Source organism: Sulfuracidifex metallicus DSM 6482 = JCM 9184, assembly GCA_032834875.1.
GTDB lineage: Archaea > Thermoproteota > Thermoprotei_A > Sulfolobales > Sulfolobaceae > Sulfuracidifex > Sulfuracidifex metallicus.
This window is the reverse complement of the sequence record CP135238.1, coordinates 1,765,172-1,822,842: the sequence shown is the minus strand read 5'-3', so window position 1 is coordinate 1,822,842 and position 57,671 is coordinate 1,765,172. Positions and strand designations below refer to the sequence as shown.

The 57,671-nt window shown below is 39.0% G+C and carries 47 protein-coding genes, 1 pseudogene and 1 CRISPR repeat array (1 of these 49 cut by a window edge); of the genes and pseudogenes, 20 read left to right on the top strand and 28 right to left on the bottom strand.

The genetic code is table 11. The annotated features are described in order from the left end of the window. A protein-coding gene (locus tag RQ359_RS09915; RefSeq protein ID WP_156016601.1) for an APC family permease crosses the window boundary here: on the bottom strand, positions 1-397 show its 5' portion. 1,226 nt of this gene lie to the left of the window's left edge; only the first 397 of its 1,623 coding nucleotides appear in the window; it begins with the start codon at positions 395-397; the stop codon falls past the left edge of the window. A 340-nt stretch (positions 398-737) separates the two neighbouring features. Here RQ359_RS09915 and RQ359_RS09910 point away from each other — a divergent pair, with 340 nt between their 5' ends. After that, a complete protein-coding gene (locus tag RQ359_RS09910; RefSeq protein ID WP_054839081.1) occupies positions 738-2,222 on the top strand; it encodes a thiamine pyrophosphate-binding protein in 1,485 nt (494 codons plus the stop codon). A 140-nt stretch (positions 2,223-2,362) separates the two neighbouring features. Here RQ359_RS09910 and RQ359_RS09905 read toward each other — a convergent pair whose 3' ends face one another. The 4 genes from RQ359_RS09905 to RQ359_RS09890 all read right to left on the bottom strand — a co-directional run bounded on the left by RQ359_RS09905 (position 2,363) and on the right by RQ359_RS09890 (position 4,267). Further along, entirely contained in the window at positions 2,363-2,839 is a 477-nt protein-coding gene (locus tag RQ359_RS09905; protein ID WP_256202145.1) for an amidohydrolase family protein, read from the bottom strand. Between the two features lie 16 nt (positions 2,840-2,855). Next, positions 2,856-3,164, bottom strand: a complete 309-nt coding sequence (locus tag RQ359_RS09900; protein ID WP_054839079.1) for an amidohydrolase family protein — start codon at positions 3,162-3,164, stop codon at positions 2,856-2,858. A 51-nt stretch (positions 3,165-3,215) separates the two neighbouring features. After that, entirely contained in the window at positions 3,216-3,539 is a 324-nt protein-coding gene (locus tag RQ359_RS09895) for a hypothetical protein (RefSeq protein WP_156016605.1), read from the bottom strand. Positions 3,540-3,946: 407 nt separating this feature from the next. Continuing rightward, on the bottom strand, positions 3,947-4,267 hold the full coding sequence (locus RQ359_RS09890) for a hypothetical protein (protein ID WP_054839077.1): 321 nt from the start codon (positions 4,265-4,267) through the stop codon (positions 3,947-3,949). Positions 4,268-5,036: 769 nt separating this feature from the next. On the opposite strand from RQ359_RS09890, the pseudogene RQ359_RS09885 reads away from it, so the two are divergent. After that, positions 5,037-6,843, top strand: a pseudogene (locus RQ359_RS09885) (S53 family peptidase). A 76-nt stretch (positions 6,844-6,919) separates the two neighbouring features. On the opposite strand, the gene RQ359_RS09880 reads toward RQ359_RS09885, so the two are convergent. Beyond that, positions 6,920-8,854: a molybdopterin oxidoreductase family protein gene (locus RQ359_RS09880; RefSeq protein ID WP_156016606.1), complete on the bottom strand. Its 1,935-nt coding sequence runs from the start codon at positions 8,852-8,854 to the stop codon at positions 6,920-6,922. 415 nt (positions 8,855-9,269) lie between these two features. Between RQ359_RS09880 and RQ359_RS09875 the strand changes: the two genes are divergently transcribed. Continuing rightward, positions 9,270-10,565, top strand: a complete 1,296-nt coding sequence (locus tag RQ359_RS09875; protein ID WP_156016608.1) for an MFS transporter — start codon at positions 9,270-9,272, stop codon at positions 10,563-10,565. A gap of 199 nt (positions 10,566-10,764) precedes the next feature. Here RQ359_RS09875 and RQ359_RS09870 read toward each other — a convergent pair whose 3' ends face one another. Then, on the bottom strand, positions 10,765-11,715 hold the full coding sequence (locus RQ359_RS09870) for an amidohydrolase family protein (protein ID WP_156016610.1): 951 nt from the start codon (positions 11,713-11,715) through the stop codon (positions 10,765-10,767). A 252-nt stretch (positions 11,716-11,967) separates the two neighbouring features. On the opposite strand from RQ359_RS09870, the gene RQ359_RS09865 reads away from it, so the two are divergent. From RQ359_RS09865 to RQ359_RS09855, 3 genes are all read left to right on the top strand, one after another. After that, positions 11,968-13,338, top strand: a complete 1,371-nt coding sequence (locus tag RQ359_RS09865) for a hypothetical protein (RefSeq protein WP_156016612.1) — start codon at positions 11,968-11,970, stop codon at positions 13,336-13,338. Positions 13,339-13,444: 106 nt separating this feature from the next. Continuing rightward, on the top strand, positions 13,445-14,593 hold the full coding sequence (gene cpsA, locus RQ359_RS09860) for a carboxypeptidase CpsA (RefSeq protein WP_054839044.1): 1,149 nt from the start codon (positions 13,445-13,447) through the stop codon (positions 14,591-14,593). A gap of 527 nt (positions 14,594-15,120) precedes the next feature. Then, a complete protein-coding gene (locus RQ359_RS09855) occupies positions 15,121-15,741 on the top strand; it encodes an MBL fold metallo-hydrolase (RefSeq protein ID WP_054839039.1) in 621 nt (206 codons plus the stop codon). A 288-nt stretch (positions 15,742-16,029) separates the two neighbouring features. On the opposite strand, the gene RQ359_RS09850 is transcribed toward RQ359_RS09855, so the two are convergent. Further along, positions 16,030-18,198 carry a hypothetical protein gene (locus RQ359_RS09850; RefSeq protein WP_156016614.1) on the bottom strand — a complete coding sequence of 723 codons (2,169 nt, stop codon included), beginning with the start codon at positions 18,196-18,198 and terminating at the stop codon, positions 16,030-16,032. Between the two features lie 360 nt (positions 18,199-18,558). Between RQ359_RS09850 and RQ359_RS09845 the strand changes: the two genes are divergently transcribed. After that, positions 18,559-19,296, top strand: a complete 738-nt coding sequence (locus RQ359_RS09845; RefSeq protein ID WP_156016616.1) for a dioxygenase family protein — start codon at positions 18,559-18,561, stop codon at positions 19,294-19,296. A gap of 538 nt (positions 19,297-19,834) precedes the next feature. Here the strand turns inward: RQ359_RS09845 and RQ359_RS09840 are convergent. Further along, on the bottom strand, positions 19,835-20,395 hold the full coding sequence (locus RQ359_RS09840; RefSeq protein ID WP_156016618.1) for an FAD-dependent oxidoreductase: 561 nt from the start codon (positions 20,393-20,395) through the stop codon (positions 19,835-19,837). A 271-nt stretch (positions 20,396-20,666) separates the two neighbouring features. On the opposite strand from RQ359_RS09840, the gene RQ359_RS09835 reads away from it, so the two are divergent. Further along, positions 20,667-21,566 (top strand): alcohol dehydrogenase catalytic domain-containing protein, encoded by a 900-nt coding sequence (locus RQ359_RS09835; RefSeq protein ID WP_156016620.1) that lies wholly within the window; start codon positions 20,667-20,669, stop codon positions 21,564-21,566. Between the two features lie 202 nt (positions 21,567-21,768). Here the strand turns inward: RQ359_RS09835 and RQ359_RS09830 are convergent, their stop codons facing one another. Both RQ359_RS09830 and speB read right to left on the bottom strand, forming a co-directional pair. Next, positions 21,769-22,914, bottom strand: coding sequence for an MFS transporter (locus RQ359_RS09830; protein WP_156016622.1), 1,146 nt, complete (start codon positions 22,912-22,914; stop codon positions 21,769-21,771). A 400-nt stretch (positions 22,915-23,314) separates the two neighbouring features. Continuing rightward, positions 23,315-24,220 (bottom strand): agmatinase, encoded by a 906-nt coding sequence (gene speB / locus RQ359_RS09825; RefSeq protein WP_054839047.1) that lies wholly within the window; start codon positions 24,218-24,220, stop codon positions 23,315-23,317. Here speB and RQ359_RS09820 point away from each other — a divergent pair. Beyond that, complete coding sequence (locus RQ359_RS09820; RefSeq protein ID WP_256202130.1) at positions 24,212-24,520, top strand: DUF504 domain-containing protein; 309 nt, start codon at positions 24,212-24,214, stop codon at positions 24,518-24,520. The two genes, speB and RQ359_RS09820, sit on opposite strands and share 9 nt — an antisense overlap. A 244-nt stretch (positions 24,521-24,764) precedes the next feature. Here the strand turns inward: RQ359_RS09820 and RQ359_RS09815 are convergent, their stop codons facing one another. Further along, a complete protein-coding gene (locus RQ359_RS09815) occupies positions 24,765-25,817 on the bottom strand; it encodes a saccharopine dehydrogenase NADP-binding domain-containing protein (protein ID WP_156016624.1) in 1,053 nt (350 codons plus the stop codon). 5 nt (positions 25,818-25,822) lie between these two features. Next, positions 25,823-27,448 carry an APC family permease gene (locus RQ359_RS09810; RefSeq protein ID WP_240900065.1) on the bottom strand — a complete coding sequence of 542 codons (1,626 nt, stop codon included), beginning with the start codon at positions 27,446-27,448 and terminating at the stop codon, positions 25,823-25,825. Between the two features lie 420 nt (positions 27,449-27,868). Here RQ359_RS09810 and RQ359_RS09805 point away from each other — a divergent pair, with 420 nt between their 5' ends. After that, complete coding sequence (locus RQ359_RS09805; RefSeq protein WP_156016626.1) at positions 27,869-29,179, top strand: aspartate aminotransferase family protein; 1,311 nt, start codon at positions 27,869-27,871, stop codon at positions 29,177-29,179. 325 nt (positions 29,180-29,504) lie between these two features. Here the strand turns inward: RQ359_RS09805 and RQ359_RS09800 are convergent, their stop codons facing one another. From RQ359_RS09800 to RQ359_RS09775, 6 genes are read right to left on the bottom strand one after another with little or no spacing between them, the layout of a single operon-like run. Continuing rightward, positions 29,505-30,074: an urease accessory protein UreD gene (locus tag RQ359_RS09800; RefSeq protein ID WP_054839051.1), complete on the bottom strand. Its 570-nt coding sequence runs from the start codon at positions 30,072-30,074 to the stop codon at positions 29,505-29,507. Further along, on the bottom strand, positions 30,067-30,669 hold the full coding sequence (ureG, locus tag RQ359_RS09795) for an urease accessory protein UreG (protein WP_054839052.1): 603 nt from the start codon (positions 30,667-30,669) through the stop codon (positions 30,067-30,069). The genes RQ359_RS09800 and ureG overlap by 8 nt, the downstream gene beginning before the upstream one ends. Before the next feature lie 15 nt (positions 30,670-30,684). Continuing rightward, positions 30,685-31,299, bottom strand: coding sequence for an urease accessory protein UreF (locus RQ359_RS09790; protein ID WP_240900067.1), 615 nt, complete (start codon positions 31,297-31,299; stop codon positions 30,685-30,687). Next, positions 31,299-31,718 carry an urease accessory protein UreE gene (locus tag RQ359_RS09785; protein ID WP_156016628.1) on the bottom strand — a complete coding sequence of 140 codons (420 nt, stop codon included), beginning with the start codon at positions 31,716-31,718 and terminating at the stop codon, positions 31,299-31,301. The genes RQ359_RS09790 and RQ359_RS09785 overlap by 1 nt, the downstream gene beginning before the upstream one ends. Positions 31,719-31,726: 8 nt before the next feature. Further along, positions 31,727-33,397, bottom strand: coding sequence for an urease subunit alpha (ureC, locus tag RQ359_RS09780; protein WP_157043046.1), 1,671 nt, complete (start codon positions 33,395-33,397; stop codon positions 31,727-31,729). Then, positions 33,394-34,050 (bottom strand): urease subunit gamma, encoded by a 657-nt coding sequence (locus RQ359_RS09775; protein WP_054839056.1) that lies wholly within the window; start codon positions 34,048-34,050, stop codon positions 33,394-33,396. The genes ureC and RQ359_RS09775 overlap by 4 nt, the downstream gene beginning before the upstream one ends. A gap of 933 nt (positions 34,051-34,983) precedes the next feature. Between RQ359_RS09775 and RQ359_RS09770 the strand changes: the two genes are divergently transcribed. Next, entirely contained in the window at positions 34,984-36,021 is a 1,038-nt protein-coding gene (locus RQ359_RS09770) for a GH12 family glycosyl hydrolase domain-containing protein (RefSeq protein ID WP_156016630.1), read from the top strand. A gap of 440 nt (positions 36,022-36,461) precedes the next feature. On the opposite strand, the gene merA is transcribed toward RQ359_RS09770, so the two are convergent. Together merA and RQ359_RS09760 are read right to left on the bottom strand one after the other, a co-directional pair. After that, the gene (gene merA / locus RQ359_RS09765) at positions 36,462-37,772 is read right to left on the bottom strand and encodes a mercury(II) reductase (protein ID WP_054839249.1); all 1,311 of its coding nucleotides are present in this window, start codon (positions 37,770-37,772) and stop codon (positions 36,462-36,464) included. A 9-nt stretch (positions 37,773-37,781) separates the two neighbouring features. Continuing rightward, a complete protein-coding gene (locus RQ359_RS09760) occupies positions 37,782-37,958 on the bottom strand; it encodes a TRASH domain-containing protein (RefSeq protein ID WP_083477041.1) in 177 nt (58 codons plus the stop codon). Positions 37,959-38,053: 95 nt separating this feature from the next. On the opposite strand from RQ359_RS09760, the gene RQ359_RS09755 reads away from it, so the two are divergent. The 4 genes from RQ359_RS09755 to RQ359_RS09740 all read left to right on the top strand — a co-directional run bounded on the left by RQ359_RS09755 (position 38,054) and on the right by RQ359_RS09740 (position 42,811). Next, positions 38,054-38,416, top strand: coding sequence for an ArsR/SmtB family transcription factor (locus RQ359_RS09755; protein WP_173571513.1), 363 nt, complete (start codon positions 38,054-38,056; stop codon positions 38,414-38,416). Positions 38,417-39,003: 587 nt separating this feature from the next. Further along, positions 39,004-40,794 carry an AAA family ATPase gene (locus RQ359_RS09750; protein ID WP_156016632.1) on the top strand — a complete coding sequence of 597 codons (1,791 nt, stop codon included), beginning with the start codon at positions 39,004-39,006 and terminating at the stop codon, positions 40,792-40,794. 319 nt (positions 40,795-41,113) lie between these two features. Then, complete coding sequence (locus RQ359_RS09745) at positions 41,114-42,259, top strand: hypothetical protein (protein WP_157043071.1); 1,146 nt, start codon at positions 41,114-41,116, stop codon at positions 42,257-42,259. A 210-nt stretch (positions 42,260-42,469) separates the two neighbouring features. Then, positions 42,470-42,811, top strand: coding sequence for a HEPN domain-containing protein (locus RQ359_RS09740; RefSeq protein WP_338116974.1), 342 nt, complete (start codon positions 42,470-42,472; stop codon positions 42,809-42,811). A 237-nt stretch (positions 42,812-43,048) separates the two neighbouring features. On the opposite strand, the gene RQ359_RS09735 is transcribed toward RQ359_RS09740, so the two are convergent. From RQ359_RS09735 to RQ359_RS09720, 4 genes are all read right to left on the bottom strand, one after another. Further along, positions 43,049-43,324, bottom strand: a complete 276-nt coding sequence (locus RQ359_RS09735; protein WP_054839330.1) for a hypothetical protein — start codon at positions 43,322-43,324, stop codon at positions 43,049-43,051. A gap of 485 nt (positions 43,325-43,809) precedes the next feature. Further along, positions 43,810-44,121, bottom strand: a complete 312-nt coding sequence (locus tag RQ359_RS09730) for a hypothetical protein (RefSeq protein WP_457921194.1) — start codon at positions 44,119-44,121, stop codon at positions 43,810-43,812. Further along, positions 44,111-44,911 (bottom strand): hypothetical protein, encoded by an 801-nt coding sequence (locus RQ359_RS09725; protein WP_457921193.1) that lies wholly within the window; start codon positions 44,909-44,911, stop codon positions 44,111-44,113. Before RQ359_RS09725 ends, RQ359_RS09730 begins: the two co-directional genes overlap by 11 nt. Before the next feature lies 1 nt (position 44,912). Further along, positions 44,913-45,776: a DNA-methyltransferase gene (locus RQ359_RS09720; protein ID WP_156016638.1), complete on the bottom strand. Its 864-nt coding sequence runs from the start codon at positions 45,774-45,776 to the stop codon at positions 44,913-44,915. A 1,824-nt stretch (positions 45,777-47,600) separates the two neighbouring features. Between RQ359_RS09720 and RQ359_RS09715 the strand changes: the two genes are divergently transcribed. Then, positions 47,601-47,912 (top strand): NAD(P)/FAD-dependent oxidoreductase, encoded by a 312-nt coding sequence (locus tag RQ359_RS09715; RefSeq protein WP_206338981.1) that lies wholly within the window; start codon positions 47,601-47,603, stop codon positions 47,910-47,912. A 31-nt stretch (positions 47,913-47,943) separates the two neighbouring features. On the opposite strand, the gene RQ359_RS09710 is transcribed toward RQ359_RS09715, so the two are convergent. Further along, entirely contained in the window at positions 47,944-48,072 is a 129-nt protein-coding gene (locus RQ359_RS09710) for a hypothetical protein (RefSeq protein WP_457921192.1), read from the bottom strand. Positions 48,073-48,192: 120 nt separating this feature from the next. On the opposite strand from RQ359_RS09710, the gene RQ359_RS09705 reads away from it, so the two are divergent. Then, on the top strand, positions 48,193-49,512 hold the full coding sequence (locus RQ359_RS09705; protein ID WP_156016640.1) for an ATP-binding protein: 1,320 nt from the start codon (positions 48,193-48,195) through the stop codon (positions 49,510-49,512). Between the two features lie 1,114 nt (positions 49,513-50,626). Here the strand turns inward: RQ359_RS09705 and cas1 are convergent. After that, positions 50,627-51,511: a CRISPR-associated endonuclease Cas1 gene (gene cas1 / locus RQ359_RS09700; protein ID WP_457921191.1), complete on the bottom strand. Its 885-nt coding sequence runs from the start codon at positions 51,509-51,511 to the stop codon at positions 50,627-50,629. A gap of 144 nt (positions 51,512-51,655) precedes the next feature. Then, positions 51,656-53,041: direct repeats of the CRISPR family, unit length 25 nt; unit sequence CTTTCAATCCCGTTATGGGTTCAAC. A gap of 918 nt (positions 53,042-53,959) precedes the next feature. Here cas1 and cas2 point away from each other — a divergent pair. Next, positions 53,960-54,259 (top strand): CRISPR-associated endonuclease Cas2, encoded by a 300-nt coding sequence (gene cas2, locus RQ359_RS09695; RefSeq protein ID WP_240900069.1) that lies wholly within the window; start codon positions 53,960-53,962, stop codon positions 54,257-54,259. Between the two features lie 358 nt (positions 54,260-54,617). On the opposite strand, the gene RQ359_RS09690 is transcribed toward cas2, so the two are convergent. After that, a complete protein-coding gene (locus RQ359_RS09690; RefSeq protein ID WP_156016645.1) occupies positions 54,618-55,763 on the bottom strand; it encodes an RNA-guided endonuclease TnpB family protein in 1,146 nt (381 codons plus the stop codon). A 627-nt stretch (positions 55,764-56,390) separates the two neighbouring features. Here RQ359_RS09690 and crn1 point away from each other — a divergent pair. Then, on the top strand, positions 56,391-56,891 hold the full coding sequence (gene crn1 / locus RQ359_RS09685; protein ID WP_156016647.1) for a CRISPR-associated ring nuclease Crn1: 501 nt from the start codon (positions 56,391-56,393) through the stop codon (positions 56,889-56,891). Between the two features lie 206 nt (positions 56,892-57,097). After that, a complete protein-coding gene (locus RQ359_RS09680; protein WP_156016649.1) occupies positions 57,098-57,376 on the top strand; it encodes a hypothetical protein in 279 nt (92 codons plus the stop codon). Positions 57,377-57,671: the final 295 nt, after the last annotated feature.

The following is a 57,671-nucleotide window of genomic DNA, read 5'->3' as shown; positions in this document are numbered from 1 at the left end:
GCTGAACGGCAAGAGGCAACTCCAGCTGAGCTACAATAGGATTTCCCGTAGCAAATGCAAAAATATTCGAAAGTGCTTGTAGGAATCCCCATTTAGGACCCAGAGCCCTTGATATATAAATATAGTCTCCTGCAGATCTAGGGATTAACTTAGATAGAAAATAATACATCATCAGTACTGGAAACATCATAACGGCACCGACTATGCCAGCTAACAACCAGCTAGCACCTATCAAGAGAGGAGCGAAAGTTAATGGGTATGCCACACCTCCAGCAGGACCCAAATAGGAGAAGTTCATAGAGAATGCATCAGTTGCTGATATTTCTCTAATCAGTCCTGAGCTTTCTCTAACGAAAAATTTTTGACCTTTACCTTTTGAAGAGTTTTGCTCTCCCATAAGAAGGTCAAGCTTTTAGATAGTTAATAAATATAATAGGTATTCTAATGAGTCATTTCTATTTTTTTATGCTCGTAATCGAATCTATTTTATCATATTGTTGAACATGTATTTTATTCATAGGAGGTTTCCTTGGATATTATTCAAGTTAGATACAACAGTATTCTCTATTTTAATTATTCAAGGGTACTTTCAATAACTAGTAACTCAGATTCCTTCTTCATATTTTGAGCATATAGATAGAGAAATAAATAAGACAGTTCAGAATTGATGTGGAAAACTCTAGTAGTGTGATATAAGTTTATGAGTTATTTTTTATACTCGAATATGACTATATCATATGCTAGGAAATAAGGTCTACGAGCTCCTCAGCCAGTTCACGGATAGGATATATGGTAATCCTGGCACAACCGAACTATCTTTTTTAAAAGGTAAACCTGAAAGCTTCAAATACTTTCTAGCTCTACACGACGGTATTGCAGTTGGAATGGCAGAGGGATATTACCTAAAAGAAAGTAAATTAGGTATAGTTAACCTTCACGCCTCCCCTGGACTTTCTAACGCAATGGGGTTCATAAACACCGCATTTTTAGATAGATCTCCTCTTCTAATAATAGCAGGACAACAATCGTCAAAATTCCTTAACGACGAGCCACGTCTATACGGTGATCTAACAAGCATGGCCAAACCTTTTACTAAGGGCTCTTTTGAAGCTAAAAGCGAGGACGAGGTAATACGTCTTCTAATGAGAGCATCAAAATTAGCCCTAACTCCACCATATGGTCCTGTTATGGTATCAATACCTGAGGACCTACAGTTAAAGGAGGCTACAAGAGATGAAAGGAGGAAAGTTAAACATGATGTCTCCTTATGTTGTAATGAGGAAAGTGTAAAGGAAGTAGTAGAAAGGGTGAACTCCCACGAAAGAGTAGCTTTAGTAGTAGGTTATGAAATCGACGTATTTAATGCTCATGATGAGCTTAACGACTTTGTTATTAAAGGTGGTTTACCAGTTTATGCTGAACCATTTTCATCTCGTGCTCCATATAGTGGAGATTCGAAATTTTTCATGGGAGATCTTCCCAGACGTAGTAGCGAAATAAATAATGTACTAAAGGAATACTCAATGGTATTAGTGATCGGAGGATCTCTAGGAAATGTTTTGTTCCCAGACGATGAGATCTTAAAGGGAAAGGAAGTCGTTCAAATAACTCAAGACTGGATGGAAGCTAGTAAGAGACCTTGGGATACATTTGTATGTAATCCAAAACAGTTCTTAAAGTTAGCATCCATTCATATTTCTCAGCATAAGTTCGTAGGAAAGAAGGTGGAAAGGAAACCCAGTCCAGTGGATAAAATATTCCAAGAACTCAGTGGAGTATCCCAAAGATATGCAGTATTTGATGAAGCCCCATCATATAGGGAGGCATTAAGAGCGTCTTTAGGGTATAGGAGGAACTCGTTGTTTTCTAATAGAGCTGGATTTATAGGATGGGCCATTCCAGCAGCGTTTGGTTATGCTTCTGCAGGCGGAAGTGCATTAGTAGTAATAGGAGATGGTAGTTTCAACTACAGCTTCCAAGCTCTATGGAGCGCACAGAAATATGGAGGAAGAATGAAGGTTCTTGTAATAAATAATAGCGGTTATAACTCACTAAGGGGTTGGTCAGGCCTTAAAGATGATATTCTATCTCCCGAGACTTCCCCGTGGAAATTAGCATCAAGTTACGGTTTTGAGGCAAAGGAATTCGACGATTATAAAAGAGGTTTAGAGTGGTTATTATCCGATGATGCCCAGAAATTGGTAGAACTAAGAATAAATTAGAGATAATATTACATTTATAGAAAGGGATAACTAGAATACACTAAGATATTTCTTTTCTTATGATCATTAATAAATTATTTTTATTTCAATCACTGTATCTATATAATATTGTCTATATAAATTTAGGAAAAGTTAACTTTTCAGTCTACAGTACCGATTTCAGGTTTTATATTATTTATAACGTAGTTTCTACCATTCAGTACAAGTAGTGGCATATAATGCAACGAGCTTCCATCATGCCTTAATACTACTAGTTGGGCTTTTTCCCCCTCCTTGATTACTGGCGGATTTACATTTATTGTTCTGAAACCGTTCTCAGTGACCACTTTTAGGGGACAGTTCCATTCTGCTGTTCTACATATTTCCATCACCCTTATCATGTTAAATGTTCCTAAAGGATATACTACATCACTTACATTGTCACTACCTAAAGATACGTTTACCCCATGTTTAAGGAGATAGTTAACTCTAGCCATTCCTCTAGGGATATTGATATTAGCATATCTACCTTGGAGATAAAGGTTTGTTTCTGGATTAACTACAATGGATACTTCGGTCTCCCTAAGTTTATTCACTAAGTTGAAGAAGCTTGCCCCCTGATAATGGGTAGATGTTATATGACTCAGGGCAGTTTTAGATCCCCCATTTCCTTTTCTTAGCCTCTTCTATCATGTAGTGAGCAAAATCAGACTCTGGGTCGTCTATTTCGTCCACATGGCCATCAACCAACTTGTCGTATCTCGTTGCAAGATCCATTACAATCTTAATCGGCCTGATCCCTTCTTCATATGTATCCTCGTGATGAGGCAACATTCCTACTACCTCAGCCCCATGCTTGAGAGCCAATTCTAGCTTCTCCTCGTTATCCTCAAAGAAAAGGGAAGGAGTAGGAAAAGCCACTACTTGCATCTCAACTAAAGGATTACTCCTTATTCTTAGCATTTTAAACGCTATATCATTTATCAGGGGCTCATGAGTCCTAACAAACAGTATTCAACTGAGGAAAAGATCCCTTTCAATTCTCTCCATCCTGCTCCTTAAGTCCTCCTCCGTTATTTTGGGTAAAACGTCCTCTCTCAGGATTTGAACTGCATCTAGCAGAGTTCCCGTCTCGTTCTTCCTTCCATATCCCAGAGTCATTGCATATCCAAGATGGGAATGCGAGTTGATAAAAGGCGGAATTAGAAGTCTACCCCTTGCATCAATAATTGATCCGTCTTTTCTCCTGCAATCTATACATTCAACTATACCTTCAGAGTTCACGTAAACGGAATGTTGCTTTCTGTCGCTTACGAAAGTCACATTCTCAATTAGCATGTATTTTAACACATATGACTGGGTATAAAAATCGACTTGAAAATACCAATAACGTTAATCTATTAGTATGAACATACAGTCTAGCCAACTTCCTTCATTAAAGTACGTCAGTAAATGATAATGTTATGGAGAGAAGACAAAATTAAACTTTAGACTATATAATGAATCCAAAGGCTGTTAAGTTGAGATGTAGTTCAATTATGAAACTTAAATCATCATCTTCCCTTCTTCGATTATGTTTAATAAATAACACGCTCTGTTATAAAGTTTTAATTATTTTCGGTAACCATAATCCAGAAAAATAGATTTCTTTTACGGTAGTTACCGCCATCATTTTCTCATGACTAAACCTTAAGAACTAGAGAAATAAGTAATATGGTAGAAAATGGAACTCGACGAAATAGACCTTAAAATATTATTGCATAGACATGTGTATCAGCTAAAAGTGGAGCTTGTTCCATGGCCATTGTAGTTTCTATTCCGATTCTTGGAGTACTCAATAGCTGCGACAAATTCTCATGATTATAAGAAACGTAACTTACGAAATCATGAGATATCAGGAACGATGCTAGATAAGTGTAGTTTCCGCTTACCGTAGAACCAGAGGGACTTTCTCCTATACTACTTTCTTTTCCACCGTGAATTAGCATAGAATATAGTATAAAAAGCGATATTATAACTATTATAAAAAGGAAAATTGAGCCCAGCACTCTTTTATTTATTCTCATGAATAATGTCAATAGGTCTTAATATAAAAGCAAATTCACTGAACTTTTTATTAATGTTCAACCTGAACTAGTGATTTATAACGCTGAAATTTAACGGTTTATGTGATTCTTGGACTAGGGCTATGTCATAGATAAAAGGTATCGAGACTTAGTTTTAACTATTTAGCATATAATTATGTTTTTTTTTAAAAGAGAAAAAATAAGCCGAATCTTATCCTTTAAAATCAAGGTGGGAAAAAGGAAAATAACCTTGAATTTAACAAATAATAGACGAATCATGTATAGATATGTAAGGATATTATGGAGGATAGATTAATAAACTTATTAAATTGAATTGAGAAGGTACAAATATTTACATGTTTGATAAATTATTTAGATTATATATTTAAAATAAAAACTAGATTTAGCTAATTATAAATAATATTATATTTTATATTAATCTTAATATAAAATTCTAAATAACAGTATTTTAGTTTATTCTTTTAAATAAATTATATATTTTCTCGATAATTTTTCTATAAATTTCCTTCGTTATAAATAGTTTAATCTTAACGATATTTTTTATGACTATATTTTAATCTTTTATATTAATTAAAAGTGGTATGCTAATCTCTTTTTACGTCTAGCACGTTGAGTTAGTTAGGAAAAAGTTATAATATGAAAAACTAACATCTATCTATCTCTTATCATGAAAAAACGTCCTTTTTATTTTATTATAGAAAATAATTCATAGGAATGCTTATAAAAGGTTAATGATATTAAAAAGTTAATGAAGAAACTAGTAGCTTTCTTCGTGTTTGCCATTTTCCTTTTTTCTTCGTTTCAAGTGATGGGAATCGCATCCAGTCAATCAACAAGCTATTACTATATTACTACCAGCTCACCTAAGTACTCAATCGTCCCTGGTTCACAGTTTGTAGAGCCACTTCCTTCAAACTACAGCATTCCTTTTGCAATTCTTCTAAATTTTACTCAATATTCCTCGTTAATATCTATTACAAATCAGATAATTCAGCATAAAGCTAATTACTTATCTCCTGGAGAATTTAGATCGGAATATTATCCATCTCAATCATATAAGGAAGCTCTAGTTAAGTATCTGCAATCATACGGAATAGTTGAAACCGGCGATTACGGTCTAATACTCACCTTTAACGGTACAGTGGGTGAAATCGAACATGCTTTCAATACTTACATAAATGTTTACTATTATCCGTATCAAAATCTCTATTGGTATGGTTTGGTGGGATTCACTAACATAGGGCCTTTCTATTATTACACAAATAATGTTACACCATCACTTCCTTACAACGTAGGAAAATACGTGCTAGGAATAGTTGGGATAGATAATCTAGATCCCCACGTTTATCCTGCAATCGAGACCTCATGGGAAGCCTCTATGACACATCAAGCTCAAAGCCCTGGTATAATCTCCAACGTCATAGTAACGCCTTCAGTAGTTGCAAGTTACTTTAACTTCACTAAGCTATATGAAAGAGGCTTCTTAGGTAAGGGTGTAAGCATAGCAATAGAGGGACAGCCTGAAGGCTATATAAATGAAAGCGATATTTACGCTTTCTGGAATGAGTACGCCATCGTTCCGCATACCGGAAAGTTAAATGTGATCTCATTAGGCAATGTGGCTATATCTCAGTCAGGCGAGAACGAACTTGACGCAGAATGGTCCGGGACTTTCGCTCCTGCCTCCAACATTTACGTAGTCTTCAGCAATGGCTACGTAGGAGGGGCCTTCATTAGTTGGTAACTTGTTGAATTATTACTATGAATACTATTACATGGTAAATTACATAGATCCTCAAGTTATATCAATATCAGTAACTGTTCCAGAATCCTTCTTGAGCTCTTATTATCCAGCCATGTTATATATGATCCATAACATGATGATACAAGCTGTAGATGAGGGAACTGCTGTCCTTGCAGCTTCAGGCGATTGGGGCTTTGAGAGCGATAATCCTCCACCAAACTTCCATATAGGAACTTATAACACAATATGGTACCCTGAAAGTGATCCTTACGTGACTGCTGTTGGCGGGATATTTCTAAATGTAACTGCAAACGACACAGTTTATAGCGCAACGGGATGGGACTATAGCACTGGAGGAATCAGCACTGTGTTTCCAGCTCAGCCTTACGAGTTAACCTCCCTGATTCCATTCACTCCGCCAGTTCAGAGAACTTATCCAGATATAGCGTTCGTTTCTGCTGCGGGATACAACATAACTGAATACGGATTCGGGTTGCCTTTAATCTTTCAAGGTCAGCTGTTCCTATGGTATGGTACAAGCGGAGCTGCACCAATGACTGCAGCCATGGTAGCATTGACGGGTGAGAGATTAGGAGCATTGAACTATGCCTTATATCATATATCTTATTCTGGAATAATTCTAACTCCTCACGGAATAGTACAAGGAATGCCTGCATGGATACCAATTACCAAGGGAGCTAATCCATTACCTGCACATTACGGGTGGAACTTTGTAACTGGACCAGGAACTTACAACGCTTACTCTATGGTCTACGATCTAAGGCTATACAATGAAATAGCAAGCCTATAAGTTAACTATTTATTTTAATATACTTTTTTTAATTGAATGTAATTCTCTTATATTTAAAAATTTTTTACAAGAACATCTAAATAGCATGAAGAGTCACATATAGCTGTTTGAACGCAGGCTCTTTACTTACTGGGTCTGCTTTCCAGTCCATAAGTGCGTTGGCTAATCCCCAATGAAAAGGCATGTAAAGTACCCTTCTCTGTAACTTGTTTGATACCTTAACCCTAGCAACTAGACAGTTCTCACGACTTCTAATTTTTATCATTTCACCATCATCTATTCCAAGCTCCTTAGCGTCCTCCATTGAGATCAACAATGCATCTCGAGACAAGTTAGTTAACATATTCAGCTTCCAACTCTTACCCGTCTTACTTGTTGTATTCCATTGTGTTGATAATCTTACAGTAATAAGATTGAAAGAATTATGATCAAGGTATTCGACAGGGTTCAACTGAAATCCCTTAGTTTTGACTGCAGTGGGAACGAACTCTCGTCTATATCCATGTTTGAGGGTTTGATAGTCTGTATCGTTTAAATCTATAGGAGTTCCCCTGAAGGCTGACTTCATTTCTTGAAAAATATCATACGTGGATGAGAACTTCATGTTTTCAGCTCCTAAAGACATTCCTACCTTGGACAAAATTTCCCAGTCAGGTTTAGTCTCATTTGGTGGATCGTAAACTTTGGATAAATAGGAAACTGTCTTATCTCCAGAAGTACATATGCCGTCCCTCTCTCCCCATCCTGAGGCAGGTAAAATGACATCAGCTTCTCTGGCCGTTTCAGTCATATATACGTCCTGAACAATTACCGTATCTACGTAGGAAAGAGCTTCTTTAAAACGACGAGACTCAGGAACGGAAACAACGGGATTACTTCCTATGATCCATAGTACTCTTATCTTATGTTCTTCAACTAGCTTATGAAGCTCAGTAACGGTCCAATATTGTCTCGAAATGGTTAGCCTAGGTACGTTCCAGAAATCCTCCATGAAATTAACGTCGTCTTCCTTGTCTACGTATCTGAAGCCTGGCAACATTCCAGCCAACGCTCCTGCTTCTCTCGCTCCCATGGAGTTATGTTGCCCGGTTAAGGGAAGCACCCCTCTGCCCTCGCCGTGAAGATTATTGGAAATTGCCGCTAAAGTAATAATTGCTATTCCAGTATCAGTTCCGTTTACAGTTTGATTTACTCCCATCCCCCACATGAAAAGTACTTTACCTGAAAGCATATTTGCCATTTTCTTTATCATAAATTCTTCAATTCCAGTAACCATGGACGCTTTGGATGGATACCATTTCTTGGCGAAACCAACGAAGTCCTCTCTTCCTTCTAGGTTTGATAGATCAGCCTTACCAAGCTCTAAAAGCTGATTAGCAATACTAGCTAGCAACACTATATCAGTTCCAGGCCTTATCATGGCAAAAATGTCAGCTGCTTCAGCACTTTCAGTCTTCACTGGATCAATAACTATTAGCTTGGCATTTCCTCTGTTCTTTCTTTTCAATATTCTATTCCATATTACTGGAAAGTTAGATGCAGGATTTACTCCTATCAAGAAGATAACGTCAGCACTGTCTATGTCATCATAGTTGGCCGTTGGTAAAGGAACCCCAAGGGAAAACTTTAAGGCTGAGGCTGCGCTTGCCATACAAAGCCTAACATTTGAATCGAATACTCCTGTACCTATTATACCCTTTCCCAGTTTAACTGCAACATATTGATCCTCAGTAGGAATCTGAGCTCCTATGTAAAATCCTACAGAATTCTTGCCGTATTTCCTTATAGAGGACTTTATCTTATCGCTAACATAAGATATTGCACGTTCCCAATCAACATCTCCGGTGGGAATAGTAGGAGAAGCTAGCCTTTCTATGTCCTTAACTTCGGACAATATTGATGCTTTAATACACATGCTTCCCCTGTTAGTTATATGGTCAGCCGGAAGTACCTTATTTCCGTTAATCTCAATTCCGCATCCCACACCGCAGAAAGGACAAATACTTTTCATTATTTTGTTTATACTTATCAATGATCTTTAAGAGTTATCCTTTTTTATATTTTAACTTTTTATTTATAATGATGAAATTCCTTTAAATGGAGGTTAGAATTGAGATTGAAATATAAAGTTTTCATCAGTTTCGTCTTCTTAATGTAAGACTCCTATATAAAATAATTAAACGTGGCTAGAGTAGGTTATATTTGACTTAAGTATTTTAAATAGTATTATTATTATTAAAAAATAACTCCTCATGTAGTTTCAGTGCTTACTTTGATAGATCTATAGATATTTTTTATAGTAAAACCGATTACGCGTTGAAAACGTTGATTGATAGCTAAAAACTATAATTATAGAAAAAAATTATTTAGATAAATGGTGTACAATATTTAAAACATGTCAAGAGTAGATCGTCATCTGTGAAATATTGGCTGGACTAAAGTATAATGGAACTCTACCTATTTTTGCAAGTACATTATCCTTTTTTACAACATTCATGGCATGGACAGCTTATGGTCCTTTAGGACCAGTATTCAAGAAAGACTTTGGTTTATCCCTAATACTTTTAGGAGTTATATTGGGTGCCCCTAAGGTCCTTGCTCTTCCAACTAGATATATTGCAGGCATACTATCTGATTGGATTGGCGCAAGATCTACTATGATAGTTTTCTTGACAATATCCATAGCAGCATTGTTTATGACTTCGTTCTCAACTTCCTTTGTGCAATTTCTTGTTGCAGCTTCTCTTCTTGGCGTAGCTGGGGGAATATTCCCTATTGGTATAGCATATGTGGATAGAATGTACGAGAAAAACATTGGGTCATTGCTGGGAATTTATGGTGGGATAGGAAACGCTGGTAGTGCCGTATCTGGAATTGTTGTTCCATTACTTTATGATAAGTTTGGATTCTTCGGAGTATTCTCTGGACTTTCAAGCATTCTAGCCGTTCCCCTCGTAGCTATGTTAATAGCTCCTTCCGATGTAAATAAACTCAAGGAAAGAACTAACTTTAGGGAATTTAAAGAATCCTTAGGTATACTCATTTACACTGGGCTCGCAATATCTTTCTTGATAGGTACAGTAACCGAGAACGGTTCTCTATCTAGGGAGGCACCTCTAGAAATAGGATTAACTCTAGCCATACTCGCTATAACATTCATACTGTACGGTAAAAACACCGGCTCTTTATCATACATTTATTATCTTACGTTCGGGGGATTTTTAGCTGTTGGACTTTGGATACCTACTGTCTTCGTTTCACTCTTTAAGACTTCTTTGCTTGAAGGTGGAGTTATACTTTTCTTCTCCGTTATATCTGCAGCTATCTTTAGACCGTTAGGAGGAGCTCTAGGAGACAGAATAAAAGGTAAAAAATCGTCCTTGATAGGGCTAATCATGATTTTAACAAGTTCAGGACTAGCCTTCATAGGATTAACCGAAAAGTCACTTTTACTGTCAATTATCTCCTTCATATTTTTAGGTTCGGCTTTAAGCTTTACAAACGGTGCAGTATTCAAGATGGTCTCGGAGGTGTATCCTTCAAAGAAAATGGGATTAGCAGCAGGCATAATAGGAGGAATCGGAGGATTCGGAGGATTCTCAATTTCTGCAGGAATAGGATTAGTAGGTTCCCTCAATCTTACTCTTGTACCTCTAATCTTCGTTCCACTAACATTAGCAGCAATATTAATTTTATCGAAGATTGAGAGAGGAAATTCATAAAATATAAAAACAAGAATTTTATTTAAGCTATTATATAACAGTTTTAACTTTAATCTTTTTCTAGTTAATCATTATTCAATATCAATTAGAGTCTACTACTTCATAATTATGAATTATAAAAGTTCTGCTTTACATTAATTTCCAATTGATTATAATATTATATATAAATTTAAGAGATTACTACATTTAATACGATAAATTACAAGTGAATCTTAATAATCTCTAAAGCATTTTTAAACATAATATAATCCCGAATTTCATGATCTATTTTATTAACGTTATTCATCATCAGGGAAGGATTTGATACGGTAAATGGATGATCAGTTCCAAAAAGTACTCTCTCCTTACCTACAGATCCAACTAGAAAGGAAAGCTCCTCTTCTCTGTAAAGCACTGAATCAAAGTAAACTCCTTTCTTTATAATATTCCATGGCTTATCCTCTGTATAATTAAAAACCTCCTTAAGTAAGTTTACTCTTCCAAGCTGATATGGGATGAAACCACCACCATGGGGTGCAATGATCTTAATGCCATCTCTCCAATTTTTAATCATTTTTAAAATAACATAAGTAGTCTCAAAAGGAAATGATGCTATAACTGAAAGTACACCTTCGTTTTCTCCTGTCTTAAGTGTACCAGGATGCAAAAGAATCGGTTTACCCAACCTTGATATAAGGTCCAAGAGTTCCTTATACTTATCGTCTGCTATAGTTGAGCCATTTATTCCAGTTCCAATGACGAAGCCTTGGAGGTTGAGCTCTTTAATGGCCCTTTCAGCCTCCTCCATCGAAGCCTCAATGTCATTTAGTGGCAAGGTGGCGAATCCTCCAAAATAAGATGGATATGATCTCATAATGGAAGATATCTCTTCATTACATTTCTTTGCAATCTCAATTTCCTCCTTCTTATCCCTGATGAAGTAAGTCCAAGGATTTGGAACTGATAGAATAGAATATACACGGTTATCCATTCTTTTGATTTCCTTTAATTTGGCTTCAATGTTAACTATTCCAATTCCAGCAGCTGATTTCCTTCCTTCCCATGTTAAAATTGCCGTATTTCCTTGTAAGTTTAAAGTTCCAATTTCCTGAAGTTTTTGGACAAATGCCTTAGGATAAAAATGCGAATGAACGTCTACTATAATGTCCATGTATGTAGTAATGATAGGGTTTTTTATTTCTGCAAGATTCTAGGCTGAATTCTATACAAAACATTGATAATCTTTTTCAGGTTAATTACACTTAATGTTAAAGATTTTATGATCATTTACGTAAATTCTTTTTATAATTTGACCAGCATTTTAACGCTTTAACATCACGGGCTTAATCTGTCATTATATTTAAAAAATTTTTATTACAAAGAAGGTAATTCTTAAATAATTTTTTAAAATTTAAATCTATCTATGAGGTTCGCGGATAAGTATAAATCATATTATCCAATAAGGTATAAAGGAATATACACAAGCAGAGGGGACAATGATTTAGTTTCAGTTAGAATAAGACAAGCTGAAGGAAACGATCCCAGCAAATGGACACATGATCAATTAAAAGGTCTATGTGAAATATCGGAGGAATACGGGAACAGTAAGGTTCATTTTACAACCAGAGGAGATGTTGAGCTATACGGTATTCATGAAGGAAAGTTAAATGACGTTTTGAAGAAATTAGAAAGTTTAGGTTTGGATCCTAGGGACTCCTGTGGAGCCTCAGTAAGAAACGTCATGCCTTGTCCGTCTTATTTATGCCCATTAGCTATGGTCGACGCTGTATCTATCTCCAGGAGGATTTCAAGGAGATTCCGTCACAATCCAGATTATGAATATCCCTCATTACCTAAAAGAGTTAAGATAACTGTTTCAGCTTGTAGAAAAGGCTGTGCAACTCCTGGTATAATGGACGTTGGGATAGTCGCCAGAGATGATGGTAAATTCGACGTATACGTTGGAGGCGGAGTCGGAGATCATGCTTTTCAGTCCGTTATGCTATTTCAGGGAGTGGAAGAGGATAGACTTGAGGGAATAGCCATATCCGTGGCTGAGCTCCTAAAAAGAGAAAAGGAGAAAAGAGGATTCAAATGGGTCCTTAATAAATACGGTATTGAGAAGACTAAACTTCTACTTGAGGAGATAATAAGCAACGTTTCTCCTATGTCTCCAACCAGAGGAGAGGACAGAATAAATGCTAAAATGATAGCTAGATTTCCAACCAGGGGAGGCTGGCTCAACTCCAGTGAGGTGATGGAAATAGCTAAGATAGCTGAGGATAACTATGGGTTCGTCGTACTTTTCAATAAACAAGTTGTTGAAGTTCCACTAAAAAAGGAGTTGAGGACTACGTTAAACTATCAATTGATTGATCCATTCGATTATGGTGACCTTAAGGGAGATGTGGAGTCTTGCATTGGGAACGATTTCTGTCCTCCTGCAATAGTGTCAACAAATAACGTGGCAGAAGGAATACAGAAGATCTTGAGAGAAACTAAATCAGGACTTAACGTAAAGGTAAGCGGATGTTCTCATTCATGTGGAAGACATCAGATAGGAGAAGTAGGTCTAGGAGCTTCAATGAGGGAAGGACGACCTAAGTTTAAGATCTATATTGGAGGGGACAATTACAAGTTAGGAAAGCTAGTTGGAGAAGTTGACGCTGATAGATATGACGAAGTGATAAGGGTATTAAGTTCCATAGATGAGGACAAGATTAGAAAAAGTAAAGTCGACGAAATAGAGTCCTTGCTATCAAAAGTTCCATCCTTTGTCAAGAGTGAAGATTAGAATATGAATGTTAAGAACTGTTAGTTGAAAAAGATTTTTACATCATTTCTTGTTTTCCGCCTCATATGAGGATCATCTTTTTAAGTTCCCCGATTTTACTTTCTCAATGTCTTTAGAAGAGGTTAAGGAAAAAGTCGTAGAAATAAGAAGAGAAATACACAAGCATCCTGAACTCTCCTACAAGGAGTTTAAAACATCAAAATTGATAGCTGACGTTCTTACCTCGCTGGGAATAGAGGTGGAAACAGGAGTAGGTTTACCTACGGCAGTTGTGGGAAGGCTAAAGGGTAAGAAGGTAGGTAAAACTGTTGCGCTTAGAGCTGATATGGACGCCTTACCAGTGAAGGAGGAAACTAGCTTGCCGTTCAAATCCGAAGTTGAAGGAGTAATGCACGCATGCGGTCATGATACGCATGTGGCTATGTTACTGGGTGCGGCGATGATTCTATCAAGGGAAGATATCCAAGGTGAGGTAAGGTTTCTCTTTCAGCCAGCTGAGGAGGACGGAGGAATGGGAGGAGCAAAGCCAATGATAGAGGCTGGTGCCATAGACGGGGTGGACTATGTTTTTGGCATACATATCTCAGGGTCATATCCGGCAGGGGTTTTCGCGACCAGGAAGGGTCCGTTCATGGCACTCCCAGACTCATTCAAGATAGAAATTCATGGTAGAGGAGGACATGGATCTGCACCACAGGAGACTGTGGATCCGATCTTCGTAGCAGTTCAAATAGTCAATCAACTGTACGGAGTATATAGAAGGGTTGACCCGGTTCAGCCTTTTGTCATATCTGTCACTAGCATTCACTCTGGAACTGCAGATAACGTAATCCCTGACAATGCAGTAATGGAGGGAACTATTAGGACCTTAGATGAGACAACCAGGAGAAGAGCATTGGACTACCTGAGAAAGGTAGTGGATCATGTTTGCGAAGCTCATGGAGCAACTTGTGAAGTTCACATGATGGAGGATCCTTACCCAGTCACAATTAATGATCCAGGAACTACAGAAGAGGTCATGAAAATATTGTCAAAGATCTCTACCGTGATTGAGACCCCTCCAATCATGGGAGCTGAGGACTTTTCCCGTTTCCTTGAGAGAAGCAAGGGAACGTATTTCTTCCTCGGTACCAGAAATGAAAAGAAAGGATGCGTATATCCTAACCATAGCTCTAAGTTCTGCGTGGATGAGGATGTTCTAATGCTGGGAGTAAGAGCACACGCGGAATTAGCTAAACACTTCACAAGGACATAGAAGGGGTAGAAGGGAGACTAAAAACATGTATCTAAGTAGAAGAGTCAAAGTTTCTTAAAAGACGTTTATCTCTTTATTTTTTAATAAATAAAATTTTTCTATTTCGTTTTCTCTTCTTCCTTTTTCCTTCTTCATGACTTTTTCCTTTTATCTCTATTCTCCTTTACTATCTTCTCTTTTTTCCATTTATTTTACCTCAATTTCTTTGAAACGGAAAAATGAATAAGTCTTGTTATATCCCGATGATCTAAGAAATTCCATTAGAAGGAAGTTAGACTGATAGAATAGCTTAAACGTTAGAAAGATTCAATAACATTTACTAAATATTGTTTTATGAACAGTTAAATTACTAAGAAACACTATTAACGTTAAGGAGATCATAAAGATAGCCATTTGAATAGTCTTCAAACATTTCATATAGCGTTAAGCCTTATACTTGATGTTGTCAACCTTAATGAGTCAGCTTCTTTACTTTCGGGTTTTATAACCACTCATTTAAAATCTTAGATTTAAATGCATTTATACTTATGGAAGTCCAAGAAATTAACCTTAGGTTCGTGAAATCCTTCATTATAGATTACGGGAGAGGGCAAATCCTTGTGGATGCAGGTACACCAGGGAGTGGGGAGAAGATCTTGAGAGGCCTTAATCCTGAAAAGATTCAATATGTGGTCTTTACTCACTCCCATCCTGACCATATAGGAGGTGCTCACGAGGTGAGAGAAGTATTAAAGGGAAAGTTTGCAATAGACCCACAAGGAGTCGCTTACCTCTCTCAGGGAAGAGTGAGGGAACCAGTGCTACACTCGCCTCTTCTCAAGGTTATATTCACATTTGGTAAACCGTTCTTCTTCAAGAAGTTCCAAGGGGTAGAGCCTGATATGACCCTAAAGGAGGGGGAACTCGTAGAAGGGGTGGAAGTTCTAAGGACTCCGGGACATACCAACGACTCAGTATCCATTTACTTGCCTGCCATTAATGCGGTGATAGTTGGAGATACCCTACAAGGAACCAAGAAGGGGTTGAAGTACCCTTCAATATACGAAGATTTTCAGCAGTTGGAGAAGAGTGTTGAGAAGATAAAGTCACTTAGACCTTCTCACGTTTACGTATCTCACGGGAAGTCAGGAAAGGACTTTCTGGTGTAGTCTCATGAAAATGTATTCTACTTTACATATTTTATCTCTCAATATTTAAAACATCAGAAAGAATTTGTTCTTCAACATATGCGTTTCTAAGAGTTTTTCAGGTATACTACTTAAATTTTGTGGTCTAGGTAAGAGCTATCATTATTTTTATAAATTAATTAATATAAATGATATAAATACGATGTAGGTAAGAATATTTTAATCTTCGCTAAGATCTATTTTTCCCTCATCTATTAACACCAGAGACCCCGTCCGTAAGGGCGGGGTAGTTTACTCTCTAATGAGTTGCTAAGTTGAACCGATCTCTTTACCTTTCGTTATTGACATTATTCTTCTCCATGGCATTAAGACAGACACATAGGAAACTAAGGTCACTACTAGCCCGACATATAAGTACTTCTCACCTGGGAAAGTCCCTATTAAGGTGATCTGTCCCTTCATCAAGTAGGTTTTCATCGGGGAGAGCTGTTTACCGTGTAAGTAGAAAACTAGCCCTGAAATGTTGCTCACCTTAAGTAGAAAAGGATAACTGGAGTTTACGTCTATCACAACTCCTGCAAAATTAGGTTTCACTAAACATTGAGGTTTCCCCACAAAATGTCCCAGTCTAACCAGGGAACCATTGTATATTTCAACTGACACATTGATAACTTCTCCTTCTCCTTCATGTACAAGTTCCAGGAAGGATAAGCTGGAAGTTAAGTTGAACTTCTCTCCTTTCAGCGAGAAAAAAGTGCCGTTCTGGTATTGGGCTTCTAGGTTCACGCTCTCGTTAGTCTTCACGCTTACCCATTTCTCTGAAGAGTAGAATGGATAACTTATCATCAGTGATGAGTCGTTTCCAACTTGCCATAACACATAGTCTGCAAATTCGTGTACAGTTGAATCTTCAGGGAGCAGAAACACGGGCGAACTGTAGTTTATCTCTAGCACCTTAAAGTAAGGGCTCTTTCCTATCACCTTAGTGATATTGACTTGCCCAGCACTCTCATTAACCACGTAGTTCGCGTAAGTCTTGTTAGTCAGTGGTAAAGGGGATAATAAACTGTAGTTCCCCACCCAATATACGTATCCATTCTCTAGGTCTGGTATGTGAATTGATGGTGCGTTGTACACGGAGTATGCATATCCAGCCTGCGAAGCTAGTAGAAGGAGTAGCGTTGCGCCGACTATCAACGCTCTGAAGTTTTCTACAGTGGTAGCTAGGTAAAGAGCACTGATAATTAAGAGAGGGTAGAACCCAGAGGAAAAAGGTAAATGCAGTGCCATTACAATTGAGGAAACAAGCAGAATAAATGAAGGCAGTCTCTTTCCACCTAGATAAATTGAAAGCGCAGCTATCCCAGCAAAAAGGAAGAGGTAATTCCACTGGGACGTTGGCTCGCTTGGAAAGCCTAGAAGTGCATAAGGTAATATCCAGAACGCTGAAATTCCAAGGAAGGCAAGAAAGTTTATCCACCTAAGTCCCCTATTCATGGAAGATAGAAGGTATGCCACTAAAGGAAACATCAATATAGTGGAGGACAGCGCCACTATGGGTAGTGATACACTAAGGAATCTCCTATCTGATTTCACCTTCCCAAGGAACAGTAATGCAGGAGATACTACGTAAGGTATCATTATATAAGGTGAATTAAAGGGAAAGAGAAGGGAATACACTAGAGAGATGGGCAATGGATACTTGATCCCCATGGATTTGAAGGCATGGTATGAGAGGACTCCCGAGAGGTAAACCATTGCTAATATAAACAAGTAGTAAGGCTTGTCTAGGAAGAAACACAAAAGGAAATCGTTAACCCTAGGGTAGTAGAATGATCCAGGTATCCAAAGCGAGAAAGGGCTATACTTGAAGAGAAAAGACGAGGAGTCAGCCCAGTAAACCCCGTCAGGAATACCGTAAGTTGCGAAAAATAGGGCCGGAATTAAAGGGACCAGATATGGCGATCTCTTAGGCATATTAACGTTCTCAGAGGCAACTCCTACTACGCCCGTTAAAAGATCAAAATATGACACATCCATCACGGGAAGGTTTACCAGGGCCTCTGTGACTAGAAGTGCAATCCCGGAGACTATAAAACCCTTAACCTCTAGCTTGAAGTACCTCATGGTAACTAAGAGAGCTATGAGGGTAAGGAGTTGAAAAACTGGTTCGATGTCAGTGGCAATCAAGGATATCCCTAAGGTTAGCCAGACGGAATAGGAAACTTCTAGGACCAGGGAAATTGAGGCAGCTATTGAAACTATCAGAAACTGTATTAGAGATATCAAGTGGAATTCTAAGAAACCGAGGGAAGAGAGAATCATGACCGCAGAGACCCATTTCTTTCCCAGAATTCCTGTCAGTGACATCAGAACCAATATTACAGGAAATTCTTCGCTGACCTTGTAAGACGCTATAAGAGAAATTATAACTACGATCAAGACTGTTATGTCGGATTTATCCTTACTCAACTCCATTGGAGTACTTAGTACGGTTTATTAATAAGTTTCACTAAGTTTCGACAAGATCAATGTCATATTATGAAGATAAGGAAAGCTTCTGTCATAGATGGAATCCCAATACCTTAGTTTATAAAGACATTATAATAAAAGAACTTAGGAATAGAAACTAATATAATAGAACTGAATATCTTCCAGCTGATGACAATCGACTAAAAGATATCAGTCTACATCATTGTCGAACTCAAAGGTAAACTATGTTATTAATAACCAGAACTTAAATAACTTGTTAAGTAACGTCAGGAAAGTATAGTCTATTCTATTAAGTAACGCATCTTACACTTACATCAATTTATTTGCTGAGAACAAATTTCTTTCATGGTAGGCTTCTTTACTTCTCACGGTTCTCCTACAATACTTACTGAGGATTCCCCTTGGAAGGAGTTCTGGAGGAGAATGGGAGAAAAGTTTTCAGATGTAGATTCGGTAGTGGTGATTAGCCCTCATTTCTTTACTTATTCACGTTTCTACGTGGAGGTACAAGATATCCTAGAGTCGATACATGACTTTTATGGGTTTCCAGACGAACTTTACAAGTTCAAGTATTCTGCTAAAAATGATGTGGAGTTAGCCAACAAGATATACAAGGAAGCTTTAAGAGACGGCTTACCAGTGATTGAAGACACCTCATGGGGGCTAGATCATGGAGCGTGGATACCTCTTATGTACATGTTCCCCAAAGGTAAACCCACTGTATCACTTTCAATTTCCGGTGCTTCATTGGAGGATCATATAAGGCTAGGGAAGGCAATTGCTAGAGCAACTGATAGAAACATCCTTGTCATGGGTACTGGTTCTCCAACGCATAGGTTAGACTTGTTCCAGCTATCCTCCAAGAAGGAAACTTTCCTTGACCCTCTACTTAGCGATGCCGTATCCAAAGGTGTGGAAGAAGTATTATCCCTTTTTAAGGGTAAAGAATGGAAGAAATCAATGCCTGAAGGAGATCTGAAACCTCTTTTTGTAGTTATGGGATATTCACGCAGACCAGGAAGAGAACTCTTGCATGATATTCCATGGCCTGGTATAAGCATGATAGCTTACATTTTTACTTGAATTTTTTGTTTATTAAAAATTATTATACTAATTTTACATACAAATACACAGTTCACGTTTTTAGTATATATTGCGTGAAATACGAAATTGAATTAATAGATATAATTTTTATTACATTTACTTTATACCTAACTGTTTCAAATTTCAACTTAAAATTGCTAGATCCACACATAGGAGAAAAGCACTTACGCGAATATTAATCATGTATAACAGTGAACTATCTGCCTTAACTTTTGGGGGGTTCCTTTTCCTCAGCGAAAAAAGATTAGAGTGGAACATTTTTTCTTTAATATAAAACTTTTAATAATAAACTATAAATTCTAATAAAAATATTATAAAAATATAGAATAAAAAAATTGAAAAAGTGAGCTCACTATAAGAAGCTAAGGTCCTTCATGCATATATACCTCTTTCTAATGTAAATGGCTTTTCCTCATCATTCAATTCAAGTCTTTAAAGAACCACATTCACTCGTCAGAACAATTCTTCTCTTACTTACCACATGAGTTTCATGTACCCTAACATGTCATCCATCAGTTCACTCGTAGCCGCTGAAAGGTTCACTCACGAATCTACCGGGCTTTACTCCTGCGTTCACTAACATTACGGTGATTTCCTTGGTGTCAGTCGGAGTTCCGCTAATGTAAAAGAACCCATCCTTGTGTGCCTCTACGTCCTCCTTAGATGGCATCCTCGGTATTACCTCTACGTCATCGAAGATCCTCTCATCGCTCTCGTAGAAGACCTTCACTTTTTTCCCAGTTCTCTTGAGGGTCAAATACATTGGTCTCACCGGGGTAATACCTATTCCCTTGGCTACGAAGACGTGATCTTCCGCTTCCTTGATAACAAACTCATCCTCGAATGGACCCTCAACTTCCACCTCCGTTCCGTTCTGGAGAGATTTCTTGAACTTAGATCCACTGTCCACTGTGGCGAAAGTTAATTTCTCACCTGGCATACTGGCTATTGAAAAGGTTCTCCTATCACCGTTAAGGACAACGTCAACCGTATTGCCTGGTTTGAAATCAATTGTTTTATCTAACGTGACAATTATATATTTTCCTTTCCTCTCGATCGACTCTATTTTAGCTTTCATACTTTTGATTGAGAATTGGAAAGGAAAAACTTTGCTTAAGTTGTTTAGAGTTAAGTGTTATATGTCGATTAACGGTTTACTGAATATGTGGCTCTCCCTTTCTCGTCATAGTGTAAATTGTTGTACAAGAAAGTTCTCTCTAGAAAGAGAAAAACTTAATCTCCATCGTTAGAAGTGCAAAGTCTATATCTCCATTTTTTGTTCTTATACTTTTTATATCTTCAATCTAAAATCCAAATGAAATTATAAGTTATCACTCCCTTTTTCAGTTATGAAGACCATTCTCTTCGACGGGGAGTTGAAATTGGTAGACTCAGGTCTAGAGGGGGATTATCCTGTCCTCGCAGTGGGAATATGCGGAACAGACATCTCTATGATTAAGGGTTCGTACAAACCAAGGAAGTTTCCCCTTGTTCTAGGTCATGAGTTCTCACTTGAGGTTGACGGAAAAATCAAGACATCGGAAATTAACATTGTAGACTGGACGTGTTATTATTGCAGGAAGGGAATGTACACCCATTGCTCAAACAGGAAGGCAATAGGTATAGATCTAGACGGAGCTATGAGAGAAAGGATTTCACTACCTTCATATCTTCTTCATAATGGAACGGGTTCCCCCATTACGTCAGCCGTGGTGGAACCCATGGCAGCGGTACTTAGAATGGTTGAGCTCCTTCGCGTTTCGCCAGAGGAAGAAGCTCTAGTTCTAGGTGACGGTCCACTGGGAATCATGTCAGCCTTAGTCTTGTCAAGGCTAGGTCTCCACGTGGAACTTAAGGGAAGAAACAAGGAGAGGTTAAGGGTAGCTATGGATATGGGGTTACAAGTAACCAACTCTCCCTCCTCATATGATATAGTGATAGAGGCTACAGGAGGAAACGCAGTTGAGGAAGCACTCTCCCACGTTAAGCCAATGGGAAAGATAGGTTTAAAGTCTACTCATGGAATGGACGTGAAGTTGAACCAGACTAAGGTAGCAGTTGAAGAGATAACACTAATTGGAAGCAGATGTGGTCCATTCTACTTGTGGGATAAGGCAGCCTCCCTAGCGAAGGAACTACACGTAGAAGACATGATCAGAGTTTATCCTTTACCTCGATTCAGAGACGCTTTCAGGGATGTGATGGAAAGGAAAGTCGTTAAGGCAGTCCTCGATATGGAAAGAAAGTAAACTACCTTGCCCTTATGAAAGAGGTCTCTAGTGAAAAAGATGAAATAGAACTAAAAGATCAAATTTAATGTAGATTACTATAAATTAAATATAAAATATATTTAAATAATTCTTTTATCAAAAATAACTATATAAAATATCATACCTAGAAGGAAAAGATTAACGTTTTTCATAACCTTTCCTTTTTCCCGTCAAGTCTATTCTACTTTTTAACGCTAAGAACTCTCCTTCCTTTCTCCTGCGTGTCGTGAAGTGAAAGGTAAAAGAATGAGAACGCGATCCTTGAGAGTGAAGCCGTGAAAAGGAGAAGTCTGACTGCCATGGAAGGAGAAATGAGTGATTCCATCTCAACGAAGGACACTGATCCCAACAGCGACCCCATTATAGCACCTATGCCTTCCCCCAAGCTCATAAAGGATATAGCCTTTCTCACGTTCTTTGTATTATCATACACGAATGATGTGTAGGCTATGTTAGCTGGACCCGTGATTCCCATGAGCAAATAGGCCGCATAAATCTGATAAACGTTGGTAGCGAGGGAATAAGCAAGGGGGTAGATTGCTAGACCTATCCTACCGGCGAACATGACTGCACGTCTGTTCCTATCCATCCACATACCCACCCTCCTCTGAAATAGGAGACCCGATATCCCGCCTATTAGGGTTATAATAGCTAAGTTGTCCTCGTTCATATGGTATACCTCCACCTCAGCCACGGGGAAAAGAGGCCATGCAAAGGCCCAAACTACATAGAATGACGAATTGACCAGTATCATTCTCATTACGTCCTTTCCTATTCCCTCTGATGGTGGGACGTAAACTTCCTCATCCTGAATTATAGTTGATATATAAGAGGAAATGAGGTATAACAATCCAGTGGATAGGAAGAACCACTTCATGAGATAATACTGATCCCCCGTTAGTAACCCAACTCCCACCGTAGAGAGTAGGCTTCCAATCCTGGCATACTGAGCGTATTGGGAGAGAACTGCTCCCCTAGCTCCCCTACTTACCTTCTCCATGATTATGGAGTAACCGAAAGTGGAAGCTCCAGATCCAGAAGCAGCTATTACATACATGAGGGTAGATAATGAACCGTAAGGTAACAGGAAGAGAAGTATCCATGCTAAACCGCTTAGGATAAATCCCCAAGTGATGAGGTTCTTAGCCTCAGCCTTGTATAGAGAGAATATACCTTGAACTATGCTTGGAAATGCCGTAAACGAGGACGATACAACTCCCAAGAGAGGTCCAGTGACTCCGTTAATAACGTTGAGGAAGGAGAAATAAGGTTGTGATAAACTAGAGGCAATGGAGTTCAGCAACGTGATGGTTCGCAGCGGCTTCATGAAAGATGGGACTGGTCTTAGCTTAAAGATTTATCGTATGGAGTACATATGTTCGCCATCTTCAAGTTAAAGAAAGGAATGAAAAAATGGTAGGAAATAGAGACAGAAAGAGAATGTCATGGTTATTTTTTCATCCATCAGATTTGACAAATAATTTAGTAAAGAAGATGAAAAAAGGAATATATTATTCAGTAAAGAGTAAAACAAAAAAGTGAATTTGCATCAATATCAGTTCTCTATTGAACTCCTACAAGGAACATAGTTAGTTTATATTTCTCATGTAAGAGTTATTCAAATAATTCTTCTGTTACTCTTTTTTCTCTATCATTTTCCATTTCTCCTTTTTCCTCACTTGATCTGAGAAGAAATTCATGGAGTAAATTTAGATGATTATGGTGATTCACCTCTTCGCCTTGACGCTCATTGCTTCATAGATGAGGTTTGCCGCAAGCATAGAGGTTACCTCTGACACATCGTATGAGGGTGCAACCTCTACCACGTCGAAGCCGACTATATTAACGTTTAATCCCCTAATCATTTCCATAGCTTCATAGCTGGTCAATCCTCCTACTTCTGGCGTTCCTGTTCCAGGAGCGAAAGCCGGATCCACAGCATCGATGTCAAAAGAGACATACGTTTTTCCTTTAAGGGAATTTATCTCCTTCATTACCGCCTCCATACTCTTCTTCACATCTCTTATCGTAAAGCTAGTCACTCCGAGCTTTTCCCTGTCATGAAGGTCATCCTTGGAGAAAGTTGACCCTCTTATACCAACTTGTATAACCTCCTCCAGCAAGTTCTCCTCCAAAGCTCTCCTTAGCCATGATCCGTGGGTGTACTTCTTTCCCCAGTAAGTGTCCCAGAAGTCATAGTGAGAGTCGAAGTGAACCAAATTTACTTTTCCATGAACCTTTGCCATTGCCCTGAGGATAGGTAAGGTAATGGAGTGGTCTCCTCCGGCTATGAAAGGAGTTCCGCTTCCGGCAAGTTTTATCATTTCTTCCTCAATTATCTTCATGGTATCCATAATATATCCTGGAATAACATTAATATCCCCCACATCGCACGCATTTAGCTCATCGAAGGTGTACACGTCAAGGAACTGATTATAAGGTCTTAGAAGTCGGGATCCTTGTCTTATTCCCATGGGACCAAACCTTGCACCGGGCCTATAGGTAGTGGCGTCATCAAAGGGTATTCCCACGAAGAATGCCTTCACGTCGTGTAGGTCCTGAATGAGGGGCAATCTACCGAACGTGGAAACTTGGGTGAACCTGGGCGACTTTAAAGCATCTATTTGTCTCATGATATATACAACGATATAGGTGAAATAAAAAGGTCTCTTAACTATGTGAAATTGAGGAAGAGATGCTTGAGAATAAAGGAAGCGATCAACATGGTGCTATGGAAGCATCATGATGAGGTAGATCTATTCACACTTGTGATCTTAGACCGCTTCAAGGGAATAACTGAGATTCCCTTCAAAGAGATAGAGAGGGTTGACAACTATTATGTCTATTTGAGGGACGAAGAGACCGTAATACCAGTCCACCGTGTACTTGAGATAAGGAAAGGAAGAAGCAGAGTTTGGAGAAGAGGGGAATAGATTCAGATATCTGCAATAACTTCATTTGGGTTATCTCTTAATTTTGTTACGAATCTCAAAATTATATGTTTTAACTTTTTTTAATAAAAGCATTTTGTTAGACATCATAGATCCAAAGTATTAATAAAAATATATAGAATTAAATTTTATATTTTGAAGTTGCAGAGAATATGTAAAGGAAAAAGAATGATAAAATACTTGGGCCCTTATGGAGGAAGGGATTTGCGATAAAAAATATGTAAAGTTAAGCTGTCTCCCTGAACTCTAGGGAGATCCCCTCTCTCTTCAAGGCTTCCAGAAATGGGTCTGGAGTTATTACTTTCTCTGGCGGAAGAACTCCCTCTCCTTTCAGTCCAGCATCCATAGCTAGTACAGGTGAGATTCCAGTGACAAACTGGGTTCCGTCGAATCTACCATGAGGAGTTGCAACAAACTCTGCCTCTATTTTCTTTTCTTCGTAGACGAAGATCACCTTAGCTGCTTCCACTTCGTCAGGGGTAATCCCTGAATAGCCTATCAATCCCTTCTCCCTCATAGCCTCCTTTAACAGATCTCTGCTTTTCGTCCCCCTCACCTCACCACTTCCAAAGATCTTTCCTAGAAGGAATATACATTCGAACCCAGTTCCTCCCTCCATCCAGTCTATCTTAAGAGTGCCAGGGAAGGAGGAAGGAAACGTAGCGAGCTCGCTATGTATAGTAAGGTAAGTCCTGATCTTTCCGATTGAGAATTCCACCTCTTCCTGCCTTGAAAAGGGAGGGAAAAACTTGATCTCTCCGTCCCAAATCGGCGCGTCCATAGTAGCCTCATCCAGTTGAGTATCCACGCTCCAGTTCACGTTATCCAGTGTAGATCTCCAACCGTCCCTAAGGTGTATCTCCCTCGGAATTCCGTATTCCTCCCTCATTTTCCTTGCAATTACGTTAGTTACCCCTGGTTCTGCACCCATCCCAACTAAGGCTAGGAGACCTTCTTTTTCAAATTCTTTGTGTAGCTCTAGCTGTTTCCTAGTCATCCAGAAAAGTCCTCCCAGATCCATGTAGTTCACCCCGGCCTTCAATGAAGCTCTCATTGCTTCCATGTTAAAGTAATATTGGGCTGAGTTAATCACTAGATCGAAAGTCCTTAACTTTGACGCTGTATTATCAACTTCACGTAAATCCACCTTCACGAAGTCACTCTCCAACGGATTGGGAGGTACCAAGTCCATTACTGTTACATTATGACCTCTTTTTACGAGTTCCATTACAATTACGCTTCCTATGAGGCCTGAGCCTCCCAAGACTGCAACCTTCAAGTTTATCACTCCGGAGGAATCTCCTTAAATATTAGCTGTGGTTCTATTCCTTTCTTCTTCGTCATAATGTAACTTGTTATATATATTGCAGCACCAACTCCATAAATGAGAGCCAAGGAAATCAATGTAGGAGAGTTTATTGGTAAGAGTACCGGATTTCCCCAAGTTATAGCAAGGGCATACATCAGGAAACCGAATGTAAGGAATCCTAGCCAGGAAACTACAGGAATTCCTAACACTTTTCTCTTGAATGGAACCGTGCTCTCATACATGTTCCTTCTAACGAAAGGCATTAGCCCTGCCGAGAGTGCGAAGATAGCGTAACTTAGCTCGAATATTACTGTAACATCCACAATCGAAATGAAGGGCAGATAAGCGTACATGAGGACTCCTACCACGCCTAGACCAGCTACAAAGGCGGTGGACTTCACCGGAACGTGTAAGCGGGAGTTTACATCAGCGAACCATTCAGGGAATAGTCTGTCGAAGGACCATGCAAACATGTACCTTGTTAGCGCTATAACAAGTGGAGGATTGCTGTAAAAGTTCGGTAACCAGAAAGCTATGAACATGATAAAGTACATGAATACATTACCAGTGGTTATTAAGGCGAAGAAGGGAGTAAACGTAGATATGGAGGAAAACGTGTTGAAGACCGGATCGCTTACTCCGTTACACGATATATAACCCCAGGAGGTGAGAAATTTCTCGCCGAATGCGTCCAAGTTTAGCTGGGTGAACAGAATGTAATAAGCTCCTATTATAAGGATAGCTAACAAGACGGAATATAAAACGTTCTTCCTTACAGTCTTCATTTCTCCAGACCATGAAGCGGGTAGATTATACCACGTTAGAAAGTACCATATTACAGGAATACCCATAAACACGTAAAGTAACGGATTGGGGACGAATGATAGCCCGTTACTTTCAGCGTTACTAATTACCTCATTGTAAGCGTTCTTGACTCCGCTTGCAGCTGCCAAAGACGCGGAGAATTGAGCAGGATGAATTGTAGTTAGAAACGCGAACATTATCGCGGTAGTGATGAATGAGATCACCCCACTAATAAGAATGAATTTCCACAAGAACTTAGTGTAAAAGCTTATGAGAGCTCCAACGAGGACTATTAACACTCCTACAATTACGCTTCCAGTCGTACTGGAGAAGAAGTTGCCAAAACTAATTAGCGTAGAATTGCCGTAATAAAACCCTAAACCCGAGAACAAATAGGCGAACCATCTAGCTCCAAGGAAGCTGTAGAGCCCCAAAGAAAGCGCAAAGGCTATGAAAAGTCCAAAATAGTTTATAAAACCAACTGCAGGGTGAATAGCTCTGCTGTTGAACACATAGTCGCCTCCCGACCTAGGCATAGATACTCCTGCAACGTAAAACAGGAAAGCCATGCTGAGCGTAGGAATTAATGTTATTGCATATGAAAGCGGCCAGTTTATCCCAGGTGCTAACCACAGCCATGATATGATCAATATTGGAACTCCTCCAGTCACCAACGCGAAGGTAGCCATCATTGATGACCAGGGACTGACCTCCCTTACTAAACCTGAGGATTCCCTCAGGAATACCTTAGATACCTTGTTGTCAGTCTCTCCCATTTTTAATCCAATTAAAGACATGGAATAAGTTTAAATATTTTCAACAATATGCTGTGAAAACTTTTCATTATGACTATGTAGTTACCATGATAACTTCAAAATAGATTAGTTTTTACCCTTAGTAACTAAAAGAAAAGTAGCGTTGAGGATATGATTCTTCCATTCAGGAAAATTTATTCTCTTTATATTACAAAATATAATATTTAGAATCACTTTTCAAAATCATGGAAGGTTTAATTCGTTTTCCTTACATCATTTTTCATCTTATCTCCTATAAATATGAATATTTTTTAAACCAAAAGGAATATAAAATAGCTTAATGTTTATTATAGTAGGTGTCTAAGTTGGTATGTCGAAAGTCCCAAAAGTTTCAGTTCAAGTTACCCCATTTTATGGGTAAAGTAGAGAAAAAGGAAAAACTTCTTCTCTAGGTGACCCGTCTTGAAGAGCTATACATCTATCACTGTTGGATCACTTAATCTCTTCAACGAGAATAAGAAGGTAATGCCCTTTGGCGTAAGCAGCAATTATAGATATTTTGAGCCATATCCACTCTATATAAGAAAAGGAAAAGGTTCTCACGTGTGGGATATAGACGGCAATGAATACGTAGATTACAATTTAGGTTTTGGTGTAATGGAGGTAGGATACGGAAACCAAAAGATAGTTCGTGAAGTGGAAAAGGCAATACAAGAGGGGAGCATTCTAGGTTTTGAGTACTACAAGACGGGTGAACTTGCAAGAGAAATTTCCAGGAGATACAAGATGGACATGGTCCGATTCTCTTCCACGGGTACAGAGGCAACTATGCATTCAATCAGGATTGCTAGAGCCTTCACAGGAAGAAAGAAAATTATCAAATTCGAGGGGCATTATCACGGCAGCCATGATCAACTGCTAGTAAATGTGAACCCACCCGTGCCGAAGGGAAAGACGATGTCCTCCCTTGGAATCCCCGAGGAAGTAGTCACAAACACATTGGTATTGGATTGGAACGACTTAGAACAGCTTGAGAAGTCAGTGGACGAGGATGTTGCAGCTATCATCATGGAACCGGTTGCAATGAACATGGGTTTGGTTCCAACAGATGAGGAGTTCCTGAGGGAAACGATGAGAATAGCCAGGGAGAAAGGGGCGTTGGTGATCTTCGATGAGACTAAGACCGGCGGAAAGGCTTATTCTGGAGCTAAGGGGGAATTTTCTCTCGAACCAGACTTAATGATATTGGGAAAGGCCATCACTGGCGGTTTTCCCTTATCCGTAATTGCAGGAAAGAGAGAGGTTATGGAAACAATAGGACCAGGAAAAACTGCACATGGAGGAACTTATAACGCTAATCCTGTGTCCGTGAGTTCATCACTTGTGACTTTGAAGGAGATATTGACCGAGGATGCTTTCTACCATATGAGGAGACTCAATAGAATGCTTACCAAAGGTTACGAGGAGATAGGAGAAGACCTAGGAGTTGACGTCTCGGTTGCATCATGGGGAACAAGCGGAACCGTTTTCTTCTCTAAGGAAGTTCCAGAAAATTATAAGGAATTCATATCTAGTGACATATCGAGGTGGTTCACATACTTCTTTGCTTGCCTTTCTGGAGGAGTAATACCTATGGGAGGATTCAACGAAGAGTGGACTTTGTCCATAAGTCACAGTGAGGAAGACGTTAGGAAACACTTAGAGGTTGCTGAATTCGCCCTAAGGAAAGCTAAAGAAGGCGGGATGAACATGTCCACTGATGAATCTTTCTAGCGAAATAAGAAAGGGATATCACATAAATATAATATAGTTTTAAGTTTTTATTTAACGCTTTAATACTATTCTTAATATTATCTTTAGTTTACTATTAGTTATAACTATTCGATGAGATAAATAAAAATAGATTTTAATATGTAAAAAAAGTTAGAAATATATTTCTTGAAAATTAAAGTCATTGTAGGAGTCGGTTATTACTTATGCATAAACTCCAAAATGGAAAACTTGCTTTCTTTATCAACTAGCTATTTATGAACTAGCTAAATGGATAACAGTGAGCGATGTTTATTCTGAGCGCGCTGAAGACCCTTTCCATAATAGTTCATGAATACCATCTCTCCACTGACCTAATGACTTCCGGCTCTCCATTCTTCATGTCTATAATAGTTTTGATAACATTGCCTCCGGCGAAGTTAGGATCCATCCATGCTTGATCTACTATCTCCATTGTATCATATACCTTTAACATTCCATCCTGATCCATCACCTCTGTAACCGACTTTAACGAGCCCTTCCTGAAGACTTCCCCGTGATGAGTCCTTCCTAACACCACGGTTTCGATTAGTCTCAAGTTACGAGACTTCACTTTCCACCTCACATTGCACGAAGCTCCGTCGTAAAGGAGAAGAGGTTTCATCTCAATCACTACGTCTTCTCCAGTCACGTAATACTCAAGTGTAACCTTGGAGTCACTCATCACCTTGGTGAATGAGGCTTCAGTAACCTTCAAGTTTCCATGTATCTCAACTATAGTCTTATCCTCATGCGCCATTACCTCGGAAGGGTTTGCAATCACTACCCAATTATCCCATGAAACTAATGCATTAATTGATCCTATCCTTTTCACCATGATCCTATCTTCGTCCTTCTCAACTCTTAGATAGTTATACACCTAAGTCATCCCTTAGGATTTGTAACAACGAGTTCAACCCTTCCCCCGTCTTCAGGCTCACCATAATGAAGGGTTTTCCTTTCCTCACTTCGTATGCATCTTTCTTCATCTTTTCCAAGTCTGCCCCTACGAAAGGAGCTAAGTCAATCTTATTGATGACCAGAAGGTCACTCTCCATTATTCCAAGACCTCCCTTCTTAGGATATTTATCTCCAGCAGCCGTGTCCAATACGTAGACAGTATAGTCTGCAAGGGAAGGACTGAAGGTAGACATGACGTTATCTCCACCACTCTCAAGCAATATTAAGTCCGGAGGTTTCTCCTTCTTGACAAGGTTGTTTAAAGCTCTCAGGTTAATGGAGGGATCCTCTCGAATTGCAGTGTGAGGACAACCTCCAGTCACTATCCCAATCAAGTTCTCCTTCCTAATTATTCCAGAGGTTACCAAGTCTCTGTATATCCTCTCTGCATCATAATTGGATATTACGTCGTTGGTTATTATCGCTACCTCGTGTTGAGGTGAAAGTGACTTGGCTATGAATTCTATTAGAGTGGTCTTTCCCGACCCTAAGGGCCCAAGGACTCCTACTTTAATCGTCTTTACTTCACCTCACGAGTTAAACATCTTTGGTTCCCTTCTCTCATGCTCCCTTGAGAGAACCTCTGTAATAGGGTTGCACGGGAAGAACTCCTGATATTCCACGAACTCAAGGAGAGAGGAGATTAAACGTTGACCTTCCTTGAAGTCCATTGCTCCAAGCCTAACTGCTGAATTCACCATCTGAGATAGCTCGCTGTAAGCTAAACCTTCCATGCATGTTCTAACGTCTAGACCGTAACATCTACATGTGTCTCCCACAACTGCAGGATAAGTTCCCGGGGTGTTTCCCTCCAACACAGCCTCCTGGAACTGAGTCACACACAACCTCAAGTCTGCTAAAGATCTACCCATAGAGACAGAAGCCTCCCTCATTTCCTTGGTGAGCTTTGAGGCAAAGACCAGCCGATCCGCCCTAAATGGATCATCGTAAGCTATTTTCACTGCTACTACGTCACCTTTTAACACGGAGTTCTTGTACACTGACCTTATATAGTCACTTAGATTCAACCCTGCATAGTGGGCCTCCTCAACTGTAGACGAAAAATTGAATGAGCCTGTGGGGAGGCTGGAGTCGAAAAGTCTGAAAGCCTTCATGTTGAGAGATTTGTTCGTGCCTTCTTCCATTAAACTTCCACCTTATTCACGTTGGGTTTAAACTTAGCCCTTCCCTCAATATAGGTTAAACCTTCCAATACCCGTCTGTAGAACTCGTCTGGGAACCTCTTCGGAACTAGGGCTCTATTTCCATCTACCATTACAGGAAGGTGAAGATTGCCTAACTTGTATCCCAGGATGAAGGAAGAGATAGAATCATATGAGAAAATGAGTACGGGTTCATCTTTCTGAATCAGGACAATCTTTTCACCGGTATCTGTAAGTAACACTTCTCCTTCCTGGAGAGGTCTACCTATAGGTTCAATTACCAGCTCCCCCAGGGGAGTGTTCAGCTTCCACCTCCTAGTTCTCTCAAAGACGTCTCGATCTACCTCTACTGGAACAGCATCATTGGAAGGAATAATTCCTAGACTTTTCACAGTTCTCATGGAGATCACTAGAATAAATGATAAAGTTGAGTCAATGGAAGCCTCTCAGCTGGAGGAACCTTCGGCGTAACTCCGTCTACCTTCACCGTGTAAGAGTCTGGGTCTACCTCTATCTTAGGTAACTTATCGTTTCTCACCATGTCCTTTTTTCCTATCTTCCTAGTGTTCTTAACCGGTAGAACTCCCTTCCTGAGTCCCAGCTTTCGCACGTTCTCAACCCCGTCAGCCGAGGAGAACACATAAGAAGTATTAGCCATGGCACCGAACATAGGCTTATACCAAACCGGCTGAGCGTATGCAACCGAGGCATTGGTTTCTCCCATGAGTGCCCATGCAACTGCACCTCCCTTTATCACCATGTAAGGTCTAACTGCGAAGAATCTTGGGTCCCAAAGTACTATATCGGCTATCTTTCCTGGCTCGAGGGAACCCACGTATGAGGATATGCCGTGGGTTATGGCGGGGTTCACTGTAACCTTAGCTAAATATCTCAGGACTCTCTGATTATCGTCCATCGCGTTAAGGTTCAATGTCTTCATTTTATGAGCTAGTTGAAACGTCCTTATTCCACTCTCTCCAACCCTCCCCATGGCCTGGGAGTCAGAGCTCATCATACTGATTGCTCCTAGATCGTGAAGATAATCCTCTGCAGCCATTGTCTCGTCCCTTATCCTCGACTCGGCGTAGGCAACGTCCTCGGGGATCTTTGGGTTAAGGTGATGTACAGCCATTAACATTTCGAGGTGTTCCTCATAAGTGTGGACCGTGAAAGGTTTGGTAGGATTAGTAGAGGAAGGAAGAACATTAGGTTCTCCAACAATTCTTATTATATCAGGCGCATGACCTCCGCCGGCACCCTCTACATGATACGCGTGAATTGTCCTACCTCCTATGGCACTCACAGTGTCCTCGTAGTAGCCGCTCTCGTTTGACGTGTCGGTATGTATTGTGACTTGAACGTCATATTCGTCGGCAACCGTGAGGGTCTCATCTATCACCCTGGGCATGGCTCCCCAATCCTCATGAACCTTGAAGCCTAGGACACCAGACTCTATCTGTCTCTCCAGCTCAGGTCTTGAAGAGACACCCTTCCCAGTCAAACCCACGTTTATTGGCATCTGATCCAATGCCTTTAACATCATCTCAATATTCCATTTTCCCGGCGTTGCTGTGGTAGCCTTAGTTCCCTCGGCTGGACCGGTTCCTCCGCCTACTATAGTTGTGAACCCAGCGGATATAGCATCGTAGGTCTGTTGCGGGGCTATCCAATGAACGTGAGAGTCTATGAAGCCCGGCGTGGCAATCAAACCTTCTCCAGATAGCACCTCTGTTCCTCCTCCAACCACCATAGTTACTCCATCCATGGTGAATGGATTTCCTGCATGTCCAATTCCAACTATCAAACCGTCCTTGATTCCCACGTCTGCCTTAATAATTCCGATCACAGGATCCATTACTATTACGTTAGTTATTACGAGATCCATTTCCTCTTCCTTGGATGCTAGGGGATAAACTCCTATTCCGTCTCTGCTCGTCTTTCCCGCTCCAAATACTAGCTCATCGCCGTGTGAGATTAGATCCTTCTCTAAGGTTATCCAAAGGTCTGTATCGGCTAACCTCAAGGAGTCGCCTACTGTAGGACCATATAGGTCGAAGTATCTTTTTCTCTCTATCTTCACGCAAATCCCCTCTCTCTAGCTCTCCTCATAGCTTCTCCCTTGTTATGATCAGGGGATCCCTCAGTTAATCCGTTCAATCCTACTATCCTCGTCTTACCTTTAATTCTAGTAAGTTTCACCTTTTTCTCTTCCCCCGGCTCAAACCTCACTGATGTTCCCGAAGGAATGTCGAGCCTCATGCCTAGAGCTTTCTCCCTATCAAAGAAAAGGGCTTTATTAACCTCGAAGAAATGATAATGAGAACCCACTTGAATTGGTTTATCTCCCGTGTTTCTCACGGTTATCTCCACTTCACCTTGTTCCTGAACCTCAATGTCATCATCTCCTAACTTCACTCTCTCTTTGCCTTTACCCTTAATTGGGTTCCTCACTGTAACCAACTTAGTTCCATCTGGGAACGTTGCCTCTACTTGCAGAATATCTATCATGTCTGGTACCTCAGGCATTACGTCTTCTTCGCTGAGGAGATTTTGTGACTCTGATATTATTTCATCCATTCTCTTCCCTTCTCTTGCTGATTCTATGATAAAGTCGCTGATTAACGCTACTGCCTCTGGATAATTCAACTTAATTCCCTTAGCTTTCCTTCTCCTGGCTAATTCAGCAGCCCAGGAGAGAAGGAGTTTTTCCATCTCACGCTGTGATAGGAACATTGAAGAGAATTAACATAAAAACAATATAAAGATTCTCGGTAATGTGATAAAAAATTATTAAACATTATCATATTCCCCTGACATAAAATGAGTTCTTTGTTAATTCCATTAACGTTTAAAATGTTTACTTTAAAATAGTAGTATGAATCATATATTCCTTTGTTTTGAGATATTAAAAATTAATAAGAATAGTTTTATAGAAAAGAAGTAAATACATTACATGTATCACCTTATAGGACAGGGGTTATAACTTAGTTATAACTAGTGGTATGTTATACAGCGTTGAAGTAGGGTATAACGTCGATCTTGATCTAGGCATTCATAATAATAACTAATAAGAAGTAGATAGATATTAACACTCGAAGATCTTTAGAACATACTCTAACAAGTTAATACATATTATTAATATCTTTTATTTAAGTAATACTCAAAAGAATTAAAGACATCTTTCTTAATAATGAGGTAGTTATATTTTCTGTATTTGTATTAAGAAGTTATTTGCCGAAGTTTATAATGAAATCAAGGATAAAGCTATTCTATAGAATTAAAAAATGATTGAAGTTATTTAATTTAATCTTGCTTGTCTTCTTGTTGATTGTCTTAATGGTAACTCTTATTTCTACAACATAACAGTTAAGATATTTTACAGCTCTCAAGGGAAACCCCAAGTCATAACTAAGAACATCGTACTAAACGTTCCGTCAAAACCAACTCCAGTGGGAGAGATTATATCAGCTTTAAGTATAAGTTACGACGGAGTACCTTTACTCTTTATTGTTCGTATAGCGATTTTCTTCATGTTTATATTGTTACCACGTAAAAAGAATTAGATTTATTTTCCCTTCTACTTTAAGAAATGGTTTTGATGAATTTCATGATTCTCTCTAGTTTTCTAGAAAATAGTTTAATACTGTGTATTACAGTTTTATTGATGTGAAAACTAGATCCGTAGCTATTATTCTTTCGTTGTTAATTATTATAATCATTTTATTCTCTTTCTTCATACTCCAACATTCCACTTTAAGCCCATCTTCAAAGGAAAATTCGTCTACTGTTACTTCTAGCATCAATAACATACCTTCATCATTAAGCAATAAGCCAGGTTTTATCTCATCAAATGCATCAGAAATACTTCTGTATAATTCTGGTGGTACTTTCACTATTCTAGGTCACCATCAGAGCGACAGCGCTTATTCGATGTCAGAAGCTTACACTCCTGATGCGTCCCTTCTAGTATCTCCTTTTATATGGAACATGAAATTTGCTAAAGGGTATGTTAATATGACTTATGACGGACCCATATTGAATGTGGACATAAACATGACTGATTTTCACAAGATTTCTCCTAATATAGGTGTAAATGGATACCCTGGAGTTATGTATGGAGAGGAATGTTGGTTTCCCTTTGCTGGTCACAGTATAGAATCTCCTCTCTTAGAACTTCCTGCTCCAGTGGAGAACCTACCTCAGATTCAATCATGCCTTTATTATTCGTTATGGTTAGATAAAGGTTCAATTGATGACTTTTCTTACGATATATGGATGAGCCAAAATCCAACTACAACTTATTTAAAATTCCCAGACGTAGAAATTATGATATGGTTATATCATCAGGAAGAAATAACTTCAAGCTACTTTAAATATGAGGGCAGTTTTGTAGTTCCGTCCATAGTTAACGGTAGTCATGAAAACCTAAACTTCTCAGTCTATATCTTACCTCACACCGGAAGCGGAGACGGGTGGATTGGAGTCTACTACGTAAGTCAACAACAACTAGAGGGTAAAGTGACAGTACCTCTAACTACCATGGTTCAGGAAAACTTTTCTTTCATGGGGAAGGTCTTCAGAAATCTAAATGAGAGCGAATATTACCTAGATGCTGTGCAAGTAGGAATGGAATTCAACAATGACTCTACTGGCACCTCTATAATGGGGTACTCTTTATATAATTGGACTATGCAAGTGCAATAAATCAAAGTAAACTAATTTCTATTAGAAATTAATGTCAATATATTATTTTCTTAACTAGGCTATCCTTTCATAGCTTTCTTATAACTTATTTAATCATAAATTATATTCTAATTAAGATATTTAAAATATCTAGTAAACAAGAAATAAAATAGAGATAGATATAGTTAATGAAGAGAGTTGTTTTATAGATTAGATAGCTATATAATATGATGTGGAAATCATGTATATTTGTTATGTTAAATGGCGTTAAGGGAGGAGAAGATCCTACTTTAAGGAGGTAAATGTCCATTACTTGTACTCGTATACTTCTTTTTCCAAATATTCTACTAATACCTGATATAGGTTTTGTTTTCGTGCCTATTTTGATGATCAGGCGTTGAAGGGTTCAAAGACAAGTTGAAGCTAGCATATGAAGTCTAAAATACCCTAAGGTATTTCGCTTAGACACAACAGCTCATTCTCTTTACATCTCCTCTGAATGAAATTGCAGCTATTCTGATCGCCTCACCCATTGTAGGAAACAGATGTATAGTGTCTATTAAGTCATCTACGGTTACTCTCATCTTGATTGCTAATGCAGCCTCGTTTATTACGTCAGCGGCATTTTCGCCTACCATAGATACTCCCATTACTCTTCCTTGTTGAGTTACCATCTTTATGAAACCTCCACTGTTCACTATCCTACCTTTTGCAATGTCCTTCATCATAACTTTTCTGCTCTCAGCCTGAGGAACATCCATTTCCCTGAGTCCGACGCTGGCTATGTTAGGTTGGACGAAGACCGCTCTCGGAACGCTGAGGAAATCTACTCCCTTTCTGGACCCTGTGATCGCGTTCTCCGATGCTAAGGAACCTTCTCTCCCAGCTACAGCCTCCAGCATTGGTTCACCTATTACGTCACCTGCGGCATAAACGTTAGGATTTGATGTTTGAAGAGCGTCGTTCACCTTCACACCTCCCCTATCATTTAGCGACACGCCTGCAACTTCAAGGTTAAGATCGACATTAGGTTTCCTTCCAGTAGCCATGAGTATCTCGTCAGCTTCTACCTCACCCTTATCAGTCACCACTACCTTCTCTAATCCTTTCCTCACTTCCTTCACCCTGACGTTAGTAGCTACAACTACACCATCGTCTTCTAAAATATTCCTAGCTTCGATTGACACTTCAGGTTCCCAGTCAGGGAGAAGCACTCGACTTCTCTGCAGCAAAGCAACGTCTACACCCATCCTGGCGTACATCTGAGCGAACTCTACGCCAAGAGCTCTTCCTCCTACCACGATTAAAGAGTTAACTTTCCTTGATGAGAGAGCCTCAACGTTAGTCCAGAATCCTACTTCCCTCAATCCGGGGATGTCTGGAATTGAAGGAGATGAACCAGTTGCTATGATGAATTTGTCGCCTTCCACTATCTTTTCTCCTACCTTCACTGCTTTAGGGGAAATGAAATGAGCTTTGCCTTCCACTAGCTCCACGTCATAGGAGGACAGCACGTCCTCGTATTTCTTCTTCCTCATCTCCTCTACTATGTTGTTCTTGATCTCCATGGATTTGGAGAAGTCCGCGTTCTTACCGCATTGTCTTGCTATCTCTCCCTCGTGGAGCAATGTCTTAGATGGGACGCAACCCACGTTCACACACGTGCCTCCTAAAGGACCACTACCTATGAGGACGGGCTTCACTCCCAGTTCGTTAGCTTTTATCATTGCTGCAAAGCCTGCAGCTCCGTAGCCTAGTATAACCAACTTCATGACATATCACTAACAACAATGTGACTCGTTCTCTTTTTTCTCAAAAGCGTCTGCGCAATGAGAACAGCAGAAGTAGTGTACCTTACCTTTCATTTCTCTAGAGTACACGTTCTCTGGAGTTAGAGGTTTCCCACAGTATTCACACTTATTTTCATCTTCTTTTTCTATTCTAAGGTTTAATTTCATCTTTCATCAACTATACTTCTCTTCTTATCATATATAAACATATATTTATATATATAACCATTCAACTTAAAAGGCTGAAGAGCAATAGAGTAATTATGGAAAAAGAGAAAACTGAAGACTTCGCCTTGATGGCAGAGTTGGAATCATTCTTCTCAGCCCTTGCAGATTCCACTAGGCTTAGAATTGTAATGTTCCTCCTGAAGAACGGTGAGGCCTCAGTTCAGGAGATCTGTAAGGGAGTAGGGAAATCACAGCCGTTGGTCTCACATCATATGGCGTGCCTAAAGAACTGCGGAGTGGTAAAGTGGGAAAGAAAGGGGAAAAATGTAATATATAAGCTGAACGACGAACATGTGAAGGAAATAATTAATGAAGCCTTGAATCACGTAAGCTTGTTCAGTAATTCCATTTTATCATGTGAGATCATCAAGGAAGAGAGAGAAGATGGAAAGGAATAGAGAAATGTAGGAATGAAAAACAAGGGTTTTTGCATGAAATATAAATATTATATTTAGTTTACTAAAAAATTTATACGAACTTCTTTTTAGGAGATTATTTTTCCTTATTTAAAGAGGACTTAACTCTTTACATATACATCCTTCACTTTCCCACGAAATGGTCCCCTTTTCCTTGATCAAGGAATACAAAAGTATCCTTTTAGTGAACAAAAAAGGTAGCGAATACCTTAAAACTATAATTAGATATCTTTTTTCTGCTTTTTAATATTATATTCATTTCCTAGATTTTTAAATACTTTATCCGATATCTCATCTGGAATTAAGATTGTAACTCCCTTATCTCTTATCTTCATATCCCTCAAACTACATCTTGTGAAATATTGACAGAGAGTTACTCGAATCTATCCCGCCTCTGTCTATACTAAGTTACTAAAAGTTAATTGAATATAATAAGAATATTTTCTATTAAATTGAGAAGTTATAGCTAAAAATTTTAGAGAAAAATACTAAGTATTATATGAGGTTTGGGAGACTTCTGACCTTTCGTGCAAAATTTTTATTAAATTGCTCTAAAAAGATAGAGGTAAATGTATTCCAATTGGTTTAGTATTAGGAACGAATTTAAGCTCATTGAAAGTGTAGAAGGAATGAAGGATTATTTATCTCATGAGAACTCTGAAATCGTTCCATGTATTTTTAGAGATAGCTCAGATTCACCGTTCGACATGGATGCATCTTTAATTTATTCCATTCTCGGAGAACCGGGTTACTTAATTTGGGGAGATAGCAAAGGTTCGGTGAAGATCAATGGCAGAGGGAATGGGAGTGAGCCAGTTGGGTATCCTTTTTCAGCGCTTTTCAAAAGATACTTCTTGTCTTATCTTAAAAATGATGGCTCTAGAATAGATATGGTACCATCACTCAACAAGCTTATGATAAGCTTACTTTACGTACCATCGAATGAAAAGAAAAAAAGGGGATTTATAGGAGCTGGAATAATAACAGATATTAATATAGATTCAGTCAGAAATTTCAGATATTGGAAGGAGGAATCTGGCTCAAACGAGAAGTACTGGATTCTTAGATTCAGAATGAAGGTAATATGGTTGTCCAGATCCGTGAGAAACTCAATCCGTGAAAGCATACCTGAGATACTAGAGTGGTTAAGAAAGGGAGGAAACCTTCAAGACCAAGTCCCTTCTATCTTGAGAAACGCAGTAGGAGAAGAAATAGAGGGTGTACAAGCTTCTCAGTCTAATAACTGTTACAGTGATTCGAACTACATAAGCGGTGTGAAAGATTTCATCATGTCCAAGATCCAGAGCGGAGAGGTAGAGGAAACTTATAAATTCTATAAACAGATAACAAATGAACTTGAAGATCTATCTCAAGGTATCATTACAGAAGAAGTAAATAATGCGAATCCCCAATGTAAATCGGTGGAAAAAGCACTTGAGGAAGCTAAAGATTTAATTTCTAACAATCTCTATCTTCAGAATCCTAGAATTTTAGACTTCATGTTTGCGTCCCTGAGGATAGGAAACATTTTGCTTGTAGGACCGCCAGGAGTAGGAAAGACTGAAATAGCTACAACCATAGCAGATTCACTTTGTTCTAACGGCGAGAAGGTTACCGCTAACGCGCTTTGGACGAGAAGGGATTTAATAGGAGGAGAGACCCTGAGGAGAGGATCAATCTCTTGGAAGCCCGGAGTAATTCTCAGAGCTTACGTGAAGGCATCTGAAATACCAGATAACGCATTGTTTCCCGTAGTATTAGAAGAGCTCAATCGTGCAGACATAGACAAAGCTTTCGGTGACTTTTTCACCATGTTTTCATCCGCTGACGCCTCTAAATGGAGAATTCCGTCCTCTTTGATGGAAGAAATAAGGTCTTTTCCGCCCGATCCTCAGCTATATCAACTCCTTAAGGTAATAGAGAACGAGAAGAACACTGGGAAAAGTCCCCTAAGTAAGTTGAGGGTTATAGCGACAATCAACTTGAAGGACTTAAGGAACCTATATCAAATAGGCGACGCCATTACCAGAAGATTTTCCGTCTTTTATTTGGATTGCCCTAAGGGAGACTCAGACGTTGAGGTAGTGATGAAAGCTAATGGATTTAACTTTACTCAGGAAACGGTAAATGACCTTAAGGAATTGATATCTAGAGTTAGGAAAGGGTTAGGATCAAAGTTCTGCCTTTCTACATCTACGGTATCAAAGGTAATATCGCAGATGTCCATAATGCAGAAGGAGACTCATAAAATCGAAAAACAAGAAATAATAGAGCTAATCAAGATACATGCAGGAACTATAGATAATGGAGTAATGAAGAGGATAGACAAGATACTTGAAGTAAGTTCCGAAACTCATTAAAAAACATGAGATTCGTGTATTAAGTTCGATCTATATTCATGTACACCAATTCTAGATTTAGAGTACAACGTGAAAGTGAGTCTCAATTCTTTAATACTAAAGTATGCATGTGGACTATCAGCATAATCATAGAAATATCCATTATTTTCAGTCAAGAAGATAGTCATTTTATGATTATGCGATAATAATTAACATATATAATTTTCTTTCACCTATCAATGATATCTTGAAGGGAAATCAAAACCAACGGAAATCACTTAACGCTAGAGATAAACGTCTTATAGAGCTTACATCCAGATTCTACTTACAATATAGGGGAGTGGACTCTTTCTCTAAGCTAAGTAGGATCCTGGATAAAGTTGACGCCATGAACTTAGATGATGCTCAACAAGTCATTTCAGCGTACTTAACTTACTCGGCTCTGAGGACAGTTAACAGAGCTATCAACTCAGGGTTAAGGGATCAGTGGGTTAGAAGGGAATACCTATCCGAAACCGGAGAAGATGTGTATGGAATCCTAGATGTTTCCAGGTCATTAACTACCCTTCCCTTCAATGTAGCTTATCTCCAGCCAAATCTAAGGTCTAAGGAGCTATCTTTTCTGGCCTGGATAGCAAGGGAGACATTGAGAAACGCTAAAGACAAGTTGAACTATTCCGCTATTGAGCCCTTCAGCTTCTATCATGAAATGAGAAGAGAAATCAAAAAGGCATATGAGAGAAAAAAGTTGCTTCCCGAGCCGTCAATTCCCTCAATAGACGAAAACTCTCCCGACTGGCTGAGAAACAGTTATCGCGCCTACTTGATCTCGAAGAGGAGCAAGATGGGAATCAAATCCAGAGGAGGGAGGAAAGACGTCAAGATAGTAATCAGCAAGCTTTACGAGCTCTTCGTATACATGATAGTCATGAAAGTACTAAAGGAGAAAGGGTTCACTATTAAGGGAAAGGAAGGTTTCATGGAAGGGAGCTTAGGAAACGAACTTCTTCATTTAGCGTTTAACGTAGATCCTACGTCTTACGGTATAAAAGACCTGATCGAGAGTGTTGATGCCATGGACGAGAAATTCACTAAAAGCGTACTAGGAAGACCCGATCTCTCCATAATAAAGGAGAGCGAAAGGAAAAGGAAATTAATAATAATTGAATGTAAGTATTCCCTCAGTCCAACGTACATTACGGAGGGCAGATTTAAGGCAATGGCTTACACTTACGAGTTTAGTTCTGATGCTACATTACTTGTGTTTCCTGGTTTACTGAATAGAAAGGCTAAACAGGGAGAGGAGGAGAGCACTATCCGGATTTACGAGGAAATGATGAAAAGAAAGGTGAACGGACAAGTTGTAGGATGGATAGACCTGAAGCTCAGGGATGGAAGAAAGGTTTACCTAGTTTCCATAGACCCAATGGAGAAAATGGAAGAGAACTTTGAGAGAATGAAGACGGTGATCTCTTCACTTATCTAGAAAGAGAGGAAGAGATAATTGAAATTAAATAGAGTTAGCTCAAAGTTTATCTTGTAACGTATTTTTAACGCATCTATGAGCAAGTTCTTCTCCTCAAGACAGATGTAAACCATGAAGATCCTCTTTGGAAACCCAACCTACTTGATTTTATCCCACTGTTTAGCCTCTTATATCAGTAATTCTTTTTACCACGAGAACATTAGCTTTCATGTGTCTTCGTTTCAAAATGCAGTGCTTCTTTGCAAAAGGTCTTTGAATTACCTGAAAGCTTCAAAGGAATCGTTCAAGGAGGGTTTGTATGACGTTTCCTCTACAAACTGTCAGATTTCCGCCGAGCTTCTCATAAAATCAACGTACCTTCTGTTGGGGTTGAGGCTGGACTTTCCCCCAGGTTTCGAAGTCATCCCCATAAATGAAGGGGAGTTCGATAAGGCAATCAGGAAGAATAATCCCGTGATTTGGGACGTTAAGAGTAAGGGAATAGTTCTAAGAGATGATCTAGAGATCTGTAAAAAGTATACTAACGTGATAAGATGTACTTTTGTGGAGTAATCTAGCTTCCTATCACTCTTTACTCTTAAGGGTTCGACGTTTATGTAGAATGGTACTTAAAATCTTCCTAGAAAAGAAAGAGCTGAGCTCTATCAAGGTTATTTCCCCAGTGACTAAATGACTTAATTTCTTCAACTTCTTGGCTTTATCGAAGTGTACGTCCTCTACTATAAGACAGAATAATGTTAGTATCGAGATAATAAATGTCTTATTTTTTATAGTAGCTCATTTTAGCTTTTACCTGTCGCTGTTAATGACGGATTTCTCTGTCCTCTCCTGTCTTAGGTCTGACATATCAAGATGTCTGTAAGGAAAACCTTCTTTTACCCATTCATCCACCAGTTTGAGTACCTCTTCTTGTTTCCTGATCTTCTCCTCCACTTCACTCCTTCCTGATTCTATAAGCATGTTAACTGCTTCATTTTTTGACTTAGCTATTCCCAGTTGAATCATTTTCTCGATTAGCCTAGCTAGTTCTTCACTTACCTCAATAGTGATAGTTTTACTTCCCATTATGCTATATGGGTATATACCTAATATATAATGGATTTAAGAGGTTCATAATTTTGTGGTAAAGAGCCTAAGCTTGAAGGTTAGGATGATAACTGGGACTTTTCCAGCGGACTATCGAGAAATCCTTAGTTGTGAATACTTCATCGACATGGAATAGTTAGATGGCCTCATGAAGAGCATAGATGACACACATTTTCGGGATAAGCTACGTGTTATATAGTGACGCAGATTTTAACGGTGGAGAGAAAAATAAGGTAATTACTAAGAACGTCAATCGTGACTCTTCCTGTTTTCTATAACCCGAACGAGAATAAAAGATAAATGACGTTCATTGTCACTATAGGTTATGCGGTAGGAAGAACTTTTCCAACATGATCATGGATCTCAGGAATTATCCATATTTATCTCAAAAAGAGATGTAAATATGAACTAGAGAGAAACCTCACAATGTGAGAGGTAATCAAGTATAACGTGCAGATTTCATGTCAACAGACGAAATCCATATATCTCAGCTCTTTATTCTCATCCTTCTTTACTATTCTCTCCTGATAAAGTACCTCAAAGTTATTTGTCTTAGCCTCATGAAGTAGGTCCTCCAGAATTTCATAATCTTTGTCACATAGATTCCCTCCTCCAGTAAGCTTCAGTATTGGCCTTATTCTTGCAATCTGAAACTTTGACTCTTTCTCTAAGTAGAAAAGCTTCTTGAGGTTAGAGTAAACAATCATTTTCATGAGTCCATCTTTTATGTCATCCTCTGATGGAAGTGGACGGCCCGCAGAGTTCTTAGCCTCCACCATACAGACGACGTCGCTGATTTATGTAAGCTTCATCCAAGGTGAAGTGGTAAAGTCCACCTAAGTAGTTTTGAATATCTATTGAAGCCTTTTCACCCTTTACTCTTTCTTTAGGTTGAATCGTCCTCAATTCCCTGCTCTGTGCCTCCATAGACCTCTTCCTAGAATTATTCTTGAACTCATCTGCACTCCTACTTATCTCCTCTATTCTTCTCATTGCAAATTTCAGATCATGCATCTCGACGTTAAGTTCCTTTGATATTCTCTCGTAAGACTCTACGGCTTTCCTCCCAATCTCTTCAATGTTGGATGGCGATAGCTGTTCAAGGTTCCAATGATAGGCATCCGATTGATATGACGATAACTCCTTAAATTTCTTCCTGAGATATTCATAATCAAACTCTTGAGAGGTAATCTTATCCTTAATTCTATGATTCAAGGTTGCCCTTTCATAGTACGCTACTACGACGTAAACCTGAAGCAAAGTCATGAGGGAGACTGTATCCCATTGTAGAAAGTCTCTATCACCTCCTTTCCCTTCATCCTTAACTATGGGTATTATAGTTACTCTCTTCTGTGATTGCAAGGTATTGTATACTCTTGCATATGGATAAGACCTAGTTCTCTTAGGTGAGACCCACCAACTGACCGCGAAGTTTTGACCTTCATGCGAATAATTGAAGAAAGCCCTTCTCTTGATCCCATCCTCAAGGTCTTCAAAGGTCTCAAGCTTGGGTAACCTGAATGTAGGCTGATAACGTATTCCCTCCACAACACCCTCAAATCTCAAGTCAACTCACTTTCTTGTTCTCCAATTTTTCATTAATCTTGGCACGCATATTAGAGGATAATCTCTTCGCATCCTCTCTTTCTAGGAACTCTACTTTTTCTTCTCCGAAGAGTGTACTTACCGGGATCCTTTCCCTAATTACGTCTTTCAGCTCCAGATCAATCTCGTATCCCACTGCGTTCCTCCCCATCTCTCTGGCGACCTTCAAAGTAGTGCCAGTGCCAGTAAACGGGTCTAGAACTACGTCTCCCACGTATGAGTACAAGGTGATGATTCTCCTGGCAAGATCCTCGGGGAAAGGAGCAGTAAACTTAGATAACTTGTTGTTAGGTAGAACGTTAGTTATCTCCCAAACGTTAGAGTACCATTTCTCCCTTTGAAACTTGGTAATATCTATCTTGCTCTCCTCTTTATTCTTGGGAGTGAAGTTACCTTGTTTCTTGAATATTACAATATCCTCGTAAATGTTATCTGGATAGAAATACAGAGGGTAAGGGTGTTGAATTAGTACACCACTCCTTCTGCTTATGCGTATGTAACCCTCGGGTTTCTTCCAGATTATCCTCTCCTGATATTTAAAGCCTAAGTCTTGCATGATCTTTATGAGGTCTGCAACTATAGGGTAAAGTACTCCGTCGATCCTCACGTCTGCGGTAACGAAAACCGCAGCCCTACCTTTTTCCAAGACTCTGTGAACCTCCTTTCCTACACCCTTCAGGAGGTCTAGGTAGGCGGAGTAACTGGGAAAGAGATCTGGAAAATCGAAAGGAGCGTTATAATAGGGAGGTGAAGTTAGCACTAAACCCACGCTTTCATCAACGATCTCACTCATGTTCCTCGAATCGCCGAAGATTACTTTGATCATGGAAACTTGTCCTTAGATCAAGATAAAAACTTTCCTGACATCTGGAGTTTAGATTTAGGTTATAATCAACGAAAGTAGTACTGAAAAACCAGTTATCAGTAAATATAAGAGATCTAAAAAAGGATTTTCATTAAGAATTACTACTTTATATAAAAAATAATAGTTGAATTCCTAGAATCTTAGAGGATTTTATGCCGTTGAGGTTTTCCGTCCAGATTTAAACACTTGATATATACGAGTAGTCTTTTTCCATGATCGTCATATATTTCTATTAAAAAATGATCCTCAGCCGTATTGAGGGCTTCCTTAAGGTTTCTTACGTTCTTTTCATCCCTTAATTTTCCATCGCGTGAGTAAAATTTAGCCTTCACATGGAGAGCATATCTAAGCTAAGCGGAGAGTGATGAATGAAAGACCTCTTTGGAGTCAAATTCATGCATTTACAATATTAGTCTGTCTTCATACATTGGAATTCTCTGGTTTGACCCTCTTTTCTTCTGTTTTCAGAATAAAAGAGTCTAGATCAAGAGTATCTTTCAATACTTATTATTTTTGTGAAAGAAATTCATATAAACCTAAAGGATCTAAAAGATAATTAAGGAAATCTACCACTTTACCTTCATTATCTGCTAATAGATATAGAATGAGAGAAACGCAGAAGAAAACATAATGTCTTTCCTCAATCTTTCTTTCCACAATAATTATAACAGATTTTAATAAATAAAAGCTAAACTTATATTATTATAATCATTATTTCTATAATCTTAAAAAATTAGTGAAATATTTTTAATGAAAAGCTCTATTCCTATATGAAGGCTAAAATAAACTATGAAATGAAAGGCAAAGATAATAGTATCTTACGGTACACTATGACTACTTCTTAGATACCTATATTGGAAATAATGCTAAGTCCTACACAAAAGTTTTCTTCTGTGTCTAGATGAATTTCCTCGCGTAACTAGAGATTATCTCTTATAGATAAATGCATGAGTTAACACATAAAGGTTCGTAGTATATCCATTCAATGTAAACTAGTTGAGAAAGTTAAAGTGATAGTCTTTTGAAACTCGGACCTAAATTACCCTTAGTTAATGATACTGAACAAGAATATATCACGATCGAAAAACGAACTAACTACTAACGACGTAAATCCGAAGGAAGAATGTCTCATTCCTTATTCAGAAAATATCCTAAACTAATATAAAAAATAGTAAGGAAAAGTTAAAACCCGAGGAAACTTTTCATTCTTCTATATATATATATAGAGAGAGAGCTCTACTTGAAGGTGAGAGCCATGAAAGAGGAACAGAGAAATTGCAGAATGTAATTAAAAAATGGGTTATCGTTTTTCATTACCATACGCTTGAACTTTTAATTAAGTAGTAGATATGAGAATAATAAAATTAGTATATTATAGCTATTATTATTTTAGGATGTTAAAGTCTACCTGATCTCAATTCCTTGTCTAAGTAAAAATAGTAATACTTTAAATTTACCTAGGGCTACAAGGCCTGTCTCTGGCTTCAATACTTGGACAAAATCTTTACTTCAAAGAGTCTATCTTCAACTTAACGTTAGGAAACAAGGATAGCCGTTTGTAATCTCGCAGAACTACTCGCGCTATACTACTCCAGCATTAATATAATATATAATATTACGTCATAATAACTATTTATTAATTATATTTTAATAATGAATTATTTTAAGAAAAGATTTTATTGAAAAAAATATTTTAGAAATTTATTTATTTATTATAAAAAAGGTTTTAAATCATGAAGAAGAATATATAATTTAGATAGAAAGAATATATAATTTAGATACAAAATGACTAAGGTATTAGTTATAGGAGGAAGATTTGGAGCTTTGACGCCTGCTTATACGCTGAAAAGGTTAGTTGGAAGTAAGGCTGATATTAAACTGATTAACGAAAGCAAATACAGCTGGCTTAGGCTAGATATGCCTCACGTTTCAATCGGAGTGAAAGACGTTGAAGAATGGAAGTTAGATCTATCTAAGGCTTTACCTCAAAAAGGAATAGAATTTGAGGAAGGTAAAATTACAAAAATTGATGCAGAAAATAATAAGGTTATTTATAGAGAAGGGGGGTTAAGGGGGCGAAAAGCCTCGCCTCTCTGAGGCGGGGAGGAAGTCAGCTTGTGTTGTGATGCTATACTTCCAAGACGAACTCACCTTCCAGATTAAGAAGGAGACTAACTGTATCTCTTAATTTATCTTGAGATAAAAACTGCAGTTGCAAGTCCTGCTCTGGAAGAAGAGAACATGAGGAATCGAACATTCATACCTCAATGATCGTTGTTGTTGTTATATTTTCTCTTCACCTTCCCTTCCTTCTTTTTAAGTCTCTGTGGAGTGTGAGTAAACAAAGTTTTTAAGTCTCTGTGGAGTGTGAGTAAACATGATAGAGGAGTATAACCCATGGTGGATCTCTAGGGACAAGGTAAAGGAAATAGAGATATTCAGGAAGTTCGAAGAGTCCCAATTGAAATGGGTACCTGACGTGATCCAAAAGTTAAGCCTCTCTCCATTCTCGCTAAACTTTGTGTTGGGTCCAAGGCAAGTGGGAAAGTCTACAGCAATGATCCTGTTGGTGAAGAAACTCTTGGATGATAACGTAGATCCTAAGGCGATCTTCTACTTCTCTTGCGACAAGATAGTAGACTACAAGGAACTGGACGAAATACTTGAGGACTACCTGAGGATAAAGAAGTCGAACAACATAACTAGTTCCTTCCTCCTCCTGGACGAGATAACTTATCCCAAGGAATGGCACAGAGCACTGAAGAGCAGGATAGACAAGGGTGACTTTAAGAACGACGTATTAGTGGTCACTGGTTCTCTCTCCGTGTCTGCAAGGAGGGAAATAGAAACTTTCCCTGGCAGAAGAGGACAAGGGAAGAACTTGATCATGTATCCATTACCTTTCTCTAAGTACGTGGAACTGTTTAACGTAAAGCTCCCAAGAGGTGACTTGAACTTCGTGACCTCTAACTTCGGTAGATATTCCCATCTTACTCAGACTCTGAACGAACTTATGGAGAGATACCTTGTAACCGGAGGTTTTCCCAACGCTATCAGGGAACATTCCTCTTACGGGAGGGTTTCTGTAACAGTTGATGATTTCTTGTCGAGCGTGATCAGCGATATAAACAAGCTTAGGAGAAGTGAGACCTTCTTCAAGCTGACCGTGAAGGGACTTTTGGAGAGAACCTCCAGCGAACTGAGCTATCACAGCATCTCCAAGTCATTTGGAGTTGGAACAGTAAAAACAGCCATAAGTTACGTGGAGCTCCTCGACAAGATGTACCTACTCAAGGTCCTGGAGCAGGTAGATCTTGAGGGAAACGTGATGGTAAGAAAGGAGAAGAAGTTTTACTTCACCGACCCATTCATCTATAAGGCATTCTCTTCCTGGACTTCTGTCTCCGTTCCAGGGGAAAGGTTGATGGAGAGCGTGGCTGTAACTCATATCTCCAGACTTTACGAGACGTTCTACACTAAGGTGAGGGGAGAGGTAGACGTGGTGGTGAAAGGAAATGAAATGACGGGATTTGAGGTTAAGTTCGGTAAGGTAAAGGAGGAGAAGAAAATCTTGGGCAGGATGAAGAAAGTTTTCGTGCTCAGCAAGGACACGGTGAGGGATAGAGTTATTCCCCTTTCTCTTTTCCTCTCCATGTTAGACGTGCCTCAGTCTGTAGAGTTCAAGGTGCTGAAGTAAACTACCCCGCCCTTACGGACGGGGTCTCTGGCGATGGAAGATGAAGGAGATCTTATCATCATTCTATCTGAATCCATAGAGAAGCTGAATCTATTGAAAATAATTCTTTTTCTTTGAACCTGATTATATTACGCATAGGGAAAAATATTATTACACAAGGAAAAAGGTCAACTACCCTACCCTCATGGATAAGGAATCCTACTTCAGGACTTCGCCTTGCCTAGGTCCCGTAATTAATTTCTGGACATGAAACGTTGATTTCTGCTTTTCTGAGTATCTCTTTAACGTACCTCATATCTCCCACGGCTCCTCGGTCATGTCTACAAGTTTTAAATGGAATGGGACTCAAACCTTAATATAAGAGTCGTGGAATGTAAGTCCATATTTAAATTTGATTTGATAGGGGTATAAAGCATTCATGTCTCTATGTCATTCTGATGTCTAGAATTTCACATACATCTTTAATATTAACAAATGAATATATTATTATTGTTGTTGTATAATTTTACTTACCTTAACGTCTGCCTACCTAATTATGAAAAATCTTGAGTATAATTTCTCTTCTTCTTTTACGTTTCACTTACCCTCTAATCAGTAAATGGAGCTCCGTATGGACTGCTACGCTATACACGTTCATTGTTTATTCTCTAGCAACTAAATTAAGAAATTCTATAAATGTATAAAGTTTACCCTTACAGTTTTTTCTGTCACTAAAGCATTCAATAAAATGACATATAATTTATATGTGATATCTTGAGCATCAAAGCCATTCATGCAATTATCTCATCGGTTTTAGGCTACTATTATCTATAATTGACACAACTTTTACGCAGTTTAACGCGAATTATATCGAACATCATCATTACGTAGATGAACTCCTAATCCCGAGGAACGCGGAAATATTCTACACTTTATATAAGGCTTAATTTACTCCGTGTTTAACGATTTCGAGATCTTTTGAGTTTAAACGTTATAAAGAGTACTTCATTCTAAGGACGTACACTTCTCGATTATGTATGTGTGCCTAACATATTGTAAGTCTTTGATAGCTCTTTTGATTATCCCACTATAAAAACTCCTTTAATTATCAACGTCAAGTTCTTCCTTCTTTTGTTCACTTCATCAGAAAAGGAGAGTACTCTTCTCCTTCGAATGAACGGGCTAACCTCCTCGCTTGGGTGAATACTTCGTCCTCCCCAACGTTACTAAGTCCTCTATAAACTTCCCTTAATGAGATGCCTTCCTCACCTTTTTCCCTAGCCTTACCTATGAGGAACTTGTCCACGAGGGGACGAAACTCTTCCATTAAGTCGAAGACTAAGGACTCCCTTCCAGACCTAATAGAGTGGAGGAAACCTACGTATGGATTGAGGCCTGCTGAGATTACTGCAGACCATACCCTCCTCCTGAGCATGGCATAGCCCACGTTTAATGCCACATTAAACGGATCCTCGGACTTCCTTTTCCTGCCTGGAAACTTCAGGGGAATAAGGGACTTCACCGAAGACCAGTAGATTCTGGCGCCCTCAGCTTCCTTTCCCATGACTTGTTTCACAGTTGAACATGTGATTACTTCTTCCTCAAGTTTCTGCAATCTTTCTGTTGATAGGTCAAGGGAGTACTTCCTCTCGTAATACCTGAGTACTACCCTCTGATTTCTCAGCTTCCCCCTAACAAAGACGGAGGCATACTTTACCCGAGAGCTCTTCCACGCCTTAAGTTGAGATAGCCAAACCTTCATGGAACCGCCGTATCTTGCGGGTATCACCTTAGCTACAGGTTCGCCTTTCCTGAAGAAGACTAGGTCTATCCCGTACTCGTTAGCTAGCGCAATTACCTCAGAAGAAACCGAACCAGTGACGAGAAAAACGATGGAAGATAGCTCAACTGGAGAGACGCTCCACATATCCTTCCCTTTTAAGGAGCAAACTATCATGTTGTCTTTAACGTGTAAGAAAGCTCCCCAATCTTTTACGAAGGCTATAGTGCCTCCTTCCATAATTATATCTTGATGAAGGGGGTTATAAATTGGTAATACCGTTTCATCGAGAGCTTCTAAGATACTAATCTTTTATGATTTATTATGATAATTTTATATTAATTAAATTTTATTAGATAAAAATTAACTAGAAATGTGTATAATCTTTCAATCCCGTTATGGGTTCAACATGTGTACAATTATCCTACTACTGATGAGACACAGTATCTCTTTCAATCCCGTTATGGGTTCAACTCATTCGTAATAGATGATCATGTGATGGAAAGAACTAGAAACTTTCAATCCCGTTATGGGTTCAACAAGACGTGACAGTCTTTAATGTCAAAAAACGTGACAACTTTCAATCCCGTTATGGGTTCAACTCTTGCCGTTGGAATCGTTGGCCTCCTCGTATTCGGCTACTTTCAATCCCGTTATGGGTTCAACCGGGTCCGTACCTGGTGGAGGCAAGGCAGGTAACTCTCTTTCAATCCCGTTATGGGTTCAACACTTTTTGAAGGCTGGTAGAACTTTATTGGAGATGTCCATATACTTTCAATCCCGTTATGGGTTCAACTAGAACAGCTTCCAGACGTAACAAAGGCCCTTCAAGGGCTTTCAATCCCGTTATGGGTTCAACAAATTAAACAATGCACAAAACCTGCTCGCCAATTATTCTTTCAATCCCGTTATGGGTTCAACAAGAGTTAATTAATGAACTCAAGATTGTGCAAATATATGACTTTCAATCCCGTTATGGGTTCAACTTGCTTGCGTTTTCTATTTTCCACGACGGCGTCACTCCTCTTTCAATCCCGTTATGGGTTCAACTGTACGAATGTCATATTTGCGGTTTCTGGAGTTATGATATCTTTCAATCCCGTTATGGGTTCAACCATTCAACTATTGAAAGATGTTTTAAGAAGATATTCCACTATCTTTCAATCCCGTTATGGGTTCAACTTAGTTTCATTCGTTCTTCTCATTAGGACGTAAGGATCCACCTTTCAATCCCGTTATGGGTTCAACAACCCAGAAACAAACACATAACCAAAACTATCCAAACACACTTTCAATCCCGTTATGGGTTCAACGATACTTATCATTTTTCAGTTTTATTCGCATTATTTCTCTCTTTCAATCCCGTTATGGGTTCAACTATGATCCTCAGCTCCTTTTCTGGCCCTGCGGCCTGAGCTTTCAATCCCGTTATGGGTTCAACTGATATTCTTCATGTTTAGCGGTGATTTCAAATGGATTTAACCTTTCAATCCCGTTATGGGTTCAACTTTGACCAAGAGGATTTACAATTGTTAAAGAAGTGGATAGGCTTTCAATCCCGTTATGGGTTCAACTCATAGATACGTATGCCCATTCTGCATGGCCCACTTTGAAGCTTTCAATCCCGTTATGGGTTCAACATGGAAACACACATAACGGTAAAAATGGATAAGAAATTGAGCTTTCAATCCCGTTATGGGTTCAACGAGTGATACATTGTACATCTTCACCTTGATGATACGTTTCTTTCAATCCCGTTATGGGTTCAACAGAGGCATTTATTTACCTCTACTCTTTTTCCTCTCCTTTCTCCCCTATAAATTTTACGTCACCTCCCTAACCTCATCATGCGACCTTACTTCTCTTCCTTTTCTTTACCTTTCTCGGTCGCATGGTCTTTTACACTAACTGAAAGAAATCTCTCTATTTATAAACGTAAAACTACTCTAAAGATTTCGTTTTGGTCGCAAGGAGACTCGAACTTCATCGTTTATTATCTTCATGAAAGGATCGAATCTTTTAGTATGATCTAATCTAAGAATAGGTATCTATATATATATACACAACATGACTACTCTGTTTCTTCCTTCCAGGAACGCGTTATATTATTAATTTTAATTTCAATATATTTTATTATTTATTAAATATACTAAAAATTTTATTTTAAAACTTATTTTTATGTTATACTAAAAGATATGATGGGCATTATAGGCTACTTTATGAGCCTTATTCAATAATCTTATATTTAATAGAAAATATTTAACTATAATTTCTAATAACTAATATAATTAAACGCTATAATTTTTAATTAATATTATCTTGAAATACACGAGGGAAAGGAATGCTATAATTTTTTCATCGCACAGAGAATTGACAACCTAGCAAACCAAATCCAGCCTTGAACACCTCAAGCATATCTAAATATTCCTCCTCCATCTACGAATAAACCCTGAGCTAGGTACCGAATGCCTTCCATGAACAACGGTTTAGTATTCTAGTCTCCACCTATTTTCATTCTCTGTTCATTTCCCTAGAAGGCGGACAATCTCACAGTCACAGCTTTACTTATGTAAAAGTCTTCACGATTCTAGACGAAGACTACGAGAATTAGAGATGTGATGAAATCTTTTCTTAACTTGTCAATCATTACGAAATCCTTTTCAACCACAACTTATTTCTCGGGAATCCATGATATTATATTCCATGTTTTACGTGGTTTTCTACGATATAACAGACTCGAACCTGAGGCAAAAGGTATCTTCATTTCTCAAATCTAAGGGTTTGAGAAGAGTGCAACTGAGCGTCTTCGTCGGGGAGATGAACTCGTCAACTTTGAAGGACGTGAGATCAGGTCTCTCAAGGCTCCACAGAATATCTCAAGAAGGGGAAAGGTTTTCCATCATGATAGTCCCTACCACGGAGTCCCTCTTTTCTAAGAGAATTTCAATCCCTGATGAGGACTTAGATGAGGATAAGATAATATGGTGAACTCTCATCAAGCGCCACTCTGACTAGTAAAGCTTTTAGGTAGGGTTATAGTCAGGACTCACTAAGGCGTTTGAAGAGAGGTAGAAGTATGTCGGGTCAATTTAAGTCAAGGCTTAAAGTCGGGTTAAATCAGGGCATCAGCGAGATAGTCATAAAAGCTATTTAAGTCAAGGCTTAAAGTCGAGTGAGTGTATTACTAGAATCGCGTGATGGAGAGATTGATAACGGGTACCACGGTGAAGCATTACGTCTACTGTCCTAGAATAGTATACCTTGAAGCTTTGGGCTTCCGTGAGAGGGTATCCCAGTACATGTTAGAGGCTGACTTCCTCCCGGCCCTAAAGGGCGAGGGTTCCCCTCATCGATTCGGGTTTACATCTCTCATTTGAGGGGCAGTCGAGAGGCTCAGAGAACCCCTCCCATTTAAATTCATGATTGCAATTACATCACGGTCGTTCTCATAACCACATGAGCACTTAAACCAACGATATCCTTTCTCCTCCATCCTTCTACCACACTTAGGGCAAGAGACTGATGAATAACTAGGATTAACAAACTCAACAATCATTCCGTGTTTCTTAGCCTGCCAAGAAATCCAATACTGCAAACGGCGATACTGCATCAAGTAGAGTTTATCGTGAAACTCCTTAGGCAATTTATCTACGTTTTTGATGAGGTTCTTAAGGTTCTCTAACTTAATGACGTTAGAACCCATCATTCTTGTTACTTCAACAACCCACTTCCCCACTTTTCTAGCAAAATCCTCCATAACCCTCTTAGCCTTTATGTGAAAAGAACGAACCCTGTTTAGGATCCTCTTATTCTCCCTCCACCTTCTAGGGTACTTCCTTTGTAGTCTTTCAGCTAATGACTTCCAGTGATGAACCTCTTCGAGACGAGTTGGAATCCTAACGTAGTTTCTGTCGTCTTTGCCAACTACTACTTCAGCCATGTTAATGTCTACGGCAACACTTTCCTTTGGCTCAACCTTCTCAAACGGTTTCTCAAAAACGACCTTGAGGAAAGCCTTATCGTCTCTGATCACTAACCTAGCCTCCTTAATCCTCCAGTTAGTATACTCCTTGAGGTTTCTAGGATCACCCAGAATTGATAGCTCGCCGACACTTGTTATCCTAACAGTCATCCTCGCGAAGTTCACGCTATAACTCGCTTTAGGCGTTAACCATACCGTAGGTTTGTACACTCTAGGAAAACGCCCCCTCCTCGGGTTGTTGTACCACCCCTTGTATGTCGAGAGTGAATCCCTATAACAGTCCTCAGCAACCTTTGACGGTAGATTGTACTCTTCTCTTAACTTCTTGTATAACTCCTCGTGGACTTTCCCTAACACTCCCTTCTCATTCGGGTTTTTCACATTTTCCTTTAACCAAAACAACGAAAAACGGAGTGCTTTAACGTAGTTATTAACGATGGCTAGGAGGGAGTCTGAGACTGCGATCTTCATCGAAACAGTAGCTCTGATCGCTTTAACCCTCCTAGCCATTAATGGAATTTAAGAAAAAGAATTATTTAAATATAAGTGGGCTATCCATCCCCGCCCTAAAGGGCGAGGCTTTCCGCCCCCTTAACCCCCTTCTCTGTAAACACAAAGGTAGTGATACAGGATCATCATGCACTGACCTTCTCTTTTAAAATCCAAAGCTATAACCAGAGATTTTATAACGAATATCTCTAAATAAAGAATAATGGTGGAAGGAGATAAAACTCTAAAGAATTCCCTTTTATTAATTCTCCATGTGAACTTAGGACTCTTGACGAGAGGAAATTCGATAACGGTCTGTTACTCTTTATTTCCCCATGTAGACCGTGTAAGAGGAACTAAGAAAAATAGCTGGAGGTCGTATTTACGTGTCTCACGAGCGCCATGAGTGATTGCGAGATTTCGTGTTAATCATCATTCTTACCACAGTGTCATTTGTTATCGTGCGTAGAGTGATTCTAAAATTTCGTACAATTTGAAACAAATTAAAGGAGTTTAGAGGCTTACTCCTTTAGCGATCTTCTCAAAAATATATTAGGCATGGCTCGTATAAATGAGGGGCATCTATCCTCACGACGGGTCTCCTCAATACCGTCAAGTTAAAAGCAGGGAAGGGATAATACTGTGGACATGAACTTGGTTTCTACATTGGGTACTACCCCTGGAGGAGTTGCAGAGACTTACCTTTCACTGATGAAAGGAAACTACTTAGCTCCTTTTCCTAACTATCCCCTCAAGATAGATGAAGTCGTAGTGGTTAGAACCAAAGGTACCGATGTGTCTTTCTCCGTCCTCTCCATAATCTTTTCGAAATGTGTGTCTTCAATCCCCATTAGGGAGGTCAAGCTGTCCATTGATGACGTTATGAACCCGCAGGACTTCAAGGAAGTTAGGGAGAGAGTTAGATCCCTGCTCTCCCCTGGAGATTACTTGGACTTCACAGGAGGAAGGAAAGCAATAAGCGCTGCTGCGGCATTGGCAGCGAGAGAGGCAGGAGCTCATCTGGTGAGTACTGCGGTAGATCAGGACACCTATGCCAGAATGAACGAGGTCATGATGAGGATAGCTAAAGGAGAGGACGTTGATCCATGTAACCTTTTAGCCAATGGAAGGACTATAGTCTTCTTTTAAAGGACTAGGAAAAGAGAAAGAGTTTTTCCCTCTCTCTTCTTTTAATCCATATAGATATATGTACTGAAGCGCCTTGAAATGCTGTCATTATGAGTTTTCACGTTTAAGGCAAGGCGTTGAGTCTGAGACTTGTAGGACATGGTATGGGATAGTCCTCTCTTTCATAGTAGACGCTTTTAAGAGGGAATTTGAAATGTTGGGAATAGGTGGATCTTCATCTTTCAAATTACGTCAATACATCTTATTCTACCAGATTGAAAGAAGATATCTTTCCTTGGTGCGTTGAGACATGTATCGTAACGTTAGTAGGGTTATTCACCCTCCTCGTCTTTGACACTGTATGTAAAGGTAAAGAAAGTTTTCGGCTAAATCCTTTTGTGGCACAGCGTCTAGACTTGACACTGTATGTAAAGAAAAGAAAGAGCGGAATTGGATCTAAACCTCTCCTTTTCTGTGACATCGAATCCCTAATCTCAACTAGGTAACGGAATTAACTGCGCGCTCCCCCCTGTGGCAGTTCATCTAGATGCACGTCCTAAGTGGTAGTCTAACATTAACTGCATGATATATAGTAGCGTGATAATTCATCGAAACCCTGCTAATTGGTGGACAGTTGATCCTAAATCTGGTTTTCATGATACGTTAAAATATCACATCAGGTGCAGTTCATGTAGGTAAAATAGTAAAATCTCAACAAGTCATATCATCATCCCTTTTTTAACATTTTGCTGTAATACAATTTACTTGGATTAAGACGTGTTAAAGCGACCCAATAATTCA

What these genes read in the sequence shown, in the direction of transcription:
- RQ359_RS09910 (WP_054839081.1), top strand. Translation starts at nt 738, where the DNA reads ATGCTAGGAAATAAGGTCTACGAGCTCCTCAGCCAGTTCACGGATAGG.
- RQ359_RS09900 (WP_054839079.1), bottom strand. Translation starts at nt 3,164, where the DNA reads ATGCTAAGAATAAGGAGTAATCCTTTAGTTGAGATGCAAGTAGTGGCT.
- RQ359_RS09895 (WP_156016605.1), bottom strand. Translation starts at nt 3,539, where the DNA reads ATGCTAATTGAGAATGTGACTTTCGTAAGCGACAGAAAGCAACATTCC.
- RQ359_RS09890 (WP_054839077.1), bottom strand. Translation starts at nt 4,267, where the DNA reads ATGAGAATAAATAAAAGAGTGCTGGGCTCAATTTTCCTTTTTATAATA.
- RQ359_RS09880 (WP_156016606.1), bottom strand. Translation starts at nt 8,854, where the DNA reads ATGAAAAGTATTTGTCCTTTCTGCGGTGTGGGATGCGGAATTGAGATT.
- RQ359_RS09870 (WP_156016610.1), bottom strand. Translation starts at nt 11,715, where the DNA reads ATGGACATTATAGTAGACGTTCATTCGCATTTTTATCCTAAGGCATTT.
- RQ359_RS09865 (WP_156016612.1), top strand. Translation starts at nt 11,968, where the DNA reads ATGAGGTTCGCGGATAAGTATAAATCATATTATCCAATAAGGTATAAA.
- cpsA (WP_054839044.1), top strand. Translation starts at nt 13,445, where the DNA reads ATGTCTTTAGAAGAGGTTAAGGAAAAAGTCGTAGAAATAAGAAGAGAA.
- RQ359_RS09855 (WP_054839039.1), top strand. Translation starts at nt 15,121, where the DNA reads ATGGAAGTCCAAGAAATTAACCTTAGGTTCGTGAAATCCTTCATTATA.
- RQ359_RS09850 (WP_156016614.1), bottom strand. Translation starts at nt 18,198, where the DNA reads ATGGAGTTGAGTAAGGATAAATCCGACATAACAGTCTTGATCGTAGTT.
- RQ359_RS09845 (WP_156016616.1), top strand. Translation starts at nt 18,559, where the DNA reads ATGGTAGGCTTCTTTACTTCTCACGGTTCTCCTACAATACTTACTGAG.
- RQ359_RS09840 (WP_156016618.1), bottom strand. Translation starts at nt 20,395, where the DNA reads ATGAAAGCTAAAATAGAGTCGATCGAGAGGAAAGGAAAATATATAATT.
- RQ359_RS09835 (WP_156016620.1), top strand. Translation starts at nt 20,667, where the DNA reads ATGAAGACCATTCTCTTCGACGGGGAGTTGAAATTGGTAGACTCAGGT.
- RQ359_RS09830 (WP_156016622.1), bottom strand. Translation starts at nt 22,914, where the DNA reads ATGAAGCCGCTGCGAACCATCACGTTGCTGAACTCCATTGCCTCTAGT.
- speB (WP_054839047.1), bottom strand. Translation starts at nt 24,220, where the DNA reads ATGAGACAAATAGATGCTTTAAAGTCGCCCAGGTTCACCCAAGTTTCC.
- RQ359_RS09810 (WP_240900065.1), bottom strand. Translation starts at nt 27,448, where the DNA reads ATGTCTTTAATTGGATTAAAAATGGGAGAGACTGACAACAAGGTATCT.
- RQ359_RS09790 (WP_240900067.1), bottom strand. Translation starts at nt 31,299, where the DNA reads ATGGAAGAAGGCACGAACAAATCTCTCAACATGAAGGCTTTCAGACTT.
- RQ359_RS09785 (WP_156016628.1), bottom strand. Translation starts at nt 31,718, where the DNA reads ATGAGAACTGTGAAAAGTCTAGGAATTATTCCTTCCAATGATGCTGTT.
- RQ359_RS09775 (WP_054839056.1), bottom strand. Translation starts at nt 34,050, where the DNA reads ATGTTCCTATCACAGCGTGAGATGGAAAAACTCCTTCTCTCCTGGGCT.
- merA (WP_054839249.1), bottom strand. Translation starts at nt 37,772, where the DNA reads ATGAAGTTGGTTATACTAGGCTACGGAGCTGCAGGCTTTGCAGCAATG.
- RQ359_RS09760 (WP_083477041.1), bottom strand. Translation starts at nt 37,958, where the DNA reads ATGAAATTAAACCTTAGAATAGAAAAAGAAGATGAAAATAAGTGTGAA.
- RQ359_RS09755 (WP_173571513.1), top strand. Translation starts at nt 38,054, where the DNA reads ATGGAAAAAGAGAAAACTGAAGACTTCGCCTTGATGGCAGAGTTGGAA.
- RQ359_RS09750 (WP_156016632.1), top strand. Translation starts at nt 39,004, where the DNA reads ATGTATTCCAATTGGTTTAGTATTAGGAACGAATTTAAGCTCATTGAA.
- RQ359_RS09735 (WP_054839330.1), bottom strand. Translation starts at nt 43,324, where the DNA reads ATGGGAAGTAAAACTATCACTATTGAGGTAAGTGAAGAACTAGCTAGG.
- RQ359_RS09720 (WP_156016638.1), bottom strand. Translation starts at nt 45,776, where the DNA reads ATGATCAAAGTAATCTTCGGCGATTCGAGGAACATGAGTGAGATCGTT.
- RQ359_RS09715 (WP_206338981.1), top strand. Translation starts at nt 47,601, where the DNA reads ATGACTAAGGTATTAGTTATAGGAGGAAGATTTGGAGCTTTGACGCCT.
- RQ359_RS09710 (WP_457921192.1), bottom strand. Translation starts at nt 48,072, where the DNA reads ATGTTCGATTCCTCATGTTCTCTTCTTCCAGAGCAGGACTTGCAACTG.
- RQ359_RS09705 (WP_156016640.1), top strand. Translation starts at nt 48,193, where the DNA reads ATGATAGAGGAGTATAACCCATGGTGGATCTCTAGGGACAAGGTAAAG.
- cas1 (WP_457921191.1), bottom strand. Translation starts at nt 51,511, where the DNA reads ATGGAAGGAGGCACTATAGCCTTCGTAAAAGATTGGGGAGCTTTCTTA.
- cas2 (WP_240900069.1), top strand. Translation starts at nt 53,960, where the DNA reads ATGATATTATATTCCATGTTTTACGTGGTTTTCTACGATATAACAGAC.
- RQ359_RS09690 (WP_156016645.1), bottom strand. Translation starts at nt 55,763, where the DNA reads ATGGCTAGGAGGGTTAAAGCGATCAGAGCTACTGTTTCGATGAAGATC.
- crn1 (WP_156016647.1), top strand. Translation starts at nt 56,391, where the DNA reads ATGAACTTGGTTTCTACATTGGGTACTACCCCTGGAGGAGTTGCAGAG.